Source organism: Klebsiella sp. CN_Kp106 (assembly GCF_040064575.1).
GTDB classification, from domain to species: Bacteria; Pseudomonadota; Gammaproteobacteria; order Enterobacterales; family Enterobacteriaceae; genus Klebsiella; species Klebsiella michiganensis.
On the sequence record NZ_JBEAIG010000057.1, the window covers coordinates 1 to 56,683 of the forward strand.

52 protein-coding genes (1 of these 52 cut by a window edge) are annotated in these 56,683 nt (G+C 57.8%); 27 read left to right on the plus strand and 25 right to left on the minus strand.

From position 1 onward, the window contains the following. Window positions 1-350: 350 nt before the first annotated feature. Genes paaX through ABLU96_RS19755 form a run of 3 tightly spaced genes read left to right on the plus strand, consistent with a single transcriptional unit; the run spans window position 351 to window position 2,301 of the window. A complete protein-coding gene (paaX, locus tag ABLU96_RS19745) occupies window positions 351-1,277 on the plus strand; it encodes a phenylacetic acid degradation operon negative regulatory protein PaaX (protein WP_163520933.1) in 927 nt (308 codons plus the stop codon). 9 nt (window positions 1,278-1,286) lie between these two features. After that, window positions 1,287-1,883, plus strand: a complete 597-nt coding sequence (gene paaY, locus ABLU96_RS19750; protein WP_014229191.1) for a phenylacetic acid degradation protein PaaY — start codon at window positions 1,287-1,289, stop codon at window positions 1,881-1,883. 7 nt (window positions 1,884-1,890) lie between these two features. After that, the gene (locus ABLU96_RS19755; RefSeq protein ID WP_086074107.1) at window positions 1,891-2,301 is read left to right on the plus strand and encodes a GFA family protein; all 411 of its coding nucleotides are present in this window, start codon (window positions 1,891-1,893) and stop codon (window positions 2,299-2,301) included. A 37-nt stretch (window positions 2,302-2,338) separates the two neighbouring features. Here ABLU96_RS19755 and azoR read toward each other — a convergent pair whose 3' ends face one another. Next, window positions 2,339-2,944, minus strand: coding sequence for an FMN-dependent NADH-azoreductase (gene azoR, locus ABLU96_RS19760; protein WP_014229193.1), 606 nt, complete (start codon window positions 2,942-2,944; stop codon window positions 2,339-2,341). Window positions 2,945-3,148: 204 nt separating this feature from the next. Between azoR and hrpA the strand changes: the two genes are divergently transcribed. After that, window positions 3,149-7,051 carry an ATP-dependent RNA helicase HrpA gene (hrpA, locus tag ABLU96_RS19765; protein WP_348862741.1) on the plus strand — a complete coding sequence of 1,301 codons (3,903 nt, stop codon included), beginning with the start codon at window positions 3,149-3,151 and terminating at the stop codon, window positions 7,049-7,051. 48 nt (window positions 7,052-7,099) lie between these two features. Here hrpA and ABLU96_RS19770 read toward each other — a convergent pair whose 3' ends face one another. The 6 genes from ABLU96_RS19770 to ABLU96_RS19795 form a co-directional block, all read right to left on the minus strand. Next, window positions 7,100-7,759, minus strand: coding sequence for an O-methyltransferase (locus tag ABLU96_RS19770; protein ID WP_048263580.1), 660 nt, complete (start codon window positions 7,757-7,759; stop codon window positions 7,100-7,102). Between the two features lie 15 nt (window positions 7,760-7,774). After that, entirely contained in the window at window positions 7,775-9,154 is a 1,380-nt protein-coding gene (locus ABLU96_RS19775; protein WP_025107915.1) for an efflux transporter outer membrane subunit, read from the minus strand. Beyond that, window positions 9,151-10,236 (minus strand): HlyD family secretion protein, encoded by a 1,086-nt coding sequence (locus ABLU96_RS19780; RefSeq protein ID WP_014229197.1) that lies wholly within the window; start codon window positions 10,234-10,236, stop codon window positions 9,151-9,153. The genes ABLU96_RS19775 and ABLU96_RS19780 overlap by 4 nt, the downstream gene beginning before the upstream one ends. A 22-nt stretch (window positions 10,237-10,258) precedes the next feature. After that, window positions 10,259-11,911, minus strand: a complete 1,653-nt coding sequence (locus tag ABLU96_RS19785) for an MFS transporter (RefSeq protein WP_014229198.1) — start codon at window positions 11,909-11,911, stop codon at window positions 10,259-10,261. Continuing rightward, window positions 11,911-12,342 carry a MarR family transcriptional regulator gene (locus ABLU96_RS19790; RefSeq protein ID WP_014229199.1) on the minus strand — a complete coding sequence of 144 codons (432 nt, stop codon included), beginning with the start codon at window positions 12,340-12,342 and terminating at the stop codon, window positions 11,911-11,913. Before ABLU96_RS19790 ends, ABLU96_RS19785 begins: the two co-directional genes overlap by 1 nt. 175 nt (window positions 12,343-12,517) lie before the next feature. After that, window positions 12,518-13,792, minus strand: a complete 1,275-nt coding sequence (locus ABLU96_RS19795) for a Glu/Leu/Phe/Val dehydrogenase (protein ID WP_014229200.1) — start codon at window positions 13,790-13,792, stop codon at window positions 12,518-12,520. Window positions 13,793-14,203: 411 nt separating this feature from the next. Between ABLU96_RS19795 and ABLU96_RS19800 the strand changes: the two genes are divergently transcribed. Beyond that, on the plus strand, window positions 14,204-14,995 hold the full coding sequence (locus ABLU96_RS19800) for a YdcF family protein (protein ID WP_064375228.1): 792 nt from the start codon (window positions 14,204-14,206) through the stop codon (window positions 14,993-14,995). Window positions 14,996-15,266: 271 nt separating this feature from the next. Further along, window positions 15,267-16,706 carry an aldehyde dehydrogenase gene (aldA, locus tag ABLU96_RS19805; RefSeq protein ID WP_025107910.1) on the plus strand — a complete coding sequence of 480 codons (1,440 nt, stop codon included), beginning with the start codon at window positions 15,267-15,269 and terminating at the stop codon, window positions 16,704-16,706. A 165-nt stretch (window positions 16,707-16,871) separates the two neighbouring features. Here aldA and gap read toward each other — a convergent pair whose 3' ends face one another. Next, entirely contained in the window at window positions 16,872-17,870 is a 999-nt protein-coding gene (gene gap, locus ABLU96_RS19810; RefSeq protein WP_004850532.1) for a type I glyceraldehyde-3-phosphate dehydrogenase, read from the minus strand. Between the two features lie 255 nt (window positions 17,871-18,125). Next, window positions 18,126-18,620: a GNAT family N-acetyltransferase gene (locus ABLU96_RS19815; RefSeq protein ID WP_014838362.1), complete on the minus strand. Its 495-nt coding sequence runs from the start codon at window positions 18,618-18,620 to the stop codon at window positions 18,126-18,128. An 89-nt stretch (window positions 18,621-18,709) separates the two neighbouring features. Here ABLU96_RS19815 and ABLU96_RS19820 point away from each other — a divergent pair, with 89 nt between their 5' ends. Together ABLU96_RS19820 and ABLU96_RS19825 are read left to right on the plus strand one after the other, a co-directional pair. Further along, window positions 18,710-19,633, plus strand: coding sequence for a LysR family transcriptional regulator (locus tag ABLU96_RS19820; protein ID WP_162557344.1), 924 nt, complete (start codon window positions 18,710-18,712; stop codon window positions 19,631-19,633). Window positions 19,634-19,765: 132 nt separating this feature from the next. Further along, a complete protein-coding gene (locus ABLU96_RS19825) occupies window positions 19,766-20,737 on the plus strand; it encodes a sensor domain-containing diguanylate cyclase (RefSeq protein ID WP_014229205.1) in 972 nt (323 codons plus the stop codon). Between the two features lie 65 nt (window positions 20,738-20,802). Here the strand turns inward: ABLU96_RS19825 and ydfZ are convergent, their stop codons facing one another. Then, the gene (ydfZ, locus tag ABLU96_RS19830) at window positions 20,803-21,006 is read right to left on the minus strand and encodes a putative selenium delivery protein YdfZ (protein ID WP_004850536.1); all 204 of its coding nucleotides are present in this window, start codon (window positions 21,004-21,006) and stop codon (window positions 20,803-20,805) included. A 291-nt stretch (window positions 21,007-21,297) separates the two neighbouring features. On the opposite strand from ydfZ, the gene ABLU96_RS19835 reads away from it, so the two are divergent. Then, complete coding sequence (locus tag ABLU96_RS19835; protein ID WP_014229206.1) at window positions 21,298-21,495, plus strand: hypothetical protein; 198 nt, start codon at window positions 21,298-21,300, stop codon at window positions 21,493-21,495. A gap of 120 nt (window positions 21,496-21,615) precedes the next feature. On the opposite strand, the gene ABLU96_RS19840 is transcribed toward ABLU96_RS19835, so the two are convergent. Then, window positions 21,616-21,780 carry a hypothetical protein gene (locus tag ABLU96_RS19840; protein WP_004850538.1) on the minus strand — a complete coding sequence of 55 codons (165 nt, stop codon included), beginning with the start codon at window positions 21,778-21,780 and terminating at the stop codon, window positions 21,616-21,618. 21 nt (window positions 21,781-21,801) lie between these two features. Continuing rightward, window positions 21,802-22,044 carry a DinI family protein gene (locus ABLU96_RS19845; RefSeq protein ID WP_004101739.1) on the minus strand — a complete coding sequence of 81 codons (243 nt, stop codon included), beginning with the start codon at window positions 22,042-22,044 and terminating at the stop codon, window positions 21,802-21,804. 225 nt (window positions 22,045-22,269) lie between these two features. Between ABLU96_RS19845 and cybB the strand changes: the two genes are divergently transcribed. The 3 genes from cybB to ABLU96_RS19860 all read left to right on the plus strand — a co-directional run bounded on the left by cybB (window position 22,270) and on the right by ABLU96_RS19860 (window position 24,383). Further along, the gene (gene cybB / locus ABLU96_RS19850) at window positions 22,270-22,797 is read left to right on the plus strand and encodes a cytochrome b561 (RefSeq protein WP_025107908.1); all 528 of its coding nucleotides are present in this window, start codon (window positions 22,270-22,272) and stop codon (window positions 22,795-22,797) included. 169 nt (window positions 22,798-22,966) lie between these two features. Further along, window positions 22,967-23,242 carry a metal/formaldehyde-sensitive transcriptional repressor gene (locus tag ABLU96_RS19855; protein WP_004101746.1) on the plus strand — a complete coding sequence of 92 codons (276 nt, stop codon included), beginning with the start codon at window positions 22,967-22,969 and terminating at the stop codon, window positions 23,240-23,242. A 22-nt stretch (window positions 23,243-23,264) separates the two neighbouring features. Beyond that, window positions 23,265-24,383, plus strand: coding sequence for an S-(hydroxymethyl)glutathione dehydrogenase/class III alcohol dehydrogenase (locus ABLU96_RS19860; RefSeq protein ID WP_014229209.1), 1,119 nt, complete (start codon window positions 23,265-23,267; stop codon window positions 24,381-24,383). Between the two features lie 52 nt (window positions 24,384-24,435). Here ABLU96_RS19860 and ABLU96_RS19865 read toward each other — a convergent pair whose 3' ends face one another. The 5 genes from ABLU96_RS19865 to pcaH all read right to left on the minus strand — a co-directional run bounded on the left by ABLU96_RS19865 (window position 24,436) and on the right by pcaH (window position 29,993). Next, entirely contained in the window at window positions 24,436-24,711 is a 276-nt protein-coding gene (locus ABLU96_RS19865; RefSeq protein ID WP_025107907.1) for a hypothetical protein, read from the minus strand. Window positions 24,712-24,874: 163 nt separating this feature from the next. Beyond that, window positions 24,875-27,247 carry a membrane-bound PQQ-dependent dehydrogenase, glucose/quinate/shikimate family gene (locus tag ABLU96_RS19870; RefSeq protein ID WP_064404816.1) on the minus strand — a complete coding sequence of 791 codons (2,373 nt, stop codon included), beginning with the start codon at window positions 27,245-27,247 and terminating at the stop codon, window positions 24,875-24,877. 292 nt (window positions 27,248-27,539) lie between these two features. Further along, window positions 27,540-28,463, minus strand: a complete 924-nt coding sequence (locus tag ABLU96_RS19875; protein ID WP_004850547.1) for a LysR substrate-binding domain-containing protein — start codon at window positions 28,461-28,463, stop codon at window positions 27,540-27,542. A 172-nt stretch (window positions 28,464-28,635) separates the two neighbouring features. Continuing rightward, window positions 28,636-29,256 (minus strand): protocatechuate 3,4-dioxygenase subunit alpha, encoded by a 621-nt coding sequence (gene pcaG / locus ABLU96_RS19880; RefSeq protein ID WP_004850549.1) that lies wholly within the window; start codon window positions 29,254-29,256, stop codon window positions 28,636-28,638. Then, on the minus strand, window positions 29,253-29,993 hold the full coding sequence (pcaH, locus tag ABLU96_RS19885; RefSeq protein WP_004850552.1) for a protocatechuate 3,4-dioxygenase subunit beta: 741 nt from the start codon (window positions 29,991-29,993) through the stop codon (window positions 29,253-29,255). The genes pcaG and pcaH overlap by 4 nt, the downstream gene beginning before the upstream one ends. Window positions 29,994-30,232: 239 nt before the next feature. On the opposite strand from pcaH, the gene ABLU96_RS19890 reads away from it, so the two are divergent. The 5 genes from ABLU96_RS19890 to rimL all read left to right on the plus strand — a co-directional run bounded on the left by ABLU96_RS19890 (window position 30,233) and on the right by rimL (window position 36,490). Further along, entirely contained in the window at window positions 30,233-31,576 is a 1,344-nt protein-coding gene (locus tag ABLU96_RS19890; protein ID WP_048263586.1) for a VOC family protein, read from the plus strand. A gap of 42 nt (window positions 31,577-31,618) precedes the next feature. Beyond that, on the plus strand, window positions 31,619-33,127 hold the full coding sequence (locus ABLU96_RS19895) for a carboxylesterase/lipase family protein (protein WP_064404818.1): 1,509 nt from the start codon (window positions 31,619-31,621) through the stop codon (window positions 33,125-33,127). A gap of 173 nt (window positions 33,128-33,300) precedes the next feature. Continuing rightward, window positions 33,301-33,924, plus strand: coding sequence for an isochorismate family cysteine hydrolase YcaC (gene ycaC / locus ABLU96_RS19900; RefSeq protein WP_004850558.1), 624 nt, complete (start codon window positions 33,301-33,303; stop codon window positions 33,922-33,924). Window positions 33,925-34,174: 250 nt separating this feature from the next. Continuing rightward, a complete protein-coding gene (locus tag ABLU96_RS19905) occupies window positions 34,175-35,830 on the plus strand; it encodes a glucan biosynthesis protein (RefSeq protein WP_064404820.1) in 1,656 nt (551 codons plus the stop codon). Between the two features lie 75 nt (window positions 35,831-35,905). Beyond that, on the plus strand, window positions 35,906-36,490 hold the full coding sequence (rimL, locus tag ABLU96_RS19910) for a 50S ribosomal protein L7/L12-serine acetyltransferase (RefSeq protein ID WP_004850562.1): 585 nt from the start codon (window positions 35,906-35,908) through the stop codon (window positions 36,488-36,490). A gap of 94 nt (window positions 36,491-36,584) precedes the next feature. Here rimL and ydcK read toward each other — a convergent pair whose 3' ends face one another. Further along, on the minus strand, window positions 36,585-37,565 hold the full coding sequence (gene ydcK / locus ABLU96_RS19915) for a YdcK family protein (protein ID WP_064404823.1): 981 nt from the start codon (window positions 37,563-37,565) through the stop codon (window positions 36,585-36,587). A 110-nt stretch (window positions 37,566-37,675) separates the two neighbouring features. Between ydcK and tehA the strand changes: the two genes are divergently transcribed. Together tehA and tehB are read left to right on the plus strand one after the other, a co-directional pair. Then, window positions 37,676-38,674, plus strand: coding sequence for a dicarboxylate transporter/tellurite-resistance protein TehA (gene tehA / locus ABLU96_RS19920; RefSeq protein WP_046877284.1), 999 nt, complete (start codon window positions 37,676-37,678; stop codon window positions 38,672-38,674). Between the two features lie 2 nt (window positions 38,675-38,676). Next, window positions 38,677-39,273, plus strand: coding sequence for a tellurite resistance methyltransferase TehB (gene tehB, locus ABLU96_RS19925; protein WP_049084356.1), 597 nt, complete (start codon window positions 38,677-38,679; stop codon window positions 39,271-39,273). Here the strand turns inward: tehB and pepT are convergent. Further along, a complete protein-coding gene (gene pepT / locus ABLU96_RS19930) occupies window positions 39,270-40,499 on the minus strand; it encodes a peptidase T (RefSeq protein WP_032749237.1) in 1,230 nt (409 codons plus the stop codon). The genes tehB and pepT overlap by 4 nt on opposite strands. A gap of 113 nt (window positions 40,500-40,612) precedes the next feature. On the opposite strand from pepT, the gene ABLU96_RS19935 reads away from it, so the two are divergent. Together ABLU96_RS19935 and ABLU96_RS19940 are read left to right on the plus strand one after the other, a co-directional pair. Beyond that, entirely contained in the window at window positions 40,613-42,205 is a 1,593-nt protein-coding gene (locus ABLU96_RS19935) for an ABC transporter substrate-binding protein (RefSeq protein WP_025107900.1), read from the plus strand. A 139-nt stretch (window positions 42,206-42,344) separates the two neighbouring features. After that, entirely contained in the window at window positions 42,345-43,013 is a 669-nt protein-coding gene (locus tag ABLU96_RS19940) for a DUF3313 domain-containing protein (RefSeq protein ID WP_014229219.1), read from the plus strand. 75 nt (window positions 43,014-43,088) lie between these two features. Here the strand turns inward: ABLU96_RS19940 and ABLU96_RS19945 are convergent, their stop codons facing one another. After that, a complete protein-coding gene (locus ABLU96_RS19945; RefSeq protein WP_014838374.1) occupies window positions 43,089-44,006 on the minus strand; it encodes an EamA family transporter in 918 nt (305 codons plus the stop codon). A 182-nt stretch (window positions 44,007-44,188) separates the two neighbouring features. Between ABLU96_RS19945 and ABLU96_RS19950 the strand changes: the two genes are divergently transcribed. Then, window positions 44,189-45,055 (plus strand): AraC family transcriptional regulator, encoded by an 867-nt coding sequence (locus ABLU96_RS19950; protein ID WP_064404829.1) that lies wholly within the window; start codon window positions 44,189-44,191, stop codon window positions 45,053-45,055. On the opposite strand, the gene ABLU96_RS19955 is transcribed toward ABLU96_RS19950, so the two are convergent. Continuing rightward, the gene (locus ABLU96_RS19955; protein ID WP_064407378.1) at window positions 45,035-46,201 is read right to left on the minus strand and encodes a benzoate/H(+) symporter BenE family transporter; all 1,167 of its coding nucleotides are present in this window, start codon (window positions 46,199-46,201) and stop codon (window positions 45,035-45,037) included. The two genes, ABLU96_RS19950 and ABLU96_RS19955, sit on opposite strands and share 21 nt — an antisense overlap. 179 nt (window positions 46,202-46,380) lie before the next feature. On the opposite strand from ABLU96_RS19955, the gene ABLU96_RS19960 reads away from it, so the two are divergent. Continuing rightward, window positions 46,381-46,911, plus strand: a complete 531-nt coding sequence (locus tag ABLU96_RS19960; RefSeq protein WP_064407377.1) for an XRE family transcriptional regulator — start codon at window positions 46,381-46,383, stop codon at window positions 46,909-46,911. Window positions 46,912-47,160: 249 nt separating this feature from the next. Next, window positions 47,161-49,125 carry a U32 family peptidase gene (locus ABLU96_RS19965; protein ID WP_064404834.1) on the plus strand — a complete coding sequence of 655 codons (1,965 nt, stop codon included), beginning with the start codon at window positions 47,161-47,163 and terminating at the stop codon, window positions 49,123-49,125. 11 nt (window positions 49,126-49,136) lie between these two features. On the opposite strand, the gene ABLU96_RS19970 is transcribed toward ABLU96_RS19965, so the two are convergent. The 4 genes from ABLU96_RS19970 to ABLU96_RS19985 form a co-directional block, all read right to left on the minus strand. Further along, window positions 49,137-49,370 carry a DUF2554 family protein gene (locus tag ABLU96_RS19970; protein ID WP_004850586.1) on the minus strand — a complete coding sequence of 78 codons (234 nt, stop codon included), beginning with the start codon at window positions 49,368-49,370 and terminating at the stop codon, window positions 49,137-49,139. 169 nt (window positions 49,371-49,539) lie between these two features. Then, on the minus strand, window positions 49,540-49,665 hold the full coding sequence (locus ABLU96_RS19975; RefSeq protein WP_004850587.1) for a DUF2474 domain-containing protein: 126 nt from the start codon (window positions 49,663-49,665) through the stop codon (window positions 49,540-49,542). Then, window positions 49,665-50,675: a cytochrome d ubiquinol oxidase subunit II gene (gene cydB, locus ABLU96_RS19980; RefSeq protein ID WP_064375247.1), complete on the minus strand. Its 1,011-nt coding sequence runs from the start codon at window positions 50,673-50,675 to the stop codon at window positions 49,665-49,667. The genes ABLU96_RS19975 and cydB overlap by 1 nt, the downstream gene beginning before the upstream one ends. Then, complete coding sequence (locus tag ABLU96_RS19985; RefSeq protein ID WP_064404841.1) at window positions 50,675-52,072, minus strand: cytochrome ubiquinol oxidase subunit I; 1,398 nt, start codon at window positions 52,070-52,072, stop codon at window positions 50,675-50,677. The genes cydB and ABLU96_RS19985 overlap by 1 nt, the downstream gene beginning before the upstream one ends. Window positions 52,073-52,857: 785 nt before the next feature. Between ABLU96_RS19985 and ABLU96_RS19990 the strand changes: the two genes are divergently transcribed. The 3 genes from ABLU96_RS19990 to ABLU96_RS20000 form a co-directional block, all read left to right on the plus strand. Further along, on the plus strand, window positions 52,858-54,270 hold the full coding sequence (locus ABLU96_RS19990) for a PLP-dependent aminotransferase family protein (RefSeq protein ID WP_004850592.1): 1,413 nt from the start codon (window positions 52,858-52,860) through the stop codon (window positions 54,268-54,270). 443 nt (window positions 54,271-54,713) lie between these two features. Continuing rightward, window positions 54,714-55,859 carry a putative ABC transporter substrate-binding protein YdcS gene (ydcS, locus tag ABLU96_RS19995; RefSeq protein ID WP_014838383.1) on the plus strand — a complete coding sequence of 382 codons (1,146 nt, stop codon included), beginning with the start codon at window positions 54,714-54,716 and terminating at the stop codon, window positions 55,857-55,859. 19 nt (window positions 55,860-55,878) lie between these two features. Then, a protein-coding gene (locus ABLU96_RS20000; protein ID WP_047723840.1) for an ABC transporter ATP-binding protein crosses the window boundary here: on the plus strand, window positions 55,879-56,683 show its 5' portion. 206 nt of this gene lie beyond the right edge of the window; the window shows 805 of its 1,011 coding nt (coding positions 1-805); it begins with the start codon at window positions 55,879-55,881; the stop codon falls past the right edge of the window.

The following is a 56,683-nucleotide window of genomic DNA, read 5'->3' on the forward strand; positions in this document are numbered from 1 at the left end:
CGTCTGCGGGTCGGTAGCCCGGGTAAGGCGTTTACGCCGCGACCCGGGGAGTGTGCCGGGGTTGATGTATCAGCTCTGCCTCTTCCCGGCTCGCGCTGCGCTTAGCCGGGCTACGTGTTCACCGTCGTCTGCGGGTCGGTAGCCCGGGTAAGGCGTTTACGCCGCGACCCGGGGAGTGTGCCGGGGTTGATGTATCAGCTCTGCCTCTTCCCGGCTCGCGCTGCGCTTAGCCGGGCTACGTGTTCACCGTCGTCTGCGGGCCGGTAGCCCGGACAGGTGCGTCAGCACCGCCTCCGGGATTTCCTGTGCTATGATTCAAAAAGGACAAAAATCACAACAGAATGAATCAGATGAGTAAACTCGACACCTTTATTCAACAGTCCGTCGCCGCGATGCCCATTAGCGGGACCTCGCTTATTGCTTCTTTATACGGCGACGCCTTGCTCCAGCGCGGCGGAGAGGTCTGGCTCGGCAGCGTGGCGGCGCTGCTGGAAGGGCTCGGATTCGGCGAACGATTCGTGCGTACCGCGCTGTTCCGCCTGAATAAAGAAGAGTGGCTCGATGTGGTGCGCATTGGCCGCCGCAGCTTCTACCGCCTCAGCGACAAAGGCCTGCGCCTGACCCGCCGGGCGGAGCATAAAATCTATCGCGCCAGCGCTCCGGAGTGGGACGGTACCTGGCTACTGCTGCTGTCGGAAGGGCTGGAGAAGAGCACTCTGGCGGAAGTCAAAAAACAGCTGCTGTGGCAGGGATTTGGCGCGCTGGCGCCGAGCCTGCTGGCTTCGCCATCGCAGAAGCTGGCGGACGTGCAATCTCTGCTGCACGAAGCGGGCGTAGCGGAAAACGTTATCTGTTTCGAAGCGCATTCCCCGCTGGCGCTCTCCCGGGCGGCGCTGCGCGCTCGCGTTGAAGAGTGCTGGCATCTTACCGACCAGAACGCGATGTATGAAACGTTTATCGCCCTGTTTCGACCGCTGCTGCCGCTGCTTCGCGACTGTGAGCCCGCGGAGCTGACGCCTGAACGCTGCTTTCAAATTCAGCTCCTGCTGATTCACTTCTATCGCCGGGTGGTGCTGAAAGATCCGCTGCTGCCCGAAGAACTGCTCCCCGCGCACTGGGCCGGACAAACCGCGCGCCAGCTGTGCATCAATATTTATCAACGCGTTGCGCCCGGCGCGCTGGCGTTTGTCGGCGAGAAGGGCGAAAGCTCGGTGGGGGAACTTCCCGCGCCGGGGCCGCTCTATTTCCAGCGCTTCGGCGGGCTGTCGGGTGTATAAGGAGGCACTATGCCCATTTATCAGATTGACGGTATGACGCCGGTTGTACCGGACGAAAGCTATGTTCATCCCACCGCCGTGCTGATTGGCGACGTGATCCTCGGCAAAGGGGTCTACGTCGGGCCTAACGCCAGCCTGCGCGGCGATTTTGGCCGTATCGTGGTGAAAGATGGCGCTAACATCCAGGATAACTGCGTGATGCACGGCTTTCCCGGCCAGGATACGGTGGTGGAAGAAGAGGGGCATATCGGCCACGGCGCGATTCTGCACGGCTGCACCATCGGCCGCAACGCGCTGGTGGGGATGAGCGCGGTGATTATTGACGGGGCCAGGATTGGGGAAAACAGCATCGTCGGCGCTTCGGCCTTTGTGAAAGCCAACGCCGAAATGCCCGCCAACCATCTGATTGTCGGCAGTCCGGCAAAAGCCATTCGTACATTAAGCGAACAGGAGCTGGCCTGGAAGAAGCAGGGGACGCGGGAGTATCAGGTGCTGGTGGAGCGCTGCAAACAGACGCTGCATCAGGTGGAACCGCTCAAAGAAGCAGAGCCGGACAGAAAGCGGCTGATCTTTGACGAGAATTTGCGGCCGAAATCATCATCCTGAGGGGAAAATCATGGCAGAGAAATTATCCGCTCAGTGCCACTGCGGCGCGGTGGCGTTTACCGTTGAGCTCAGCGATGGCTTCAACACCGTTCGCCGCTGTAACTGTTCATATTGCCGGATGCGTGGGGCGGTTGCGGTCTCCGCGCCGCTTTCAGGAATAGAGGTGGTGCGCGGACGGGATAAGCTCACGGAGTATCGTTTTAATACCGGTCAAGCCGTGCACTTTTTCTGCTCGGTATGCGGGATCTACACCTTTCATCAGCGGCGTTCAAACCCGCAGCAGTACGGCGTGAATGTGGCCTGCATTGACGGCGTGTCGCCCTTCGATTTTCCCTGCGTGGAGGTCAACGACGGCGTGAATCATCCGAAAGATGGCGGCGGTGGCGTAGTGGGGTATTTGCGCTACGAGAAAAAATGAAACTCTCCTCCCGCCGGGAAGCGGGAGGAGTCAACTCTTATGCGGCTACAACGCTGTCGATAGCGGCTTTTGCATCAGACTGCGCTTTCGCTGCGACTTCCGGGCCGTAGGCGATGCCTTCAGCAAACACGAAGTTCACATCGGTAATGCCGATAAAGCCGAGGAAGGTGGAGAGGTAAGGGGTCACCAGATCGGTCGGGGTATCTTTATGGATACCGCCGCGGCTGGTGACGACAACCGCACGTTTACCTTTCACCAGACCTTCCGGCCCTTTCTCGGTGTAGCGGAAGGTCACGCCAGCGCGCGCCACCAGGTCGAAGTAGTTTTTCAACTGGGTCGGGATGTTGAAGTTGTACATCGGCGCCGCGATAACAATCACATCGTTCGCCTGCAGTTCAGCGATCAGTTCGTCAGAAAGCGCCAGCGCTTCCTGCTGACGCGGCGTCAGCGGCGCGTCGCTCGGACGCAGAGCGCCAACCAGCTCGCCGTCCAGTACCGGAATTGGGTTTGCAGCCAGGTCGCGCACGGTGATAACGTCTTCCGCGTGCTTTTCACGCCATTGTTCAACAAAATAGTCGGACAGCTGACCAGATTGCGAGTACCCTGCCAGAATACTGGATTTCAGAACTAATACTTTGCTCATGGGTGTTTCCTTTTTTAATGTGATTGACGGGCCGATGCCCTGGTGCTTGTTGACACTCTATTCACAATCATGCCACAGAGAAAGCGCAATAAATCGAACTCTGTATTCAGTTTTTTTGAACAAGGCACGAAATGCGCGGATGTGGTACTCTAACGCAATACTTCAAAAGAGATTTTTCCCGGCAGTGCGCTGCCCGATAACGCTATGACAGAACAACAAAAAATGACCTTCTCATCGCTCTTTGAACGGCTTGATGGCCTGATGCTGCGCGATAAGTCGCGCTTCGCCCGTCGCCTGCACGGCGTGAAGAAGGTTAAAAATCCTGATGCCCAACAGGCCATTCTTCAGGAGATGGCGCAAGAAATTGAACAGGCGGCAGGGAGAGTCCTGCTGCGCGAAGCCGCGCGGCCGGCGATCGCTTATCCGGAAAACCTGCCGGTTAGCCAGAAAAAACAGGAGATTCTCGAAGCCGTTCGCGATCACCAGGTGGTGATTGTGGCGGGGGAAACCGGGTCGGGGAAAACCACCCAGCTGCCAAAAATTTGTATGGAGCTGGGGCGCGGCGTTAAAGGCTTAATTGGCCATACGCAGCCGCGTCGCCTGGCCGCGCGTACCGTCGCCAACCGTATCGCCGAAGAGCTGCAAACGGAGCCCGGCGGCTGCATCGGCTATAAAGTTCGCTTTAGCGACCACGTCAGCGATAACACCATGGTTAAGCTGATGACCGACGGTATTCTGCTGGCGGAAATCCAGCAGGACCGACTGCTGATGCAGTATGACACCATCATTATCGATGAAGCGCACGAACGCAGTCTCAATATCGACTTCCTGCTCGGTTATTTGCGGGAACTGCTGCCCCGTCGCCCGGATCTGAAAATTATTATCACCTCGGCGACCATCGATCCGGAACGCTTCTCGCGCCACTTTAACAACGCCCCGATTATCGAAGTGTCCGGGCGCACTTACCCGGTAGAAGTGCGCTATCGACCCATCGTTGAAGACGCCGACGACACCGAGCGCGATCAACTGCAGGCGATTTTCGACGCCGTTGATGAGCTCGGGCGTGAAAGCCCCGGCGATATCCTCATTTTTATGAGCGGCGAGCGCGAAATTCGCGATACCGCCGATGCGCTCAATAAGCTGAATCTGCGCCATACCGAAGTGCTGCCGCTGTATGCGCGACTGTCCAACAGCGAACAGAATCGCGTGTTCCAGGCCCACAGCGGGCGGCGGATAGTGCTGGCCACCAACGTCGCGGAAACCTCGCTGACCGTGCCGGGCATCAAGTACGTTATCGATCCAGGCACCGCGCGTATCAGCCGCTACAGCTTCCGGACCAAAGTACAGCGCCTGCCGATTGAGCCGGTTTCCCAGGCGTCGGCTAACCAGCGTAAGGGCCGCTGCGGCCGCGTCTCCGAAGGGATCTGTATTCGTCTTTATTCTGAAGACGACTTCCTGTCGCGTCCGGAGTTTACCGACCCGGAGATTCTGCGCACCAACCTGGCGTCGGTTATTCTGCAAATGACCGCGCTCGGGCTCGGCGATATTGCCGCGTTCCCGTTCGTTGAAGCGCCGGACAAACGCAATATTCAGGACGGCGTGCGCCTGCTGGAAGAGCTGGGAGCGATTACCACTGATGAACAGCAGACCGCCTATAAGCTGACGCCGATGGGCCGCCAGCTGAGCCAGCTACCGGTGGACCCGCGTCTGGCGCGCATGGTGCTGGAAGCGCAAAAACACGGCTGCGTGCGCGAGGCGATGATTATCACCTCGGCGCTCTCTATTCAGGATCCGCGCGAGCGGCCAATGGACAAGCAGCAGGCGTCCGACGAGAAACACCGCCGCTTCCACGACAAAGAGTCCGACTTCCTGGCGTTCGTCAACCTGTGGAACTACCTGGGCGAGCAGCAAAAAGCGCTCTCCTCGAACCAGTTCCGCCGCCAGTGCCGGGTCGATTTTCTCAACTACCTGCGCGTGCGCGAGTGGCAGGATATCTACACCCAGCTGCGTCAGGTGGTCAAAGAGCTCGGCCTGCCGGTCAATAGCGAGCCGGCGGAGTATCGCGAAATTCACACCGCGCTGCTGACCGGTCTGCTGTCGCACATCGGTATGAAAGACGCCGACAAGCAGGAGTTTACCGGCGCGCGCAACGCCCGCTTCTCCATCTTCCCCGGATCGGGGCTGTTTAAAAAGCCGCCGAAATGGACGATGGTCGCCGAACTGGTGGAAACCAGCCGTCTGTGGGGGCGCATCGCCGCGCGCATTGAGCCGGAGTGGGTCGAGCCGGTGGCGCAGCATCTGATCAAACGCTCGTACAGCGAACCCCACTGGGAGCGCGGGCAGGGCACGGTGATGGCGACGGAGAAGGTGACCGTTTACGGCCTGCCGATTGTCGCTGCCCGCAAGGTCAACTACAGCCAGATTGACCCGGCGCTGTGCCGCGAGCTGTTTATCCGCCACGCGCTGGTGGAGGGCGACTGGCAGACTCGCCACGCTTTCTTCCGCGAAAACCTGAAGCTGCGCAACGAAATTGAAGAGCTGGAGCATAAATCGCGCCGTCGCGACATTCTCGTCGATGACGAAACGCTGTTTGAGTTCTACGACCAGCGCATCAGCCATGACGTCATCTCCGCGCGCCACTTTGATAAATGGTGGAAGCAGGCCAGCCGCGAGACGCCGGATCTGCTCAACTTTGAAAAGAGCATGCTGATTAAGGAAGGCGCGGAGCAGGTCAGCAAGCTCGACTATCCGAACTTCTGGCATCAGGGCAACCTCAAGCTGCGTCTGACCTATCAGTTCGAGCCGGGCGCCGACGCCGACGGCGTGACGGTGCATATTCCGCTGCCGCTGCTCAACCAGGTGGAAGAGGCCGGGTTTGAGTGGCAGATCCCGGGGCTGCGCCGGGAGCTGGTTATCGCCCTGATTAAATCGCTGCCGAAGCCGGTGCGCCGCAATTTTGTCCCGGCGCCAAACTACGCGGAAGCGTTTCTCGGTCGCGCGACGCCGCTGGAGCTGCCGCTGCTGGATTCACTGGAGCGCGAGCTGCGGCGGATGACCGGCGTGACTATCGACCGCGAGGCCTGGCAATGGGATCAGGTGCCCGATCACCTGAAAATCACTTTCCGGGTGGTGGACGAGAAAAACAAGAAGCTGCAGGAAGGGCGTTCGCTGCAGGATCTGAAAGATGCGCTGAAAGGTAAGGTGCAGGAGACGCTGTCCGCGGTCGCCGATGACGGTATCGAGCAGAGCGGGCTGCATATCTGGAGCTTTGGCCGGCTTCCGGAGAGCTACGAGCAGAAGCGCGGTAACTACAAAGTTAAGGCCTGGCCGGCGCTGGTGGACGAACGCGACAGCGTGGCCATCAAGCTGTTTGATAATCCGCTGGAGCAGCAGCAGGAGATGTGGCGCGGCCTGCGCCGCCTGCTGCTGCTGAATATCCCGTCGCCGATAAAGTATCTGCACGAAAAGCTGCCGAATAAAGCCAAGCTGGGGCTCTATTTCAACCCCTACGGTAAAGTGCTGGATCTGATCGATGACTGCATCGCCTGCGGCGTGGATAAGCTGATTGACGAAGCGGGCGGCCCGGTATGGAGCGAAGAGGGCTTTACCGCGCTGCATGAAAAGGTGCGCGCCGAGCTGAACGAGACGGTTGTGGACATTGCCAAACAGGTCGAACAGATCCTGACCGCGGTCTTTAACGTCAACAAACGCCTGAAAGGGCGCGTGGATATGACCATGGCGCTGGGGCTGTCGGATATCAAATCGCAGATGAGCGGGTTGGTGTATCGCGGTTTCGTCACCGGTAACGGCTTCCGCCGCCTTGGAGACACGCTGCGCTATCTGCAGGCGATTGAAAAACGGCTGGAGAAAATGGCCATCGATCCGCACCGCGACCGCGCGCAGATGCTTAAAGTGGAGAGCATCCAGCAGGCGTGGCAGCAGTGGCTGAATAAGCTGCCGCCTCAGCGCCGTCAGGATGACGACGTGCAGGAGATCCGCTGGATGATTGAAGAGCTGCGCGTCAGCCTATTCGCCCAGCAGCTCGGCACGCCGTATCCGATTTCCGACAAGCGGGTACTGCAGGCAATGGAGCAGATTACGGCCTAGGCCGAAGCTTTCCCCGGTGGCGCAGGCTGCCGGGGAGGGCGGATAGCGTCAGGCGTTCACCCACGCGAGGGTGAACCCATCCCAGCCTTTGCTGCCCACGGTTTGCAGGGCCGTGACCGTCAGTCGCGGGTCGCTGCCCATCATGTCGATAAACGCTCTGACGCCCTGCACCCGCTCATCCGCGCTCTCCGGATTCGTCACTTCGCCATCGCGCACCACGTTATCGCCCACAATCACTGTCCCCGGACGGGAATAGCGTAACGCCCAGCGCAGATAGTGGGGATTATTGGGCTTATCCGCATCGATAAAAATGAGATCGAACGGCGGGCGCTCTCCCAGCGTTTCGAGGCTGGTCAGCGCCGGACCTTCCAGCACCGCAACGCGATCGTCCACGCCCGCCAGGCGCAGGTTCTCGCGGGCGACGGCGGCATGGTGCGCGTCGGCCTCCAGGGTAAGTAATTCGCCATCGGCGGGCAATTCTCTGGCCATCCAGATGGTGCTGTAGCCGCCGAGCGTGCCAATCTCGAGGATGCGTCTGGCGCCCGTCATGCGCACCAGCAGGGCCAGAAACTGCCCCTGATTAGCGGCAACGTCGATAGCCGGAAGCCCGGCGCGCTGGTTATTCTCCAGAACCTGGCTGAGTAGCGGATCGGTGGGGATTAACGCTGTCACGAGATAATTATCTACTGCCGACCACTGTTGTTGCATGTCAGGTTTCCCGTATTACATCCCTGATGAATCAGACCAGCCGCCTCCCAGCGACCGGTACAAATCAACTTGCGCCAGCAGCAGGTTGTTTTTCACCTGTACCACGCTGAGCTGGGTGGAAAACAGCGTGCGCTGGGCGTCCAGCACGTCCAGATAGGAGGAGTAGCCGTTGCGATAGCGGTTTTGCGCGATGCGCAGCGTCTCCTGGGCCACCTTCTCCTGCGCCTGCAGCTCCGCCAGCTGCTCGCCGTAGCGGCCGATGGCATCGAGACTGTCATTCACCTCTTTAAACGCGCCGCGTACCGTTTTCTCATAGCTAAACAGCGCCTGATTGCGCTGGGCCATCGAAACGTCCACCTGGGCATTCAGCGCCTGGCGGTTGAGCAGCGGCGCCAGAATGCTGCCGCCGAGGCTCCATAAGCGTAGCGGATTATCCAGCAGGTCGGGCAGGGTGCGATCCTGCAGGCTGCCGGTGGCGGTAAGGTTAATGGACGGCAGCAGCTGCGCCTGCGATGACGCCAGGGTGGCGTCGGCGGCCACCAGCTGACGCTGGGCCTGAACGATATCCGGTCGGCGGTTGAGCAGGGTTGACGGCAGCTGGGAAGGTAGCGATAGCGGCGACAGCTGCGCGAACGCGTTGCGCTTAACGGCGTCCGGATTGGCGCCGAGCAGAAGGCTGAGCGCATTTTCCTGCTGGGCGATTTGGTGGCGCAGCGGCGGAATTTGCGCGCGCGTGGAGCGCAGTTCGGAGTCCGCCTGCATCAGCTCCAGGCGTGAGGTATAGCCCGTCTCAAACTGGCGCTTCGCCAGGTTGAAGGCATCTTCGCGCGATTTTAACGTTTGCTGCGTCACCCGCAGCTGTTCATCCAGCGAGAGCAGGGTGATATAGCCGGCCGCTACCGAAGAGGCGACGGTCAGATTCGCCGCTGCGGCAGCCGCCTTTTGCGCCTCCAGGCTGGCTTGCGCCGCGCTGGCGGCGCTGCGGTTTACTCCCCAGAGATCAACATCGTAGCTGGCGGTTAGCGCGCCTTTATACACCGTACTGTGGACCGGCAGGCCGGTAGCGGCCGACTGGGACCGCGCGCGGGTGCCGGTCAATCCGGCGTCAAGGGAGGGAAACAGGCTGCTATCGGCGGCGTAAGCCCGCGCCTGGTACTCGTTGACCCGTTCGCGGGCTATCAGCACGTCGCTGTTGTAGCGCAGCGCCTGGTCAACGTAGAGATTGAGCGTACTGTCGTGGAAGTTGCGCCACCACACGCCCTCAACCGGGCTGGAGGGGCCGACATCCGCCCGCCAGGCGGCGGGGATCTGCAGCCCGGGCGCGGCCCGTTGAACGTCGGCGGACTGGCAGCCGGCCAGCGCAAGCATAACGGCGAGAGCGAGCGGACGGATCATTGCTGCTCCTCCGCGCGGGTATCGATGGTGACCTGCACCGACATGCCCGGCCGCAGGCGCTGGCCGTTTTTCTGCCCCTCATCAACGGCGATGCGTACCGGAATGCGCTGGGCGATTTTGACAAAGTTACCGGTGGCGTTATCCGGCGAAATAGCGCTGAACTCCACGCCGGTCGCCGGGGAGATGCTCTGCACCGTACCGGTGAATTTCTCGCTGTTCAGCGCATCCACGGTAAAGGTCACCGGCTGTCCGACGCGCACCTGGGCCAGCTGGGTCTCTTTCAGGTTAGCGATCAGCCAGTGCTGCGGCGGCACCAGCGAGGTCAAATGCGTCCCGGCGGTCACGTATGCGCCAAGGCGAACGGAGATTTGCCCAAGCTGACCGTCCGTCGGCGCGATAATACGGGTGTTTTGCAGGTCGATCTGCGCCAGCTCCAGCGCGGCTTTCGCATTGGCGACGTCGGCGAGCAGCGAGTCACGATTAACGATGGTCGATTGCAAATCCTGGCGCGACATCTCCAGCGTTGCTTTGGCCTGCTCGATATCCGCGGTGCCCTGCGCCGCGCTGGCGCGGGCGGAATCGCGTTCGCGAATCGATAGTGAGCCGTCGGCGGTCAGCTCCTGAACGCGTTTTAAATCCGCCTGGGTTTTCAGATTCTGCGCGCGGGCGTTTTGCAGCGCCGCTTCGTTACGGGTGATGACCGCTTCGGCGCTTTTACGCTGCTGCTGATTGTTCTTCAGCGCCGCCTCTTTCATCGCCAGCTGAGCTTCCGCCTGATGGACGCGCTGCTTATAGATGCGGTCGTCGATTTGAAACAGCACGTCGCCGGCTTTTACCTGATTAAAATCCTGGACCTTAACCTCGGTGATATAACCGTTGACCTGCGGGCTGATAAACGTGGTTTGCCCGCGAACGTAGGCGTTATCGGTAAACTGGCTTTCTCGGGTAAACGGCGGCAGCTGCCAGGCGTAGAGAATAACCAGTACGCCAACGATGCCAATGGCGGCGGCGGTAAAAATAGAGACGATGCGAATATTATTTCGGGTATTGGCCTGCTGTTTGGCCGCATCCTGCTGACTCATAATAACTCCAGAGTGAAAATTTTTATTTGCTTCCCGTCGCGCGCTTCAGCGCGATACGAGCGGTAATACGTAATCTTATTAAGCGCCAGAAAACCCATACCAGCGTGGCGGCTGAAATCGCCGCCGTCAGCAGATAGGTATCATTGTAAGCGAGAATATTGGCCTGCAGGGTGGCGGCGTTTTGCAGCAGCGTGGTGGCCTGAACGTTGAGCAACGTGCTGTCGCCAATCTGGCTTTGATACATCTGGCTGTACTGCTGCAAACGCTCGGTAATCAGCGGATTGAGCGTGGTAAGCTGGTCGGCGAGCTGGCTGGAGTGAAACTTCTCCCGCCAGGTCTGAAAGGTGCCGAGAATAGCGGAACCCAGCAGGCCGCCGATATTCTGGCTCATGCCGAACAGCACCGAGAAGCTCACCAGGTTGCGCTGGTCGGCAATGACGCCGCCAATCCCCGCCAGCATCGCCGGGGCGAGGAAAAAGGCGCTGCCGAAGCCCAGCAGAAACTGGCTGAACATCAGCTGCTCCGGTCGCGTGAGGATCGTCGACTGGCTGTCGAGCAGCGAGGCAACCATAATCAACGCCAGCGCCGTGGCGGTGGGCCAGTAGAGGCGCTGCGGGTTGAGCGTCAGGCAGCTGGCGACGATGCCGCAGACGATCCCGGCGAAAATCGACCATGCCAGGTTGGTCATCTGTTCATTCTGCAAACCGACGTACTGCAGCCAGCCGATAACGCCGGTATTCTGCTCCGCCAGCACGATGCGGATCAGCAGCATAATCAGCCCGAGGCGCAGAATACTGCCGCTGGAGAGCCATTTGATATTGAGCAGCGGGTTGCTGCGGTTATGCTCAAAGGCAATCGCGGAGACAATCAGCACCACCGCGCCCGCCAGCGCCCAGCCGATCCACGGCGCTTCAAACCACCAGTCCAGTCGTCCCAGCGACAGCACCGCGGTGACCAGCGCCATCCCCGGCGCCAGCAGGAAGAAGGTGATGAAGTCTTTCTTCTCAAACACCTTTTTACGATCGCTTGGCGGCAGCTTGAGGGCGATCACGCAGGCCAGCGACACCAGCGCCAGCCCCAGCTCAAAGAAGTACAGCCCGCGCCACTCGTCGATTTGCAGCAGCTCGGTTGAGAACAGGCGCGCCAGCGGGATCGCCAGGGATGAACCGGTGATGCCGATGGTCAGCGCTTTGAGCCGATGGCGGGCGGGCCAGGCCTGCACCTGATAATAAATCCCCAGCGAGCTTAGCGCTGCGGCCACCATGCCGTGGGCGGCGCGCACCATCAGCGCTGAACTGAGGTCGTTGACGAACAGGTGGAAAAAGGTCACCAGCACGTAGAGAACGAGAAAACCCTCGGTAAAAGCGCGCAGGCCGAACTGCTGGCGAAACTTCACCAGCAGCAGGTTGATGGAGACGTTGGTCATCACGTAGACCGCCGGGAGCCAGGCAATCTCGGTTGACCAGGCGGCAAAGGTACCCTGTAACAGCTGAAGATTGGCGGTCACCACCGCGTTGCCGAGCGCGCCCGTCAGGCAGACCAGCAGCCCGACGATCCCGTAGGCAATACGTTTTGGCGTACTGTGGATGGGGGTCGACGGCGAGCCAAGAATCGCCGGTTTTTCGTGCGGGGCCCAGTCGTGAGGAACATAGGGATTAGCGTGACGACGCGGCATTATTTTTTCTCAACCTCGCGCAGCAGCTTCTCCAGTACCCGTTGCGTCTGCCGCTGCTCTTCGGGGGTAATGGCGGTAAGGATCTCCTCCCGCAAATCATCGGCCACCGTTTTCACCTGCTGATACACCTCAAGGCCTTTGGCGGTAGCGATCAGCAGTCGTTTACGCTTGTCGCGTTCGGTTTTCACCCGCTCGACCAGACCGAGATCGACCAGCCGGTTGAGCAGCGGTACGAGGGTTGCGCTTTCGACGCCCAGCTCCTGGGCCAGTTCGCTTTGCGATAGCGGCTTTTCGTTGCGCGCGATGGCGGAAACGGCGACCCAGCTGGCCTGGCTCATGCCGAGGTCCTTGAGCCGACGGTTGACCGCCAGGCGCCAGTGGTGGGCGGTCAGATATAAAAGATGGGAAAAGTTAAGCTGTCGGTTATCCATAGGTCAGTCTGCAATATCGTTAGAGCTCTAATGATTTTTGCCTGACCAGAACGAGAATTCAAGCCTGATTGATAAAAACAGGTTAACGGTATGTGCGTTTATTGTGGAAGATGCTTTGGGAGGGGGGAAGAGAGTTCTGATCTCAGCCCGGCATTAACTGGGCTGAGAAGGGGGATTATCCCGGATAAATACCGCGATCTTTACGCGCCATCAGAATTCGCTCACAGGCCACGATATAGGCGGCGGTACGTAAAGAGCACGCTTTTTCCACCGCTTTTTCGTAAACGTGAACGATCGCATCGGTCATGATACGGTCCATCTTGGCGTTGATCTCTTCTTCGCTCCAGAAGAAGCTGGCCATATCCTGCACCCATTCGAAGTAGCTCACGGTGACGCCGCCGGCATTACAAATAACGTCCGGCACCACCACGATGCCGCGCTCGGCCAGCACGTCGTCCGCTTCCGGATAGGTCGGGCCGTTAGCGCCTTCAAGCACCAGTTTGCAGCTGAGGGTTTCCGCGCGCTCGCGCGTAATCTGACCTTCCAGCGCCGCCGGGATCAGAATATCCATCGGCGTCGTCCAGAACGCTTCTTTGTCAATTTCGCGGGCGCCCGGGAAGCCGGCAATTTGCTTGTTCTCCGCCTGCCATGCGGTCAGCGCGGCCATATCAATGCCGCCCTCGTTATACAGCGTGGCGGTGTGGTCCTGAATCACCACAATCCGCGCGCCGACGCCCGCGAACAGGCGGGCCGCTTCGCTGCCCACGTTACCAAAACCCTGCAGCGCGACTTTGGCACCCTCGATTTCGATACCGCTGCGGCGAGCCACTTCACGACCGGTGACGAATACGCCGCGGCCGGTGGCTTTTTCACGGCCCAGCGAACCGCCGAGGTGAATAGGCTTGCCGGTGACCACGCCGGTGATGGTGGTGCCGTGGTTCATGGAGTAAGTATCCATCATCCAGGCCATCACTTTACCGTTGGTACCAACGTCCGGCGCCGGAATATCTTTTTGCGGCCCGATGATAATGCCGATCTCGCTGGTATAACGACGGGTCAAACGTTCCAGTTCACCCTCTGATAGTGAGAACGGGTCGACGCGGATACCGCCCTTGGCGCCGCCGTAGGGAATATTGACTGCCGCACACTTGATGGTCATCCAGGCTGAAAGCGCCATCACTTCATTCAAATCGACATCCGGATGGTAGCGCACGCCGCCTTTACCCGGTCCACGCGAGAGGTTGTGCTGGACGCGGTAGCCTTCGAAGTGGCGGATAGTGCCATCATCCATTTGTACCGGAATATCAACGATCAGCGCGCGTTTCGGATGGCGCAGGGTTTCGATCCAGTAGGCGAGATCGCCGAGATAGGGCGCAACGCGATCGATTTGACGCAGGTAGGTGGTCCATGGAGATGTACTACTTTCAGAAGCGTAAGATAACTTTTCCATAAGAGTCCTGTTTCGCAGTGATAATTATTTTGTTAACCGTGGAAAGGTACAGCTATAAACTCTGTAACGAGAATGTTATCACCAATTTAATGGGACGGTATTTGGCAAAAATGCAGAATATGCTGTCGTTGCGGCTGGGGTTCGGCTTTTTATGAATAAAAAAACGGAAAACAAGGCCATCAATGGATGAATATGCACCTTTGTGCATTAAAGCCGTAGTTGTGACCCTTTATCTCTATTTATCAGAATCTTGACCCTCTTCAAAAAGTGAATAAAACGCTATGTATATGTGTTGACTTTGTTGCTTAACGGGCGTGGGTATTCTGTTCGCACTTTATTACCCCAAAGTACGCTGTACCGTCTAAGATGGTGGCCGTTAATGTCAGGCTAAGAACGCTAAAAGGAGAGAACATGTCAGAGCATTTTCCATCGCTGCCGGAGGCGGTACTGGCCGCGGCGAATCAGCTGGGGGCCTGGCTGGCGCAGGATGATTTACCGCAGGATCCGCAAATAGAGCTGGTGGTGCTGGCAGGCAATGCGGTGATCCCGACCATTGATTTCGCCTGCCGGCTGGCAGCGCATCACGCCGTTCCTCTGCTGATCAGCGGCGGTATCGGCCACTCCACCTCGTTTTTATACCAGTCGGTGTTGAATGACCCGCGCTACAGCACCATTCCGGTAGACGATCGCGCCGAGGCGCATATTCTGGCCGACATTGCCCATCAGTTCTGGGCGATTCCGCGCCAACGAATCGTGGTGGAAGACCGCTCCACCAACTGCGGCGAGAACGCGCGCTTTACCCGGCAGATGCTGGAGCACAACGGCATTGCGCACCGTACGGGCGTGGTGGTTCAGGATCCGACCATGCAGCGGCGAACGATGGCGACATTTGCCCGCGTCTGGCAAGACGACCCGCGTGCGCCGATGTGGTACAGCGCGCCGGGCTGTTCACCGGTGTTGTGTAACGGGCGTGACGGCGTCACGTTCAGCGGGAAAGAGGCGGGTCTGTGGCCGGTGGGGCGCTATCTGGCGCTAATCCTCGGTGAACTGCCGCGGCTGACGGATAACCCGCAGGGCTACGGCCCCCTGGGTAAGGGATTTATCGCTCATGTGGATATTCCGCCGCACATCGCTCAGGCGTGGCAGACGCTGCGCGACGACCGCCTGCTCTCCGATGCGCTAAGCGCGCGTCAGCTGGCTTAGGGAATGGCGCGGCATGCCATGATAGCCAGCCCGCATTTCCCCTTCGAACGCAGGACCTATTAGCCGGTAACTCTCATCCTGCCCGTTTGCGTTAGCGATATCGCAAACGGGCATCATCTGTTATTGAATTGTGATTTTTTACGCCCCGGATTGCTCCGTTTTTATGAAATATCTCACAAAAACAAGTGCTCATGCTGTCCCTTTGCCTGATGGGCGATAATTTTTAACATCTAGTTCACCTGTTAAAAACAATAATCCTGAGGAGCAGACCATGACAGCACCCGTTCAACACCCTATGTATATTGACGGCCAGTTTGAACCCGGCCGCGGTGATGCATGGATTGATGTGATCAATCCGGCGACGGAAGCGCTGATTTCGCGTATTCCCGACGGCAGCGCGGAAGATGCCCGGCGCGCGATTCTGGCCGCTGAGCGCGCGCAGCCGGGCTGGGAAGCCCTGCCGGCGATTGAACGAGCGGGGTGGCTGCGCAAAATCGCTGCCGGTATCCGCGAGCGGGCCGAGGAGATCGCCGCGCTGATCGTCGCCGAGGGCGGAAAAATACAGCAGCTGGCCGCGGTGGAGGTCTCCTTTACCGCCGATTATCTGGATTATATGGCCGAATGGGCGCGCCGTTATGAAGGTGAAATTGTACAGAGCGACCGGCCGGGGGAAAATATTCTGGTATTCAAGCGCGCGCTGGGCGTGACCACCGGCATTCTGCCGTGGAATTTTCCGTTCTTCCTGATTGCCCGCAAGCTGGCGCCGGCGCTCATTACCGGTAATACCATCGTGATTAAACCGAGTGAATTTACGCCGAATAACGCCATCGCTTTTGCGCAAATCGTCCATGATATCGGCCTGCCGAAAGGGGTCTTTAACCTGGTGCTGGGGCGCGGCGAAACCGTGGGCCAGGAGCTGGCGAGCAATCCGAAAGTGGCGATGGTCAGCATGACCGGCAGCGTCGCCGCGGGTGAGAAGATTATGGCCGCGGCGGCGAAAAACATCACCAAAGTGTGTCTGGAGCTGGGCGGTAAAGCGCCCGCTATCGTGATGGACGATGCGGATCTTGAGCTGGCGGTTAAGGCAGTGGTGGATTCTCGCGTAATTAATAGCGGGCAAGTGTGTAACTGCGTTGAGCGCGTATATGTGCAAAAGGGCATTTACGATCGCTTCGTTAACCGTCTGGGCGAAGCGCTGAAGGCGGTGCAGTTTGGCGATCCGGCGTCTCGCGACGATATCGCAATGGGACCGTTGATTAACGCCGCCGCGCTGGAGCGCGTGGAGCAGAAGGTGGCGAAAGCGGTGGCCCAGGGCGCGCGCGTTGTCCTGGGTGGGAAAGCGGTGACGGGTAAGGGCTATTTCTATCCGCCGACGCTGCTGCTGGACGTGCGCCAGGAGATGGATATCGTGCATGAAGAGACGTTCGGTCCGGTGCTGCCGGTGGTGGCGTTTGATACCCTTGAAGAGGCGCTGGCGATGGCCAACGATAGCGATTACGGGCTGACGTCGTCAATCTATACCCGCGATTTGAACGTCGCGATGAAGGCGATCAAAGGGTTGAAGTTTGGTGAAACCTATATTAACCGCGAGAACTTCGAAGCGATGCAGGGTTTCCATGCCGGATGGCGTAAATCGGGCATCGGCGGCGCCGACGGGCGTCATGGTCTGAATGAGTATCTGCAAACCCAGGTGGTCTATCTGCAGGTCTGAGTCAGCAGAGAACCGGTGGGCTTCCCGGAGGCGATGCTGCGCATCTGTCCGGGCTACCCAGCCCGCAGACCGCCTCCCGGGTCGCGGCTGACGCCTTACCCGAGCTACCCAAACGCAGGCCGCACGTACCTGTAGCCCGGGCAAGGCGTCAGCCGCCCCCGGGATTTATTTGGCGAACTTATCCAGTACGCGGATAAGCTGGGTAACGAAGCCATACTCGTTATCGTACCAGGAGACGGTTTTCACCAGCTGGAGATCGCCAACCTCGGCAATCTCCAGCTGCGTGGCGTCATAAATGGAACCGAAATGGCTGCCAATCACGTCCGACGAGACGATCTCCTCTTCGGTGTAACCGAATGATTCGTTGTTCGTCGCCGCGTTTTTCATCGCCTGATTGACTTCTTCGGCGGAGACCTTTTTCTCCAGCACCGACACCAGCTCAGTCACCGACCCGGTTTTCGTCGGCACGCGCTGGGCGTGGCCCTTCAGCTTGCCGCTAAGCGCTGGAATAACCAGCCCGATGGCTTTCGCCGCCCCGGTTGTATGCGGAATGATATTTTCCGCCGCCGCGCGGGAAGCGCGTAGATCTTTGCCGCGCGGGCCGTCAACCAGCGATTGCGTACCGGTATAGGCGTGAATGGTGGTCATGGTTCCCACCTTAATACCAAAGGCGTCATTCAGCACTTTCGCCATCGGCGCCAGGCAGTTGGTGGTGCAGGAGGCCACGGAAATAATCGTATCGTTTGCCTCCAGCGTGTCGTCGTTAACGTTATAGACAATGGTTTTCATATCGCCAGCGGGCGCGGAGATAAGCACTTTTTTAGCGCCGGCGGTCAGATGAGCTTGCGCTTTTTCCGCGGAGGTATAAAAACCCGTACACTCGACAATCAGCTCGGCACCGACCGCTTTCCACGGAATATGCTGAGCCTCTTTTTCGGCATAAACGGTAATTTTTTTGCCGTCAACGATAAGCGCATCTTCAGTAAAATCGACGCTCCACGGGAATGGTCCGTAGTTAGAATCATGCTTAAGCAGGTAGGCCAGTACCTTGGGGGAGGTGAGGTCGTTGATGGCGACGACCTCTAAAGGACTATTAACCTCCAGTAATCGGCGCAGTACTAAACGTCCAATACGCCCAAATCCATTAATCCCGAGTTTACTCATGAAGAATCTCCAGGTCAGTTGAACTGTCAGGTGAAAACTTCTCCAGGCTTAGTTCAGCTGGCGGAATAGGGCAACCAACGATTTTTCCGGCGCCGTTAAATGCTGATAAAAACGCGTACGGAAAAGTGAATAAATTCGGCGGGTTGTGGGCGGGGCATTAAGGGTTAATAATTTTTTGTTTCAGCTTTATACGCCGCGGGCATATTGGCAAGGGGTTGAAAAGATGGGCCCGGGAAGGGCCCGCCGGGTGGCCGATTATTCGGCGTTCCCGCCCCGTTCAGCAAAAGCGGCAAGCGCGGCGCCGTCAAGGCGATAGCGAACCCACTCACTTTGCGCAACGGCGCCAATGCTCAGATAAAAATCAATGGCCGGCTGGTTCCAGTCGAGCACGCTCCACTCCAGGCGACCGCACTCTCTTTTTACCGCCAGCTGAGCGATGGTTCGCAATAGCGCTTTTCCAGCGCCGCGACCGCGAAATTCGGGAGTGACGTACAGATCTTCCATATAGATGCCGTTTCGACCGAGCCAGGTGGAATAGCTGGTGAAGAACACCGCGTACCCGGCAACCTTATTGTCAATCTCGCAGATTAGCGCTTCCGTTTTGCTGTCGCTGGCGAAAAGCGATGCCTGGATTTCATCTACCGTGGTGACCACCTGCTCCGGCGCTTTTTCATAAACCGCAAGCTCGTAAATCATGTCATAAATTGCTTTTGCGTCCGCCGGGCGGGCCTGACGAATGGTCATATTCATTGGAGTACCTGTTGTGCCATCGTGAGTTTGATACCGCCAAGCATAAACGTTAAGGTTAGAAGAATTAAGTGCAATGAAATCACCCAATGATGAATATTATGCATCCTGCGCTTCGCCGTCTTGATTTGAATCTGCTGCCGGTATTTGAGGCGGTCTACCGCTATCGTTCGGTGCGCCTGGCGGCGGAAGAGCTGGCGATGAGCACATCAGCGTTAAGCCACGCGCTATCCAGACTGCGCGCCGCGCTCAACGACCCGCTTTTCTATCGCGAAGGTCATCGTATGTGCCCCAGCGTATACGCCACCCAGCTCGCGCCTTCCATCGCTTCGGCGCTCAAGTTTTTAGATCAGGAGCTTACTCCGCAGCCGAAGTTTGTTGCCTCAGCCAGTACCGACTGCCTACAGATAGCGATCACGGACTTCACCGCGCAGTGCGTTTTCCCGACGCTGATGCCCAGGCTACAGCAACAGGCGCCAGGCCTGCGTTTCGAACTGCGCTATCTGCCGCACAGCCCGGCGCTGACGGAACTGCTGGCCGGCGAGGTGGATTTAGCGCTGGGATTTAGCGCGCTGGATGAAGCAGAGCATCCGGAGCTGGATGAGATTTGCTGGCTGAAAGATGATTATGTTGCGATAAGCAGCGCCAGGCGATCCCGGCTCACGCTGACGGACTACCTGGCAGCACAGCATCTGGTAGTCACCCCGTGGAATGAAAGCCAGGGCGTTCTCGACGTGCAGCTTGCGAAAATGGGCTTCTCGCGGCATATCACCATCAAAACCCCCTCTATGCTGAGCGCGCCAGCTATTATTGCGCAAAGTGAACTGCTTATGGCGATACCGCGCTCTGCCGCGGCAAAAATGACTGACGCGGCGACGCTGAAGGTCTTTGAACTACCGTTTGAGGTTCCGCCGTTTGAAGTGAAAATCTATTCCCACAAGCGGAGCGGGCAGCGCGGCGCGAGCCAGTGGCTGAAAGAGAGGCTGAGGGAGTGGGCCGCGACGGAACGAACCTGATGTCTCGTTTGACGAGTCAGCGAAATATGCTTAACTCATGAGACAACAAATGTGAATCGTCTGTTAACAGCCTGATGCGCGCTTCAGTGATAAGCGCAGCGTCATCTATCCTGATAACGTAAGAGAGAAAAATTGAAATTAGCCGGACTCCATCCCGATGAACTGCGTCGCCTGCAATCGCTGCGGGCATCCGGATTACTTAATAGCGGAAAAGAAGAGCGTTTCGATCGCCTGACCCGGCTTGCGCGTACGCTCTACGATCTGCCGGTGGCGTCGGTTAGCCTCGTGGGAGAAAATACCCTGCATGTAAAATCCTGCGCCGGACTTGAAGTCGATACCCTGCCGAGGGATATCACGTTCTGCGCGCATACTATCCTGCAGACCGACCCTTTAATCGTTAATGACCTGCAGCAGGATCTGCGCTTTCACGATAACCCGCTGGTCACGGAAGCGCCTTTTATCCGCTTTTATGCCGGATACCCGGTACAGCTGCCTGACGGCGCGACGGTCGGCGCGTTCTGCCTGATGGACCACAAGCCGCGCGCCTTTTCCGTGCATGAGATACAAATATTAAGCGACCTGGCCGCCATCGTGGAAGATGAATTCAAGGTGCTCGACGCGGCGACCGCCGATGAGCTGACGGGGCTGTTCAACCGCCGGGGTTTTATGTCGTTAGCGGAGTACGCGCTGCTGACGGCCAGGCGGCGCAATGAACCGGCGAGCCTCGTATTTATCGATCTCGATCGCTTTAAGCTGATTAACGATACCTGGGGTCATGAACAGGGGGATAAAGCCCTGACGGCGATGGCTGATTTGATGAAAGCCACCTTCCGGGAGTCGGATATCATTGCCAGGCAGGGCGGAGATGAGTTTATTATCCTGCTTGCTAATACTGCCCAGCAGGCGGCGGGCATCGCGATGGCGCAGCTAAGCAATAACGTTGCTGAATATAATCAACAGGCGGGCAATCCGTGGCAGCTGGCCTTTTCCTGGGGCTGCGTTGAATACGACCCTGCAACGCATCATAGCCTCAATGAGATCGTTGCGGTGGCGGACCGGCGCATGTATCAGGCGAAGACCAGCCATGGCGCCGAGCGCCGGTAGGGAACCGCCCGGCGTCGCCAGCCGATATTCGGCGTCTGGCTGATGCCGCGGCGGCTTGCGCTTCCTTAGTGGAGACCAAGGCGGATCAGTTCAACGGGCTCGAACTTACCTTCCGTCCCTTCCACTTCGACTGTCTTATTACGGCGCAGCTGGGCTGGCGTTAAGCCCGTCGCGTGGATAGCGATAATTTTACCGGTTTTACCCGTCCCGTTAATCATCACCTGGCTGCCGTTAGTAATAGGATTGCGGTTACGATCGTAAGTGATCATGCTGATTTCTCCTTTTAATCATCGGGTGGTAACAATCGCTTCTCGCGCCGGGCTGCCCCCGGCGCGGACGTAATACCAATACGCCTCTCGGCCCGTCATTTTGTTGTTTTTGATCAACTTCACACTTTTTAGCGTCCCTCAACGGGCTAACGAGCCGGAGACAGGCTTTGCCTGACCCGGAATCCGTACTGCTTTTGAAGACGATTCCGCGGGTATCAACCCCCGTGGAGGCCCGGGTTGCAGTCGCTGATGCGGCTGCTAAACTTTTTTCGGGCATAACGGAGCGGAACGATGAAGAACAAAGAAGAGCAAACGGGGCTGATTGGTCTTGCCATTGGCGCGGCGGTTATTGGCCTGGTCTCTGGCCAGAAGCCAATCAACCGGGAAAGCATTGTTGAAGAACTGGTGAGGCTGGGCAGACAGAAGGGGGATGGCGTCGAGGACGAGATTTTTATGCAGGCGGCAACGCTGGTGCGCAAGGGGGTATGATCCCGCCGGTAGAAGAAGCCCGGGTAGGCGAAAACCCGGGATTAAACGGGGAGGAAGGTCATCATAAGATACGCTATCACAATGCATATCAGCGCCATGTACCAGACAAAACTCATTCTGTTACCCGCCCTGTAGCGCCATGCCGGTCACCGCGTTAACCACGGTCGCGGCCATCAAAACGCCGCCGACGATAGCGCAGGCACGGTTTTTCCGGGTCGCCCCCAACGTCAACATCACCACCGCTGCGGCAAAGAGGGGGATGGCTATTATGCTGAAAGTGTTCATCGTTTCCTCAACACTCGTCCGTTAATCTTCCTGCATCCACATATCGGCTTCTTCGAACATCTCCTGCACGGCGCGGCTGATCTGCTCCTTCTCGTGCTTGCTGGCGTCAGTATTGATGGAGGCCAGGGTCATCATCGGCTTAACGCGGACGTCGGCATCGGGAAAAATGCGATGCACTCGCTTCGTCAGTTCATTAAGAATGATCTCTTTAGCGCCGGCCAATCCCTCGAAATTTCTTTTGTCATAAATCAGCTCTACGAACATTTTTTATCCCGTTTATGGTAATAGCAGGGAGTATTGTACTGTGATTATATACAGCGTCAAGGCCGAGGTATACGTTCCCCGTATTCCTGCGCCGGGGATAACTCGCCGCTTTTGCATTAAATGCGTGAAACCGACAATTGTTTTTTTATAAGTACGTAAAAGTTAATGAATTTTTAATAAAAGGTGTTTATGTTGGCGATATCACCGTTTTATTAAGGGTTTCTCATGCGCGATAAATATTCTGGCCTGCAAATTGGCATCCACTGGCTGGTGTTTCTTTTAGTGATAGGCGCTTACGCGGCGATGGAGCTGCGGGGCTTTTTCCCCCGCAGCGCGCGGCCCGTCATCAATATGATTCACGTCTCCTGCGGGATTTCTATTTTTGTTCTGATGGTGGTGCGCCTGTTGGTGCGTCTCAAATCTCCGGCGCCGCCAATTGTGCCTAAGCCGTCGCCGATGATGACCGGCTTCGCGCATCTGGGGCATCTGGTTATCTATCTGCTGTTTATCGCGCTGCCGGCCATCGGCATGGTCATGATGTACTACCGCGGTAACCCGTGGTTCGCGTTTGGCCTGACCATGCCGCACGCGGCGGAAAGCAACTTTGAGCTGGTGGATACCCTGAAAGCGTGGCACGAGCTGCTGGCCAATACCGGCTACTTTATCATTGGCCTGCACGCGCTGGCGGCGCTGTTGCACCACTACTTCTGGAAAGATAACACGCTGCTGAGGATGATGCCTCGCAGGCGTTAAACCTCGATAAACCCGCTTCGGCGGGTTTTTTTGTCTCATTCTTCGGGGGCCTCAACTTCCGCTAAGCGCAAATTCTCGCCGCTATGCTACGGTTAAAGCGGCGAAGCCATTTGCCTCATGGCAACAATAAATATAGTATACCCCCCTATATGATATGGAGGGCGTCACCATGCCACATTCACCTGAAGATAAAAAGCGTGCCCTCAGTCGGGTAAGGCGCATCCGTGGCCAGGTTGAAGCGCTCGAGCGGGCGCTGGAATCCGGCGAACCCTGTATGACCATTCTGCAACAAATCGCCTCAATTCGCGGCGCCGCCAACGGCCTGATGGGAGAGATGGTTGAAATTCATCTGCAGGATGAACTGGTCAGCGGCGAAACGACGCCAGACCAGCGCGCCGCCAGAATGGCGGAAGTCGGGCATCTGCTACGGTCCTATTTAAAATAAAATCACCACGAGGAAGAGAGATATGAAATCACGTGCAGCCGTCGCGTTTGGCCCAGGCCAGCCGCTTTCAATCGTTGAGATTGACGTCGCGCCGCCAAAAAAAGGCGAAGTGCTGGTCAAAATCACCCATACCGGCGTATGCCACACCGATGCCTTTACCCTCTCAGGCGACGATCCGGAAGGCGTTTTCCCGGCGGTACTGGGCCATGAAGGCGGCGGGATTGTCGTTGAAGTGGGGGAAGGCGTGACCAGCCTGCAGCCGGGCGACCACGTTATTCCTCTGTATACCGCCGAATGCCGCGAGTGTAAGTTCTGTAAATCCGGCAAAACTAACCTCTGCCAGGCGGTGCGCGCTACTCAGGGTAAAGGCCTGATGCCGGACGGCACCACCCGTTTCTCCTATAACGGTGAACCGATTTATCACTATATGGGGACCAGTACCTTCAGCGAATACACCGTAGTGGCCGAAATTTCGCTGGCAAAAGTGAACCCGCAGGCGCCGCTGGATAAAGTCTGCCTGCTGGGCTGCGGCGTCACTACCGGTATCGGCGCGGTGCACAATACGGCGAAAGTAAAAGAGGGCGATACCGTCGCCGTCTTCGGCCTCGGCGGGATCGGCCTGGCGGTGATCCAGGGCGCGGTACAGGCGAAAGCCGGGCGCATTCTGGCGGTGGATACCAACCCGGAAAAATTCACTCTCGCGAAAGAGATGGGCGCGACCGACTTTATCAACCCGAATGATTACGATAAGCCGGTGCAGGATGTGATTGTTGAACTCACCGACGGCGGCGTCGACTTTAGCTTCGAGTGTATCGGTAACGTCAACGTGATGCGCGCGGCGCTGGAGTGCTGCCACAAAGGCTGGGGCGAAAGCGTCATCATCGGCGTTGCCGGCGCGGGCCAGGAGATTAAAACCCGCCCATTCCAGCTGGTCACCGGGCGCGTCTGGCGCGGCTCCGCGTTCGGCGGCGTGAAAGGGCGTACCCAGCTGCCGGGAATGGTTGAAGAGGCGATGGCGGGGAAAATTCGCCTCGATCCGTTTATTACCCACCGTATGCCGCTGGATCAAATCAACGAAGCGTTTGATCTGATGCATGAAGGTAAATCCATTCGTACCGTCATTCATTTCGGCGAGAATTGATTTTCCTGGTGAAAAATAACCCGGGCATGCCCGGGTTATCGTTTAAGAGGGATTACTCCCGCCGCAGGTTTTCATAACCATTCTGCCATCGCCGCTGTTCCCGCCGCTCCCGTTCACGTTGAATATCCGATTTCTCATCTTCCCAGACCGCGCAGTGCGGCCCGCTGAACACCTCGCAGGGCTGTGGGCTGGCGGTGAGCGGAGACGCGGCTTTCTCTTCCCAAATCGTCGGATCGCGCAGGTCCACTTCCGGGGCTTTTAACGCCTGAGCCGAGGCGGCGGCTAACATGAAGGTGCCTGCGAGCAGGCGGCAGGGTGAACTTTTCATCCATTATCCTTGTTCAGTTGTTATTATTGATAACCATTCGCAATAGTAACATAGCTGAATGAAAATGGCTTGCTTAGGCGGGAGAAGATGATTTTGCTTTCGCGCCAGCCGCCACCGGGCGGTTCCCGGGCCGCAAAAAGGGCCCCGTTTGGGGCCCTGGTGGTTACTTCTGCTGCGGAAGCGCGTAGGCGATAATATAATCGCCGCGGTCCGGCGACTGGCGAGCGCCGCCCGCGTTGATGATGATGTACTGTTTGCCGGTTTTCGGCGATACGTAGGTCATCGGGCCGGACTGGCTGCCGACCGGCAGACGCGATTTCCAGATCTCTTTCCCGTTGGCGGTATCAAACGCGCGCAGGTAGAAGTCCTGGGTGCCCGCGAAGAACAGCAGGCCGGACTGGGTTGATAACGAGGCGCCCAGCGTCGGCATACCGATAGGGATTGGCATATGCATGCGGATCCCCAGCGGGCCGGTGTCCTCAACGGTGCCCACCGGAACCTGCCACACCAGTTTGCCGGTTTTCAGATCGACCGCTGACATAGTGCCGAACGGTGGTTTCTGGCACGGAATGCCCAGCGGAGACAGGAAACGTTCGCGCATGGCGCCGAACGGCGTGCCCTCCATCGGCACAATCCCCATTTCGATACCGCTGGCGTCCTTCGCCACTTTGGCGCGCGGCACCATATAGTTGGCGAGGCCAAGGCGCATATCATTGACGAACATCAGGCTGTTATTCGGGTCAACCGACACGCTGCCCCAGTTCATCCCGCCCAGCGAGCCGGGATACTGCAGCGAACGATCCTCGCCCGGCGGGGTGAAGACGCCCTGGTGACGCATCTCTTTAAACTGGATGCGGCACAGCAGCAGGTCGACAGGCGTCGCGCCCCACATATCCGACTCGGTCAGCGTCTCGTTGCCGATCATTGGCATGCCGACGGAGTAGGGCTGGGTCGGCGAGTAGCGCTCGCCCTTGACGTTGCCCGCCGGGACAGGACGTTCCTCAACTTTGGCGACCGGTTCACCGGTGGCGCGGTTCAGCATAAAGATCATGCCCTGCTTGCTGGTTTGCACCAGCACCGGCGTGGTGCCGCCTTTACCGTCAGGCAGATCGTACAGCAGCGGCTGGGAAGGCAGGTCGAAATCCCAGAGATCGTGATGGGTGGTCTGATAATGCCAGCGTACCTGGCCGGTCGTGGCGTCAACGGCCACGATGGAGGAACTGTATTTATCGTCCAGCGCGGTACGTTCGCCGCCAAAGAAGTCCGGCGTTGCGTTACCGGTCGGCAGATAAATCAGATTCAGCTTCGCGTCATAGGACATGGCCGACCAGACGTTCGGCGTACCGCGGGTGTAGGTCTGTCCTGCCGGCGGTTCGCCGGTCAGGTTCGGGTTGCCTGGATCCCATGCCCACGCCAGTTTGCCGGTATGAACATCATAGGCGCGAACGACGCCCGGGGGCTCGCCGGTGGAGAAGTTATCCGCCACGCGACCGCCAACCACGACCACGTTACCCGCCACCAGCGGCGTGGAGGTCTGCTGGTAGTAACCCGCTTTGATTTCTCCCATGCCAACGCTCAGGTCCACAATACCGTGGTCGCCGAAGGCGTCGCACAGTTTACCGTTATCGGCATCAATAGCGATCAGACGGGCGTCGGTGGTTGGCAGGAACAGGCGGCGGGAGCAGGCGGCCGGCTGCGCGTCGGCGGCAGGGGAATCCTGGGCCTGGCTCTCTTCGTAATAGCCTAAGCCGCGGCAGCGCTGCCAGTTCGGCGCGGTGGCTTTTGAATCATAGCGCCATTTCTCTTTACCGCTATCGACATCCAGCGCCAGCACCTTGCTGTAGGGCGTACAGACGTAAAGCGTATCGCCAATTTGCAGCGGCGTATTCTGGTCTTCCGCGCCGGAGCCGTTGCTCTGCGGGATATCCCCGGTGTGGGCGACCCAGGCAACCTGCAGCTGGTCAACGTTCTGTTTGTTAATCTGGTCGAGGGCGGCGAAACGGTCGCCGTGGGTGGTGTTGCCCCAGTGCGCCCAGTTTTTCTGCTGCTCGCCCGCGGCGACCGGTTTAACCGGCACCGCCTCGCTGGCGCTGACCAGCGGCTGGGATTTAAACATCCAGCCGAAACTAACCAACAGTACCACCGCCAGCACCGCTGCCAGGCCAAACGACGGCCCTTTTTTCGCCGGCTGCCGGGACAGATACGGCCAGACCAGCGCGGCAAGGAAGGCCAGTACGCCGAGCGCGAACAGGCGCGAGAACAGCGGCCAGTAGGTCCAGCCGGCATCGCTAATGGCCCAGACGATCGAGGCGATAAACGCTATCGCGTACAGTATGATACCGCCGCGACGGCTGCGGAAAATGAGCACCGCGGCGATAACCATCACCAGGCCCATAATCGCAAAATAGAAGGTCCCGCCAACGGAGGCGAGCTTTGCACCAAGAATACCGATAGCCAGGCCGATGATCAGCATCAGCCCGGCGAGAAGCCACTGCAGGACCCGGGGGAATCCTCGCGGCGCGTTGCCAGTTGCCATTTTTTCTCCTTAACCACCCCTGAACAGGCGTGAACCAGATGAATCAATTTCTCAAGTGAAGGCTTTTGAATGAAGCGATGTTGACCTTCATAAAAGCAGGTTTTTTACTGTTATTGATTTCGAGTGAACCATTTGGTGAAATCGTGGCTATGATAGATCTGTTAAAGAAATTTACGCAATTGTTAATGAATGATTTCGCACTAATTGATTATTGTGGTGAATATGGTGGGTGCGAAAAGGAAATCAGGCGGTCAGATCTCCCCGACGCGGATAACGGTCGGGGAGAGGGCGATCAGACGGGCATCGATTTACGAATGGCGCTCAGCAGGGTTTGTGTTCCCGCGGTGAGCGTGGCGTCCACCCGGGTGAGAATACCTATCGGTTCGCCCGCGCCCTGGGTGGGCACCGGCAGCGCGGCCAGCAGCCCACGGCGCAGGTCGTCTTTGACCGCACCGGAGGGGACAAACCAGACGTAGTCGTAATCGACGGTGAGCTGGCGCGACAGGGAAGCCGACAGCGTCTCGATGCAGCCAGACGGAATTTTGCAGCCCTGGCTTTGCAGCAGGGTTTCGGCGTTCTGTCGCGGCAGCGTACCTTTGGGCGAAACCACCACCGGCCACTCCATGACCCGACTCAGCGTAACCGTTTCCTGCAGCAGCGGATGCCCCGGACGAACCACCAGCTTCAGGGATTCGAGAAACAGCAGTTCATAGTTCAACCCGCTCATCAACTCCGGATCGGACATCCGTCCGATACCGATATCGATTTCTCCCGATTTTAGTCCGGCCAGCAGCATGGTGTTATTCATGGTCGCCACCTGCAGGGTGATATCTTTTTGCTGCTGATGGAACTGGCCGATCACCGAGGGCAGGATCCCCAGTGCGGCGGTGGGGAGCGCCCCGATGCGCACGATATCGCTGTTGAGGCCTTCTTTACGGTTTAGCGCCTGTCCCGCGGTATTGAGCGCGTCGAGCACTTTAACCGCGTGGGTGAGAAACTGTTCGCCGACCAGCGTGAGCTGCGCGCCGAGGCGTCCACGCTCAAACAGCCGGGTACCGGTCAGCTGCTCCAGTTCGTTTAGCGTTTTGGATAAGGCCGGTTGACTCAGATTTAAGGTTTCAGCCGCGCGCCCAAGAGTTCCCTGTTGAGCGACGGCCACGAAAGTATGTAGATGGCGCAAGCGAATGCGCTGACTGAAAAGACCATTTTTTTGCATAATCAATGTTAAAAACAGAGGCGTCCCAGTGACAAGTAAGGGCGATTAAAATTGTTAACTTCATAGCAAAATATTATTAACATTTTATATTATTATTTTACAAGTTGATTTTATTGAGTTTGCCATATAGCGTCGCCCCTGACCGGCAGGGGCGGAAAAAGGAAGAAAAAACTCAGATATCGAAGAAGACGGTTTCGTTTTCGCCCTGCAGGTGAATATCGAAGCGATATACGATCTCCGCGCCGCGGACCTCGCGCTGCGCGATGAGGGTCTGGCGACGCACTTCCCACTCAATCAGATTCAGCACCGGGTCGACCTGGTTGGCATCCTGCTCGTCGGAAAAGTACATCCGCGTGTTGAGGCCAATATTAATCCCGCGGGCGACCACCCACAGATTAACGTGCGGCGCCATGGTGCGCCCGTCGCGACCTACCACGGCCCCGGGTTTAATGGTTTCGAAGCGCCAGACGCCGCTGGTGAAGTCCGAGCAGCTGCGTCCCCAGCCGCGAAACGCCGCATCCAGCTTCTTGCCCTGCTGTCGGTCGTCGGGATGGTTATAGCGCCCGGCGGCGTTGGCCTGCCAGATTTCCAGCAGCACATCGCGCACCGGCGTGCCGGAGCCATCGATGACTCTGCCTTCGATAGTAATGCGTTCGCCCTCGGTGTCTGCCGTGGTCAGCGTCGGGCCAAAATTTTTCTCAAAGATATGGAAGCCGGCGGCGTCCGGCGCGAGGCCGATATGCACATAAGGGCCGGCGGTTTGTGACGCGGTTTCAGGTAAATAATCTTTCATCGGGCGGCCCCCTGCGTGCGGTTTTCAAACAGCGTTGCGCGATGGCCGCGCAATACGAGATCAAAACGGTAAGCCAGAGAGTCCAGCGGTACGGCGGCATGGGTATCCAGCTCGGCGATTAATGTCCTGATGGCATCATCGTTATTGATGGTTTTGACAATAGGACACTGTTTAATCAGCGGATCGCCTTCGAAATACATCTGCGTGATCAGACGCTGTGCCCAGGCGTCGCCGGAGAGCGAAAAGTGAATATGCGCCGGACGCCAGTCGCTTACCTGGTTGCGCCACGGATAGGGGCCGGGCTTGATGGTGCGGAAACAATAGTAGCCGTTTTCGTCGGTCAGCACCCGTCCGCAGCCGCCAAAGTTCGGGTCGATAGGCGCCAGGTATTGATCTTTCTTATGCCGGTAGCGTCCGCCCGCGTTGGCCTGCCAGACTTCGACCAGCGTATTTTTCATTGGTCGGCCAAATCCATCGCGAACGTAGCCGTGGACGATTATCCTTTCGCCAATCGGCAGGCCGTCTTTGGCGTAGTTGAGGATCAGGTCGTTATCGAGCGCGCCGAGATCGTCGCTGCTGAACACCGGTCCGGTGATTTCAGAAAGGGAATTCTGCAGGGAAATGAGCGCATTGCGCGGCGAGCGCAGCACGCTGGTTTTATAGCCCGGGGCGTAAGCGGGAGGATGGCTGCTGTAGTCGCGGTGCAGGACCTCGCGCGGTGACCATTTGTCGTTCATGAGGGTACTCCATATTATCGGTAGAGAGGCATGTTGTTGTAATGTCGCCACTCGCAGTGTGTGTAAATGTTTTGTTAATTTAAAGTGAAATTAAAGGGTGTTTAACATAACCTGCGGTTATGAAGTGAGCGGTTGAAAATAAACCGGCCAGCTACCGGCATCACAGTTTGTAAATTCTTCCCGCCGTCTGCAGAGAGCTTTCCTACACTCCAGGGAGAATTCACTGGAGGTAAGACATCATGGCGAACACCATCACGGCTGATGAGATTCGGGAAAGCTTTTCGCAGGCGATGTCGGCGATGTACCAGCAGGAAGTTCCGCAGTACGGGACGCTACTGGAGCTGGTGGCCGACGTTAACCTGGCCATACTGGAGAATAACCCGACGCTGCACGAACAACTGGCCAACGCCGATGAACTGGCGCGGCTGAACGTTGAACGCCACGGCGCGATCCGCGTCGGTACGGCGGAGGAACTGGCGACCTTGCGTCGCATGTTTGCCATTATGGGAATGTATCCCGTCAGCTATTACGATCTGTCGCAGGCCGGCGTACCGGTTCACTCCACCGCGTTTCGCCCCATTGATGACGCCGCGCTGGCGCGCAATCCGTTTCGCGTTTTTACCTCGCTTCTGCGACTTGAACTTATCGCCAATGAAGCTTTGCGTCAGCGGGCGGCGGATATCCTTTCCCGACGCGATATCTTCACGTCGCGCTGTCGTGAACTGATCGCGTTACATGAACAGAAAGGGGAGTTTACCGCCGCAGAGGCCCGCGAGTTTGTGCAACAGGCGCTGGAAACCTTTCGCTGGCATCGACACGCCACCGTCGATGAGGAAACCTATCACGCGCTGCATGAAGAGCACCGGCTGATTGCCGATGTGGTCTGTTTCCCCGGCTGCCACATTAATCATCTGACGCCGCGCACCCTGGATATTGACCGGGTGCAGGCGTTAATGCCCGAGTGCGGTATCGCGCCAAAAGCGCTGATAGAAGGGCCGCCGCGCCGCGATGTGCCCATTTTACTGCGCCAGACCAGCTTTAAGGCCCTTGAGGAACCGGTGATGTTTGCCGGAGAGCATAGAGGCACGCATACGGCTCGCTTTGGCGAAATTGAGCAGCGCGGTATCGCCTTAACGCCGAAGGGCCGCGCCCTGTACGACCGACTGCTTGGCGAGGCGGGGGTGGGCAAGGATAATCTCACCCATCAGCGTCATCTGCAGGAGGTGTTTAGCCCGTTCCCGGACAGCGAATTCCTGCTGCGTCAGCAGGGGCTGGCGTACTTTCGCTATCGCCTGACGCCCGCCGGCGAAGCGCACCGTCAGGCGTTTCGTCCGGGTGACGATCCGCAGCCGCTGATTGAACGCGGCTGGGTCATCGCACAACCGATTATTTATGAAGACTTTTTGCCGGTCAGCGCCGCCGGGATTTTTCAGTCTAACCTGGGCAACGAGATACAGACCCGCAGCCACGGCAACGCCAGCCGCCAGGCCTTTGAGGAGGCGCTGGGCTGTCCGGTCTATGATGAGTTTGCCCTTTATCAACAGGCGGAAGAGCGCAGTAAACGACGTTGCGGTCTGCTGTAAAATCAGTACTCTGCTGGCATGAGTCGTTAAAGGAAGCAGGTCATGCAGAATCCGTCTACCCCGCTGGTGAAAACCCGGCAGGGCACCCTATCCGGCACCGCTGAAGAGAACATGCATATCTGGCGCGGTATACCCTATGCCGCGCCGCCCGTCGGCGATCTCCGCTGGCGCGCGCCGCAGCCTGCCGCCCGCTGGCAGGGCGTGCGCCGGGCGGAGAGTTTCTCGGCCTCCAGCTGGCAGGATATTGAGTACTGTCGTGAGCTCGGCGGCGGCGATCCCGGCCGATTTTCCGAGGATTGCCTGTACCTTAACGTCTGGTCACCCGCTTCGCGCGCGCAGCCGCTGCCGGTGATGGTATGGCTGCACGGCGGCGGCTATACCATCGGCGCGGGAAGCTTACCGCCCTATGACGGTAAAGCCTTAGCGTCCCGTGACGTGGTGGTGGTGACGGTTAACTACCGGCTGGGGCATCTGGGCTTTTTTGCCCATCCGGCGCTGGAGGAAGAAGAGGGGGAGCGCATCTATAATTTCGCGCTGCTCGATCAGATCGCCGCCCTGCAGTGGGTTCAGGAGAACATTCACGCCTTCGGCGGCGATGCGGCCAACGTGACGCTGTTCGGCGAGTCCGCCGGGGCGCGCAGCGTGCTGTCGCTCATGGTTTCGCCAAAATCCAGGGGGCTGTTCCATAAGGCGATTATTCAGAGCGGCTATACCTTGCCGGATCTGCCGCGGGAAAAGGCGCTGGCCAAAGGGAAGCTCATCGCGGAGCACTTCTCTTTACCGCAGGCCAGCGCCGAACAGCTGCGGGCGATTCCGGCGGACGCGTTCTGGTCGCTGACCGCGCCGCTTACCATCGGCCCGGCGCCCATTGTTGGCGATGCCGTACTGCCGCAGCCGATGCTGGAGACTTTTTTTAGCGGGCGTCAGCACCCGCTGCCGGTGATGATCGGCTCGAACAGCGATGAGGCCAGCGTCATGGCGGTGTTTGGCGTCGATATCGCCGGGCAGATCCAGAAGCTTCGCCGCGAACGCCGTTTTGGTCTCGGTTTGATTAAGCTGCTCTATCCCGGCGTCAAGGGCGATGAAGCATTAGGGCGTGAAGTCTGCCGCGATATGGCCTTTACCACCCTGGGTTACGTGGTGATGCAGGCGCAGCAGCGGGTAGGGCAACCGTGCTGGCGCTACTGGTTTGACTACGTTGCCGAGGCGGAACACCAAACCTATCCGCACGGCGCGTGGCACGGTAATGAAGTGGCGTACGTTTTTGACAATCTCGACCTTGCCGAGCCGGTACGACAGTATGCGAACGAGCGCGACCGGACCTTTGCCGCCCGGGTTGCCGACTATTGGGCTAGCTTTGCCCGTGTAGCGGGTAACGGCTGCCACGAGCTCTCCGGGCCGGTGCGCTGGCCCGCCAGCGTGCGCGGACGAGACCGTCTGTTGCGTATCGGTTTGCACAAGCGGGCCGGTTTTAAAGTGGAAAACCGTTTTATGCGCGCGCGTCTGGCGCTGTTTCGGCGGGTGATGAAGCACCATGTGACGCTGGATTAACGCTGTCCGGAAGATCTCCGTTTGCCGCGGTACGTTCTGCAAATGGAACAATGCGTCCCACTTTAGGCGGCTAATCCTCAGCCAGCGATTACACTAAGATCGGCTCTGTTAACCCTGCATCCGCAGAACCTGCGTTCTGACGGAAGATCTGACGTTAAAATGAGGAAGAAACCATGGCCAAACCGTATGTTCGTCTGGATAAAAGTGATGCCGCCGTGCTGCTGGTCGATCACCAGACCGGATTACTCTCTCTGGTACGCGATATCGATCCCGATAAATTCAAGAACAACGTCCTTGCCCTTGGCGACCTGGCGAAGTACTTCGGTCTGCCGACTATCTTAACCACCAGCTTTGAGAACGGCCCCAATGGCCCGCTGGTGCCGGAGCTGAAAGCGCAATTCCCCGATGCGCCCTATATCGCGCGCCCGGGTAATATTAACGCCTGGGATAACGAAGATTTTGTTAAGGCAGTCAAAGCGACGGGCAAAAAGCAGCTGATTATTGCCGGGGTGGTGACGGAAGTTTGCGTGGCCTTTCCGGCGCTTTCGGCCATTGAAGAGGGGTTTGAGGTGTTTGTGGTGACCGACGCTTCCGGTACCTTTAACCCGATTACCCGCGATGCCGCCTGGGATCGTATGTCGCAGGCCGGGGTACAGCTGATGTCGTGGTTTGGCGTTGCCTGTGAACTACACCGCGACTGGCGTAATGATATCGAAGGGCTGGGAACGCTGTTCTCCAACCATATTCCGGATTATCGCAACCTGATGACCAGTTTTAACCTTCTGCAGCAAAAATAATCGCCTGCGCGGCCAGCGTTCGTCTGGCCGCTTCCTGATTCAGCATGAAACGCCGCCGGTTGGCGAAATCATCGCCGCCCCCCGGATATCGGTAATTCGGTCTGGTCCGGTGGACATATTTTTTTCACGCATTTCTGCCGTCAACAATTGGATTATCAATCATTTTTGTCTAGAGTGAGCGACATTCACGACGCATGGGTTTGTTACGTCGCGTCTCAATTCACATATGAAGAAGGATGCTCTCTCAGGCATGAACCGCAGACGTTTTCTCAAATCTTCCATGGCTGTTGCCGCCGTATGCGGAACGTCAGGAGTTGCCTCTCTATTCTCGAAGGCGGCCTTCGCCGAGGACTCGGGAATTGCCGACGGCCAGACCCGTCGCTTTGACTATTCCGTACTTCAGTCGATGGCCCACGATCTTGCGCGTCAGCCCTGGGGCGGCGCGCCGCGCGATCTGCCGCCAACCCTGGCAAACCTGACCCCGCAGGCCTACAACAGCATTCAGTATGATGCTGCGCACTCCCTGTGGAGTAATATCGAAGAGCGCAAGCTGGATATTCAGTTCTTCCACGTCGGGATGGGGTTCCGCCGCCGCGTACGGATGTTCTCCCTTGATTCACAAACCCAGCAGGCGCGGGAAATTCACTTCCGTCCCGAGCTGTTTAAATATAATGACGCCGGCGTCGACACCAAACAGCTGGAAGGCCAGAGCGATCTCGGCTTTGCCGGGTTCCGCGTGTTTAAGGCGCCGGAGCTGGCGCGCCGCGATATCGTCGCCTTCCTCGGCGCGAGCTACTTCCGCGCGGTAGACAGCACTTACCAGTACGGTCTTTCCGCCCGCGGCCTGGCGATCGATACCTTTACCGATACGCCGGAAGAGTTTCCTGACTTCACCTCTTTCTGGTTTGAGACCGTTAAACCGGGGGCGACGGTCTTTACCGTCTATGCGCTGCTCGACAGCCCAAGCGTCACCGGCGCCTATAAGTTCGTGGTTAACTGTCAGGAGACGCAGGTGATTATGGATGTGGAAAACCACATCTACGCGCGTAAAGACATCAAACAGCTGGGCATCGCGCCGATGACCAGTATGTTCAGCTGCGGCAATAACGAACGGCGGATGTGCGACACTATCCATCCGCAGATCCACGACTCCGACCGCCTGTCGATGTGGCTGGGCAACGGCGAGTGGGTGTGCCGCCCGCTGAACAACCCGCAGAAGCTGCAGTTCAACGCTTTCCAGGATAAAAATCCGCGCGGTTTTGGCCTGCTGCAGCTGGATCGCGACTTCTCCCACTATCAGGACATCATGGGCTGGTACAACAAGCGCCCGAGCCTGTGGGTAGAGCCGCGCAACCAGTGGGGTAAAGGGGCCGTCAACCTGATGGAGATCCCGACGACCGGTGAAACGCTGGACAATATCGTTTGCTTCTGGCAGCCCGAGAAGCCGGTTAAAGCCGGGGATGAGCTGGACTTCCGCTATCGACTCTACTGGAGCGCGCAGCCGCTGGTCCGTTCGCCGCTGGCGCGGGTATTGGCCACGCGCACCGGAATGGGCGGTTTCCCTGAAGGCTGGGCGCCGGGTGAGCACTACCCGGATAAATGGACCCGTCGTTTTGCTATCGATTTTGTCGGCGGCGACCTGAAGGCCGCGGCACCAAGAGGCATTGAGCCGGTGATTACCCTGTCGAGCGGCGAAGCGAAGCAGATAGAAATTCTCTACGTGGAACCGTTTGATGGCTATCGCATCCAGTTTGACTGGTACCCGACCTCGGATTCGACCGACCCGGTCGAAATGCGCATGTTCCTGCGCTGCCAGGGGGAAGCGATCAGCGAAACCTGGCTCTATCAGTACTTCCCGCCAGCGCCAGACAAGCGTAACTATGTTGACGATCGGGTAATGAAATAATTGCCCTTTATTCCGCCCGTTAAGGTAACTTAGCGGGCGTTTGTTTTTTAATCAGACTATTAATCAGAGTCCATTATGACTGACGAAAACGCGCCTGCGAGAGAAACTATCCCCGTCACCGAGTCGCTTTCTCTGCGCGCTGTGGATGAAAGCCACGTCGCTGAGCTGCATCAGCTGGTGATCAAGAACCAGCGCTGGCTCCAGCAATCGCTGAGCTGGCCCGCTGACGTCAGTCACGAAGACGAAACCCGCCGCCACGTGCAGGGCAACGTGATGCTGCACCAGCGCGGTTACGCCAAAATGTTTTTGCTCTTTCTGCGCGAAGAGATCGTCGGCGTGCTGTCGTTTAACCAGATTGAGCCGATCAATAAGACCGCATACATCGGCTACTGGATTGATGAAAGCCACCAGGGGCAGGGGCTGCTTTCTCAGGCGCTGCAGGCGCTGATGGACGCTTTTGCCCGCAGCGGGACGGTTCGCCGCTTCGTGATTAAATGTCGGGTAGCAAACCAGAGAAGCAATCAGGTCGCCCTGCGTAACGGTTTCACCCTCGAAGGGTGCCTGAAGCAGGCCGAGTATCTGAACGGTTCGTACGATGACCAGAATATCTACGGGCGCATTATTGATTGTGACACCGGGCAATTCCCGGCTCGCGGCTGACGCCTTGCCCGGGCTATGGGACGCGCTGAGATGTAGCCCGGGGAACAGCGCGCAGGGGCCTGAAGCTGATAAACCACGCGGTCGGGAGCAAAGGTTATAGAAAGCCGACAATGGGCGTGCGGGTAAAAAGTTCGTCGCCGTTTATCACTTTCTCCCCTCTGATCGAAATGGCGTCGCCCGCGCTGGCTTCAATTCGCGCCCTGTCGCCGATCGTCACCTGATGTTCAATCACCACATCGCCGCAAATCACCGCATGCCCTTCAATTAACACGCTATCGTCCAGCAGAATCGGCCCGCCGCGCAGGTGCGCATGCCCGCCGACCATCACCCGATGCTTCAGCAGGCAGTTGCCTTCGACCACCGCGTGCTCCGCCACCTGCGAGCTGTAGCGCAGGGTGGGGATGGCGTCCTCTTCCCGCCCGGCGATAATCCTCGCGTGGCCATAAACTCGCGCGTTATCGCAGACCCAGACGTCGTTTTCGTCGTTACCCTCCAGCCGCGCGCAATCGAAGATTTCCGCCCGATGCTCAACAAACGCGTGTTCGACAAACGCGTCGCCGTAAACTTGCGCCTGGTGAACGATGCGCGAAGCGCTGACCGTTGCCCGCTGATAAATGCGCAGGATTTTGTCGCTGTCGGCGGTCAGACCCTGGGCGGCGATAATAAGCGAGTGGGGGAGGATCTGCGCATTGTCGGCCAGGTGACAATAACCCCGAATCTGCGAACGCGAAACGGTGACGTTGTCACTTATACGCGCGCAGTGGCTTGCCTGCACGCTGTCCAGTCGCGCGTTATCGCTGACGATGGCGCCATGGCTGATAATGCACTCGCCGGTTAAGCGGGCATTGCCCTCGATTTTCGCACCGGCAAACACCGCGCTATTTGGGTCATAAATCCAGCACTCGCCTTCGTGGCTCAGGGCTGCTTCATTGTCCAGCCAGCCGCCTTCATCGCCGCGCTTCACGTCAGCGAAATCGCGTAAGGCGACAATTTGCCGCAGATTGACGCTATGTTTGTTTCCGTCGGCGTCATAGTGAAACTGGCGAACCTTCTCGCTGAGGTAATATTTGCGCATCTGCCTTTCTCATTACGTATGGTTAACATAAACATAGCAAAAAACGCCGTAGCGCGTTTTTGAAGGTTCCTTTAGAATGCAACTTAAGATAAATTGAAAATTTAAACAAAATGAATAAAAAGCTGGGCACAAGCCGGGTGCTGAATCTCCCGGCGGGCTATTTTGGTATGGTTCTGGGCATTATCGGCATGGGCTTCGCCTGGCGCTACGCCAGCACCATCTGGCCGGTGAGCCGGATCGTCGGCGACGGTCTGGTGGTCACGGCGACGGTCATCTGGGCGCTGCTGGCGCTGGCGTTTATCAGCCGGGCGGTCCGTTTCCCGCACAGCGTACTGCAGGAGATGCGCCATCCGGTGGCCAGCAGTTTTGTCAGCCTGTTTCCGGCGACGACCATGCTGGTGGCCATCGGCTTTGTTCCCTGGCTGCGGCCGCTCTCGCTGGTGTTATTCGCGATTGGCGTAGTGCTGCAGCTAAGCTATGCGGCCTGGCAGAGCGCCGGGCTATGGCGGGGGAAGCATCCCAATGAGGCGACCACCCCGGGTCTCTATCTGCCGACGGTGGCGAATAACTTTATCAGCGCCATGGCCTGTGGCGCGCTGGGCTTTACCGACGCCGGACTGGTGTTTCTGGGCGCCGGCTTATTCTCCTGGCTTAGCCTTGAACCGGTGATTCTGCAGCGCCTGCGCAGCGACGGCGAACTGCCGATGGCCATGCGCACCGCCCTCGGCATTCAGCTGGCGCCGGCGCTGGTGGCGTGCAGCGCCTGGCTGAGCGTGAACGGCGGCGAGGCGGATACCTTCGCTAAGCTGCTGTTCGGCTATGGTCTGCTGCAGCTGCTGTTTATGCTGCGCCTGATGCCGTGGTACCTGCGCCAGCCGTTTAACGCCTCGTTCTGGAGCTTCTCGTTCGGCATCTCCGCGCTGGCGACCACCGGCCTGCATCTCGGTCATCAGCATCCGGACGGCTTTTTCCATACCCTCGCGCTCCCGCTGTTTCTCTTCACCAATCTGATCGTCGGGCTGCTGCTGATTCGTACCTTCCTGCTGCTGATGCGCGGTAAACTGCTGATTCGCGTTGAGCGCGACACATTATTAAAAAATAAGGATTAACCATGACGCTTCGTGACGAAAATTACTTCACCGATAAATACGGGATGACCCGCACCCACTCTGAGGTGCTGCACGCCGCCACCCTGATCGCGCCGGGCAAGGCGCTGGATCTGGGCTGCGGCAACGGGCGCAATAGCCTCTACCTCGCGGCCAACGGGTTTGATGTCACCGCGTGGGATAAAAATCCGGCCAGCATCGGAAATCTTGAGCGCATTCGTCAGGCGGAAAGGCTGGAGAATCTGCGGACGGCGATTAAGGACCTTAACGCCCTCAGCTTTGACGGCGAGTATGACTTTATTCTTTCGACCGTGGTGATGATGTTCCTCGACGCGAAGACCATCCCGGGTCTGATTGCTAACATGCAGCGCTGCACCAGACCCGGCGGCTACAATCTGATTGTTGCGGCTATGGATACCGACGATTATCCGTGCAGCGTCGGCTTCCCGTTCGCGTTTAAACCGGGAGAGCTGCGCAATAATTATGAAGGCTGGACGTTACTCAAATATAACGAAGACGTCGGTGAACTCCACCGCACCGACGCCAGCGGGAACCGGATTAAGCTGCGTTTCGCCACGATGCTGGCGCGCAAACCGGCTTAACGCGCCGCTAACAGGCAGAGCTGTAATGCGGTCTGATAAGAGGCCTCAAAGGCGCGCAGCGGCAGAAACTCAAATTTCGAGTGGAAGTTGTGCGCGCCGGTAAAGAAGTTGGGCGTTAATACGCCTTTTGCCGACAGGGCCGCGCCGTCGGTGCCGCCGCGCATCGGCGTCGGTTTCGGCGTAATGCCTAAGCTTTCCATCGCTTCGAACATCAGATCAACGGCGCGGCGGTCTTCGCCGATGGCATTGCTGATGTTGCTATAGGTATCGCTGATGTGAAATTCCACCTTTCCGGTCGGATACTGCGCGGCGATTTTCTGCGCCACCTCGCTAATTTGCTGCTTACGGCGATGAAAACTTTCGAGGTCGAAATCGCGAATGCTGGCCTGCAGCAGGGTGCTGTTCTGATCGCCCTGGATACCGTTGAACCAAACGTAGCCCTCGCGTCCGGCGGTATGCTCCGGCGTTTGCTGGCGATCGAAATGGCTCATGTAATCCGTGGCCATCAGCAGCGGGTTCACCAGCACGCCCTTTGACGACATGGGGTGAGCGGTCACGCCGGTAAAGCGAATCTCCGCCGCGGCGGCGTTAAAGTTCTCATAGACGATTTCGCCGAGCTCGCAGCAGTCGATGGTCCAGGCAAAATCGACGGCAAAGCGCGCGAGATCCAGCGCCTTCGCGCCGCGCAGGCCCACTTCTTCATCCGGCACAAACGCGACCACGATGTCGCCGTGGCGGTGTTCCGCCGTCAGGTTTTCCAGCACCGTCATCACCACCGTAACGGCGGACTTGTTATCCGCCCCGAGCACGCTGGTGCCGTCGCTGAAAATAATCTCTTCATTGGGATAAGCGAGGATTTCCGGATGTTCCGCAACGCGCAGCCAGATATCTTTATCCCTGTTCAAACAGAGATCTTCACCAGTAAAACGCAGAATTTGTGGATGAATATCCGGCGACAAACCGACGTCAACGGTATCGATGTGGGTAATAAAGCCAATCCGCGGCGCGCCTGCGACGTTGCCCTTTTTCACCGCCGTGACGGTGGCGCGCTCGTCAATCACAATCTCATCCAGCCCCAGCTGGCGTAGCTCATCCGCAAGGGCCTGCGCCATCGCGTGTTGCCCGGCGGTGGTAGGCAGCGTCGTGGCTCGCGGGTCGCTTTGGCTGGTTATCGCCAGGTAGCGAAAGAAGCGTTGGGTTAATTGACTGGCCAGGGCTGATGACATAGTGATTCCTTCTTTATTCGAGTTTTCAGGTGTTTGCAATCAGGCTTTAGTGTTATGTATGGAAGGGAAAACAACAAGCTATTCATTAGCTGACAAATGAAAAAGGAAAACCTATGCAACGCAGATTCACGACGCTTGCTCTGGCGTTAGCGGCCCTGACGGCCAGCTCGGCCATTAGCGCAAAAACGCTGGTCTACTGCTCAGAAGGATCGCCGGAAAACTTTAACCCGCAACTCTACACCTCCGGGACCAGCGTGGACGCCAGCGCGGTGCCGGTCTATAACCGACTGGTCGATTTCAAAGCCGGCACCACAGAACTGGTGCCGAGCCTCGCCGAAAGCTGGGAAGTCAGCGAAGATGGGAAAGTTTATACTTTTCATTTACGCAAAGGCGTTAAATTCCAGAGTAATAAATATTTTAAACCCAGCCGCGATTTTAATGCCGACGACGTTATTTTTTCGTTTATGCGGCAAAAAGATCCTCACCATCCTTATCATAATATCTCCAGCGGCAATTACTCCAATTTTGAAAGCCTGGAATTTGGCCAGTTAATTACCGCGATTGATAAGCCTGATGAATATACGGTGCGTTTCACGCTGGCCCATCCCGAAGCGCCCTTTGTGGCCGATCTTGCCTGGTATTTCGCTTCTATTTTATCGGCGGAATATGCCGATGCGATGCTAAAAGCCGGCACGCCAGAGCGCGTGGATATGGACCCGATTGGTACCGGACCTTTCAAACTCGCGCAATATCAAAAAGATTCCCGAATTCTTTTCACCGCGTTCCCGGAATACTGGCAGGGGAAGGCGCATATCGATCGTCTCATTTTTAGTATCACGCCGGACGCCTCGGTGCGCTACGCCAAGCTGGAGAAAAACGAGTGTCAGGTGATGCCGTTCCCCAATCCGGCCGACCTGCCGCGAATGAAAGAGAACAACGCGATCAACCTGATGAGCAAAGCGGGCCTTAACACCGGTTTCCTGGCGTTTAACACCCAAAAAGCGCCGCTGGACAACGTTAAGGTGCGTCAGGCCCTGGCGATGGCGATCAATAAACCGGCGATCATTGAAGCGGTGTTCCACGGTACCGGTACGGCGGCGAAAAACCTGCTGCCGCCGGGCGTATGGAGCGCGGATAGCCAACTGAAGGATTATGACTACGACCCGCAGAAAGCCAAAGCGCTGCTGGCGGAATCGGGCGTTGCGGGGCCAATTACCATCGATCTGTGGGCGATGCCGGTGCAGCGACCCTATAACCCGAACGCCAAACGCATGGCCGAAATGATCCAGGCCGACTGGGCGAAAATTGGCGTGCAAACGAAAATCACAACCTATGAGTGGGGTGAATACTTAAAGCGGGTGAAGGATGGCGAACATCAGGCGGCGCTGATGGGCTGGACGACCGCGACCGGCGACCCGGATAACTTCTTCGGCCCACTCTTTACCTGCCAGTCGGCGAACGGCGGGTCAAACTCGGCAAAATGGTGCTATCAGCCGTTTGATAAAATTATCGCCGAGGCAAAATCGATAACCGATCGCCAAAAACGCGAAGCGCTCTATCGCCAGGCGCAGCAGATGATGCATGACCAGATGCCGGCAGTCATGATTGCCCACTCGACAATATTTGAACCGGTACGTAAAAACGTGTCAGGCTACGAAATAGACCCCTTTGGCAAGCATATTTTTTATCAGGTTGATATCAGATAAACAGCCAATCACGGCCCGCCGGTAACGGCGGGTTTATTTTTTCCAGCTACTTGACGTAGCACCGCTTTTGCCACAAAACTTACCCCTGTTATTTGCTATAACTCTTGCCGATAAATGGTATTCACAGGGATTAACCTATATGCGTACTCCGTTATTTTTTAAAGTCGCCGCGCTTGCTGGCCTGTTAGCATTGGCCGGCTGCTCATCCAAAATCGCTAAGCCGGAACAATATTCGGGATTTTTAAAAGATTACTCTAACTTAAAAGAAACCACCTCGGCGTCCGGCAAACCGGAACTGCGCTGGATTTCGCCGGATTACAATCCGAGCAACTATGACAATATCGTCTATAACCCGATCACCTATTACCCGGTACCAAAACCCACCACCCAGGTGGGCGAGAAGGCGCTCAGGGATATCCTGAATTACACCAATAAAGAGATGAAACAGGCTATTTCCGAGCGTAAACCGCTGGCAACCACCCCGGGCAAGCGCAGCCTGATCTTCCGCGGCGCCATCACCGGCGTGGATTCTAGCAAAGAAGGGCTGCAGTTCTACGAAGTGATTCCGGTGGCGATGATTATCGCCGGTACGCAGGCGGCAACGGGCCACCGTACCATGGACACCAACCTGTTTTTTGAAGGGGAGCTGATTGATGCGGCGACCAAAAAGCCGGTTATCAAAGTGGTCCGTAAGGGCGAAGGTAAAAACCTGTCCAACGAAAATACGCCGCTCACCGTCGAGACCCTGAAGCAGGTCATTGATGATATGGCGATTGACGCGGTGAAATTCGACCCCAATAACCGTTAATCAGGCGTAGCCGTGAATAAAGGCGCTAGTGGTTGATAGCGCCTTTTTCATTTCTCCTCGACGGCAGCGCGAGCGTCAGCAGCGATCCGAGCGAACCCAGGCCAGCCTGCGCCGCAGCAGCCACTGCTCCGGGCGAGCGAACATCACCAGATTTCCGACCAGGATCAGCGCCAGTCCGGCCACGGCGCTACTGTGCCAGACGTAACCTTCATAAAAAGTCGAAATAGTCAGCGCGACGAGTGGAAACAGCAGGGTGCTGTATGCCGCTTTACCCGCGCCGATTCGCCCCACCAGCGTAAAATAGGCGCCAAAGGCAATCACCGAGCCAAACACGGCGAGATACAGTAGCGCGCCCATATAGCTGAGGGTCCACTGCGGCGCGAAATTATCACCGCGAACCAGCGCGATCGCGCCCATTACCAGAGTGCCGTAAAGCATGGCCCAGCTGTTGGTGGTCAACGTCTCCAGACCGCGGCGCTGGTGGCGGATGCTGAGCATATTGCCGAGCGAAAACCCATAGGTGCCCAATGCGCTGAGGGCAATACCCAGCAGGAGCGAGGCGTTCAGGCCGCTGGCCCATAAATCATCCCAGAATAGCGTCACGATCCCCGCCAGCCCCAGCGCGGCGGCCAGCCAGAAACGGCCCGGTGGCTGCTGGCGATAGAAGAGAAAGCTATTGATCGCGTTAAACAACACCGCCATGGAGAAGATCACCGACTCCAGCCCGGTATTGATATACGCGGCGGCGGTATAGAAACACCAGAAATTAAAGCAGAAAACGCAGCAGCCCTGTAGCAGGCAAAAGAGATGGTCGCGCGCGGCCAGCGGGCGCAGGCGGCGGGTAACCAGCAGAATGGTCAACATCGCGACGCTGGCGACGGCGAAGCGCCAGAAAATAGACACCGGCGCGGCAACCGGCCCCTGCTGCAAAAAGATAGCAATCCAGGTGGTGCCCCAGATAACCACGACCAACCCGTAGAGTAATGCGTTCAAAATGTCTCTCCTGTGAGTGTTGTACCGGTCATTGTGCGGCCTCGGCGAATTCGGCGCTGTCATCAGCTTGTCGCCGACTTGCAAATTCTTGCGCTTATTTTTCATTAGCGGCGGGGGAATGCTGGTATCTGCCGGCGACTCTTCTTAGACTAGCGATCTGCGGAATCTGAACTGTGAAGGCTATGGCTTACGGGACTTTCGAAACATTGCGTCAAAAAAATGCCGTGCTGCGGGGGACGGTGAACCTCAACTCCGGTATTCAGCTGGCGGCGTGGTATAACAATCTTGATACCATCACGGTACAAAGCGACCACCATACCCTGAGCTTGTATATTGCCGATGGCTACGAAAGCTACCAAAAAACCCCCCACGGCTGGAAAAACGGCGGCGGGCCGGATCGTTTTTGCCTGATGCCGAAAGGCGATGAGAGCACCTGGGATATCCGCGGCGATCTCTCATTTGTGCATCTTTACTGCACCGATGAACACCTGCGCCGGGTAGGCGAGCAGATTTGGGACCGCAGCCCGGCCTCGTTCACGCTGCAGGAGAAAACGTTTTCCAGCGATGACAAAATCACCGCCGTCTACCGCCAGTTTCTCCTCGACAACGACTGGCAGCAGCAGGCGAATCAGCTGACGTTGAGTTCGGCCAGCACGCTGCTGCTCACTCACCTGATTCAGCACTATTCGAACGTTCAGTGGCGTTTACCGACGGTGACCGGCGGGCTGGCGCCGCACGTCTTGCGCAATCTGCTGGCATGGATTGAGGAGAACCTCGAACAGCCGCTCACTCTCGCCGATCTGGCGCAGGAAGCGGCGTTAAGCGAATACCATTTTGCGCGGATGTTTCGCCAGTCGATGAAGATGGCGCCGCATCAGTACGTTATGCAGCGCCGGATGGTTAAAGCGCAGGCGCTGATTAGCCAGAGTCGGCTGCCGTTAACCGATATCGCCATGGCCTGCGGTTTTAGCAGCGCCAGCCACTTCAGCAACCGGGTGAAAAGCGCCACCGGCCTGACGCCCTCGCAGCTACGCGCGGCGCAGCGTTGACAGCAAAACGTAGCTGACGCCGCCGAGAACCAGCCCCCAAAACGCTGAGCCGATACCGGCCAGCGTCACGCCGCTGGCGGTGACCAGAAACGTTACTACCGCCGCATCGCGCTCACTCTCATGATTCAATGCCTGAAACAGGCTGCCGCCGATGGTACCGAGCAGCGCCAGCCCGGCAAGCATCTGGACCCACGCTATCGGCAGCGCCGACATCAACGAGGTGATTGAGCCGCCAAATATCCCCGCCAGCAGATAAAACACGCCCGCCGCCGCCGCCGCGAGCCAGCGTTTTTGCGGGTCCGGATGGGCTTCCGGGCTCTGGCAAATCGCGGCCGTAATGGCGGCGATGCAGATCGAGTAGACCCCGAAAGGCGACAGCAGCAGCGCCAGGCCGCCGGTGGCGACAATAAGCGTTGAAGCGGGGACCCGATAGCCCGAGGCCTGGAGGGTGGCGAAGCCGGGGGCGTTTTGCGACGCCATGGTGACGAGGAAAAACGGTATACCGACGCTGATCAACAGCGCCGGCGTAAATTCAGGGGCGATCCAGGAAGGGGCGACAATGCTGAAGCTTATTTGTGACATTGTCACTTCTCCGCTCAATCCGGCCACCGCGCTTCCTGTCAGCAGGGCGGCGACAACCGCGAAGCGGGGAAGCCAGGCTTTGCACAGTAACCATACGGCTAACATACTGCCGCATAACAGCAGATTAGCCTGCAGGCTGGCGAAAGCCTGCATGCCAAAGCGCAGCAATATGCCGGCCAGCATCGCCGCCGCCAGCGAATGGGGAATAATCTTCATGAGCCGGGCAAATATGCCGGTGATGCCGCAAAGCACGATTAAGGCGTTGGCAAAAATAAAGACGCCAACCGCCTGGGAGAGCGTGACCCCCTGCAGGCCGCTGACCAGCAGCGCCGCGCCGGGCGTTGACCAGGCCGTCAGGATGGGCACCTTTCGCCAGACGGTGAGGGCCAGGGTGCTGATGCCCATTCCCAGACCTAAGGCGGTCATCCAGCCGGCGATTTGCGCAGCATCGGCGCCTGCCGCCGCCGCTGCCTGCCAGATAATGGCGGCAGAGCTGGCATAGCCGACCAGCACGGCGACGAAGCCGGCGAGCAGACTCGGAAAAGGGAGAGTGAAAGAGCGCATGGGGGTGCCTTGTGCGTTATAACGGTCGGTATAATGTAGCATTGTGCGTTATAACGCACAACTGGCTTTTCGGCAACGCCAGACCTGGATAGCGGAGCCCGGGTGAGCGCTATACGTCAATTCCCTGTAGAATCAGGTGAATGTGCGTATAATTCCTTCAGATATTATTGGGAGGTTGAATGAATATTGCGCAACACCTGTCGGCAACGTTAAAAACGCTGCGCCAGCAGCGCGGCTGGAGCCTGTCGCGCCTGGCGGAAGAGACCGGCGTGTCGAAGGCCATGCTGGGCCAGATTGAACGCAACGAATCCAGCCCGACGGTAGCGACGTTATGGAAAATCGCCACCGGGTTTAACGTGCCGTTTTCCGCCTTTATCGTTGCCGATGAGGCCGGTGAACCGACGGCATTTGATCCCCAGCAGCAGGCCATGGTGGTCACGCCGCTATTCCCTTGGGACCCGGTGCTGCGCTTCGATCACTTCTCCATCACCCTGGCCCCGGGCGCGCTGAGTGAGTCAACGCCGCATGAGCAAGGGGTTATCGAACATGTGGTGGTGATTAGCGGTGTGCTGGATCTTTGCCTGCAGGACAGCTGGCAATCGCTGCAGCCAGGGGAAGGGCGGCGTTTCGCCGGCGATTTAGCGCACGCCTATCGCAATAGCGGTGGGCAGACTGCCCATTTTCATTCGCTGATCCATTACCCGAAATAAAAAAGCCGCGAGTAAACTCGCGGCCAGGCAAATGACTGAGACAACAAATCACAACGTGACGAGGAAAATCCGGAATACGTGATGACTCTATCCTTAGGCACTTTTTCTGGGAAATATCTTTTCCTTCAATGCTTTGCTAAAAACTGAAAATTCCTTCCGCGGCGGCGATGGAAAATGTTTTGGCCTGCGCCAGGTTCTGACTACAATAGCCGCCATTTCGACCCCCCTATAATGGATAACGACGAGCGTATGCGCCTGCAAAACCATCATCTTGAACTACTGAGTCCTGCCCGCGATGCCGGGATCGCCCGTGAAGCGATTTTACACGGCGCGGATGCGGTCTACATCGGCGGGCCGGGCTTTGGCGCGCGCCACAACGCCAGCAACAGCCTGAGCGATATCGCCGGTCTGGTACCGTTTGCCCATCGCTACGGCGCGAAAGTGTTCGTGACCCTGAACACCATTCTTCATGATGATGAGCTGGAGCCGGCGCAGCGCCTGATAACCGACCTGTATGAAACCGGCGTCGACGCGCTGATTGTCCAGGATATGGGGGTCATGGAACTGGATATTCCGCCGATTGAGCTGCACGCCAGCACCCAGTGCGATATCCGCAGCGTTGAGAAAGCGAAATTTCTCTCCGACGTCGGCTTCAGCCAAATCGTGCTCGCCCGCGAGCTGAATCTTCAGCAGATCAAAGCGATTTACGATAACACCGACGCGACCATTGAGTTCTTCATCCACGGCGCGCTGTGCGTGGCCTATTCCGGCCAGTGCAATATTTCCCATGCTCAGACCGGGCGCAGCGCCAACCGCGGCGACTGCTCGCAGGCCTGCCGTCTGCCCTATACCCTGAAAGATGACCAGGGCCGCGTGGTGGCGTATGAAAAGCACCTGCTGTCGATGAAAGACAACGATCAGACCGCCAACCTGGCCGCGCTGATCGATGCCGGGGTACGTTCCTTCAAGATTGAAGGCCGCTACAAAGATATGAGCTATGTGAAGAACATCACCGCGCACTATCGCCAGATGCTCGACGCCATCATTGACGATCGCGGCGACCTGGCCCGCGCCTCGGCGGGGCGTACCGAACACTTCTTTGTTCCGTCAACGGATAAGACCTTCCATCGCGGCAGCACCGACTATTTTGTCAACGTGCGCAAAGGCGATATTGGCGCGTTTGACTCGCCGAAGTTTATTGGTCTGCCGGTGGGGGAAGTCCTGAAAGTCGGTAAAGATTTTCTCGACGTTGAGGTGAGCGAAACGCTGACCAACGGCGACGGCCTGAACGTGATGATCAAACGTGAAATCGTCGGCTTTCGCGCCAACACGGTGGAGAAAACCGGCGAAAACCGCTATCGCGTATGGCCGAACGAGATGCCCGCGGATTTACACAAAGTTCGTCCGCATCAGCCGTTAAACCGCAACCTCGATCATAACTGGCAGCAGGCGCTGCTGAAAACCTCCAGCGAGCGCCGCATCGCCGTCGATATCGAACTGAGCGGCTGGCAGGAGCAGCTGGTCCTGACGATGACCAGCGAAGAGGGCGTGAGCGTCACCCACACGCTGGACGGCGAGTTTGCCGAGGCGACCCAGGCGGAGAAAGCGCTGGCGAACCTGCGCGATGGCGTGGCGAAGCTCGGCCAGACCCTTTACTATTCGCGCAACGTTGAGATTAACCTGCCCGGCGCGCTGTTCGTGCCAAACAGTCTGCTGAACCAGCTGCGCCGTGAAACGGCGGAAATGCTTGATGATGCGCGTCTGAAGGCCGTGGTGCGCGGCAGCCGCAAGCCGGTTTCGGTGCCGCCGCCGGTCTATCCGGAAACGCATCTGTCGTTTCTGGCTAACGTCTACAACCACAAAGCGCGCGAGTTTTATCAACGTTACGGCGTCCAGCTGATCGACGCCGCCTATGAAGCTCATGAAGAGAAGGGCGACGTGCCGGTCATGATTACCAAGCACTGCCTGCGCTTTGCCTTCAACCTGTGTCCGAAACAGGCCAAAGGTTCGATTAAAAGCTGGAAAGCGACGCCAATGCAGCTGATCCACGGCGATGAAGTGCTGACGCTGAAGTTTGACTGCCGCCCATGCGAAATGCACGTGGTCGGCAAGATAAAAAACCATATCCTGAAAATGCCGCTGCCGGGCAGCATCGTGGCGTCCGTGAGTCCCGATGAGCTGATGAAAACCCTGCCGAAACGCAAGGGCGCCTGATAACGAAATCGCTACTGGTAGTGATGCATTTTTGGTTTCCGCGCATTCTGCCAGTGGTGCTGCTCGCGCAGGTCGGAGGCGGCGTCTTCCGCCTGGCTGCGCAGCTCGTCGCTATCGGCTTCGTGCTGTAACTGCTGTTCGAGACTCTGTACCGGGAAGAAATCGTGTCCGTGCTGGCGGGCCAGCACGTGCCCGGAAAACAGGGCGCACGCCAGCAGTAATGTTGAAACGCTTCTTCTGAACATCTCTTTTTCCATGCTATCGGCGAATGGGGCTACTATGCCAGGGGCTGGGTGAGATTATTACGTCGGTTGGCAAAGAAGCGAAAAGCCTTTGTCAGCATCGCCTGACGGATGGCGAAAAAAAGCCCGATGGTGTCGCCATCGGGCCGAATAACATTACGTGACGGGCGGATCAGGCCTTCAGCCCGGCGGCCGTCATCAGCAGCCGAAATCCCATGCTTACCGCCGCCAGCGCCAGCACGCTGCCTCCCCACAGGACCACCATCCATAACGTGCGCTTAAGCCATACTCGTTGCATCAGTGATACCCCTCGCCGTGTTGAACTTTGCCGCGAAAAACGTAGTAGCTCCAGAAGGTGTAGCCGAGGATCACCGGCAGAATAAGCAGCGCACCAACCAGCATAAAGCCCTGGCTTTGCGGCGGCGCGGCGGCCTGCCAGAGGGTGATGCCCGGTGGAATAATATACGGCCAGATACTGATCCCCAGCCCGCTAAAGCCGAGAAAAATCAGCCCCAGCGTGAGGACAAACGGCAGCAGGTGGCTGGCGCTGTTGCGCAGTGCTCGCCACAGCCAGGCGCTTAACGCCGCGACCAGCAGCGGTACCGGCAGCAGGAAGAAGAGATTTGGCAAGCTAAACCAGCGCTCGGCGACGGCCGTCTGCGCCAGCGGGGTCCAGATGCTGATGGCGACAATTACCGCCAGCAGCGCCAGCAGCAAACCGCGCGCGGTCACGCGCATATTGCGGTGGAGCGCATTCTCGCTCTTCATCACCAGCCAGCTGGCGCCCAGCAGCGCATACGCAATGCACAGTCCCAGGCCGCAGAACAGGGTAAACGGCGTAAACCAGTCAAACATCCCGCCGCTGAAGCTGCGGCCGCTGACCGCGAAGCCGTTGATCACCGCGCCGACGACCATCCCCTGGGTGAAGGTGGCCAGAATCGAACCGCCCATAAAGGCGCGATCCCAGAACGGGCGGTGCGATGGCGTCGCGTTAAAGCGGAATTCAAAAGCGACGCCGCGGAAAATAAGCCCGATCAGCATCAGGGTAAGGGGGATCGCCAGCGCGTCGATAATTACCGCATAGGCCAGCGGAAAAGCGCCAAACAGGCCCGCGCCGCCGAGTACCAGCCAGGTCTCATTGCCATCCCAGACCGGCGCGACGCTGTTCACCATGACGTCGCGATCCGCCGCGTCCCGCGTGGTACTGAATAAAATGCCAATGCCCAGGTCGAAGCCGTCCATCACGATATACATCAGGGTGGCGAAGACGATGATGACAAACCAAATAACCGATAAATCGATACCCATTACCAGGACTCCTTCTGCTGTACATGGTCCGTTGCGGCGGAAAGCGGGCGGGCAGGCGTACCGGAGCCAGGCGGCTGAGCGTCCTGCGGCCCTTTGCGAATCAGACGCAGCATATAGCTATAACCGACGCCGAATACCGAAGCGTAGACGACGATAAACGTCAGCAGACTGATGGACATATGCAGGTCGCCGTGAGCGGAGACGGCATCTGCGGTACGCTGTACGCCGTAGACGACCCACGGCTGGCGGCCCACCTCGGTGGTCACCCAGCCCGCGAGGATAGCGATAAGCCCCGATGGCCCCATCCATAGCGCAAAGCGTAAAAAGGGTCGGGAGTGATAGAGGCGACCGCGATAGCGCAGCCACAGGGCCAGCGCGCCGAGCAGGATCATCAGCATGCCGAGGCCGGCCATCAGACGGAAGGACCAGAACACGATGGTGGCGTTAGGGCGATCTTCCGCCGCGAACTCTTTCAGCGCGGGAACCTGTTTATCCAGGCTGTGGGTGAGGATCAGGCTGCCGAGGGCCGGGATTTCCAGACCATAGCGCGTCCGTTCCTGCTGCATATCCGGCCAGCCGAACAGCAGCAGCGGGGTGGGTTCTCCGGGGATATTCTCCCAGTGACCCTCGATAGCGGCGATTTTCGCCGGCTGGTGCTTGAGCGTATTCAGCCCGTGCATATCGCCAATCATGGCCTGAACCGGGGCGACAATCAGCGTCATCCACAGCGCCATGGAGAACATCGCGCGAACGGCGGGCGTGTTGTTGCCGCGCAGCAGGTGCCAGGCGGCCGATGCGCCGACGAACAGCGCGCTGCTGAGAAAGGCCGCCACCGACATATGCAGCAGACGGTAGGGAAACGACGGGTTAAAGATAACCGCGAACCAGTCCACCGGCACCACCTGGCCATTGATGATCTCAAACCCCTGCGGCGTTTGCATCCAGCTATTGGACGCGAGGATCCAGAAGGTGGAGATTATCGTCCCCAGCGCCACCATGCAGGTGGCGAAGAAGTGCAGGCCCGGCCCGACGCGGTTCCAGCCGAACAGCATGACGCCGAGGAATCCGGCTTCAAGGAAGAAGGCGGTCAGAACTTCGTAGGTCAGCAGCGGGCCGGTTATGCTCCCGGCAAACTCGGAGAATCCGCTCCAGTTGGTACCAAACTGGTAGGCCATGACCAGACCTGAGACCACTCCCATGCCGAAGTTGACGGCGAAAATTTTCGACCAGAAGTGGTAGAGCGAGCGCCAGGTCGGGTTTTTCGTTTTTAACCATAAGCCTTCGAGAACCGCCAGGTAGCTGGCTAACCCGATGGTGATGGCGGGGAAGATGATATGAAATGACACGGTGAAGGCGAACTGGATCCGCGCCAGGTGGAATGCATCAAGACCGAACATGCAGAACTCCGCAATAAAATTGATTCAGCGCAATTCTAGGCCTCCGCTATGGCGGATAGCAGGAACAGAAACCCTGTTTTTATCTATAACAGTTATGGATTTGAGTTTCGGTTATCTTGTGATAAATCCTTTTTTTCTAAAATCAAGCTATTTCACACCCGCGGATAGTATGTTATTTTAATTAGACGTTAGCGCTGCAAGTCAGCATTTAAACGTTCCTTTGGGTAAGCAATATTTATATATCTATTATAAATATAGATGTGCTGAATAATTCATAAATTGTGTATCAATCCTACAATAAAATAATTGATTGTTTTTACTGCACGCACGTATGCCTTCATTAACGCTGGTTTCGTATGCTGTGGGTTTTAATCTGGGATTTTAACTCAGCCTGATTTGAGCGCTGAGTTAAGGATATGTTTAATACATACCCGTAATTTTATGGGTTGTTATTGGATAGTGTATTTATTGATTATATTTTACAGAGGATGTGATTGTGTCGACTAATGGACTTCGTAGCTTATGTACTGTTTTGTTAATTATGACTTTTTTCTGGATACTGGTTGTTAGTGGGATGGTTATGCTATTTTAAATAATAGCTTATCGTTTAATCACCTGAGTTTATTCTGCATCAGGTGGATATATGAGCAATAAACGAATGGCTTAGCTGTAAGTAATTCGTGCTATCGCCAATGCCAATCTTTGTAAATAGGTCAGTATATAAATACTGGCCTATTTTATAAACTGATATACAATTATGCTGACATTTTCTTGCGGATTGTTATATGAAAAAGTACCAGCAGCTGGCGCAGCAGATTACCGAACAGATTGGCCTTGGGGTGTGGTTACCCGGCGACCGGCTGCCCTCACTGCGTGAACAGGTGGTCAGCAGCGGGATGAGTTTCATGACCGTCAGCCACGCCTACCAGCTGCTGGAAAGCCAGGGCCGGATCATTGCCCGCCCGCAGTCCGGCTATTATGTCGCGCCGCAGCCGATCAAACAGCGCCAGCCTGAGCCGCCCGCCCAGGTGACGCGCGATGAGTCCGTTGATATCAACACCTACATTTTCGAGGTGCTGCAGGCCAGCCGTCAGGCGTCCATGCTGCCCTTTGCCTCCGCTTTTCCCGATCCGCGCCTGTTTCCGCTGCCGCAGCTTAACCGCTCTCTGGCGCAGGTCAGCAAAACCGCCACCGCCATGAGCGTGATTGAAAACCTGCCGCCGGGGAATGATGAACTCCGCCATGCCATTGCCCGCCGCTACGCGCTGCAGGGAATGAATATCTCGCCGGATGAAATCGTCATCACCGCCGGAGCGCTGGAGGCGTTGAACCTTAGCCTGCAGGCCGTTACTGAACCGGGCGATTGGGTCGTTGTGGAAAACCCCTGCTTCTACGGGGCGCTGCAGGCGCTGGAGAGGCTGCGCCTGAAGGCGCTGTCGGTGGCGACCGATGTCAAAGAGGGCATTGACCTCGACGCGCTGGAGCAGGCGTTGCAGAATTACCCGGTTAAAGCCTGCTGGCTGATGACCAACGGGCAAAATCCGCTCGGCTTTACCCTCAGCGCGGAGAAAAAAACGCAGCTGGTCGCGCTGCTGGCGCGCTACAAGGTGATGCTGATTGAAGATGATGTCTACAGCGAGCTCTATTTCGGCCGCGAGAAACCGCTGCCGGCAAAGTACTGGGATCGCGACGATATGACGCTGCACTGCAGCTCTTTTTCCAAGTGCCTGGTCCCCGGGTTCCGCATTGGTTGGGTGGCGGCGGGCAGGCACGCCCGACGCATTCAGCAGCTACAGCTGATGAGCACGCTCTCAACCAGTTCACCCATGCAGTTGGCGCTGGTGGATTACCTCTCGACCAAGCGCTATGACGCCCATTTGCGGCGTTTGCGCCGCCAGCTTGCCGAGCGCAAGCAGCTGGCCTGGCAGGCGCTGCTGCGCCATCTGCCCGCAGAGGTGAAAATCCATCATAGCGACAGCGGCTATTTTCTCTGGCTTGAGCTCCCCGCCGGGAGCGACGCGGGGGAGCTGAGCGCCCGCGCGCTGGCGTATAATATCAGCATTGCGCCGGGGAAAATGTTCTCCACCTCCGCCAGCTGGACCGCATTTTTTCGCTTTAATACCGCGTGGGGCTGGGGCGAAAGAGAGGAGCAGGGGGTTAAGCGGCTGGGCGAACTGATTCGCGAGATGCTGGCGTAGCTGGGATGGCGGTCCGCTTGCCCGGGCAGGGGAAGTTTATTGGCGCCCGGGCAAGCGCAGAATATCCCTGACCGGTCCGGCCGCCACCCGGCAAAAAACCGCGGCGGCAGAGAAAACGGTTTTTTCATTTATCCGGGGTTTTGTTTATATCCAGCGGTTATCACTTTCCTTAAAAATATGCCGCTGACGCAGGCTGAATATCATGCCCGTTATTATTGTTTCGCGGTAAACCATATGAAATTTGCATAGTCATATTAACTCGCTAACCGCTTGTCTATAATCCGCAAAGTCAGCCCGTGTCGCACGTTTTGTGCGTAATGCGCCCCTTGTCACAACCTGAATAAATTTCCCCGGGAGGCCATAGCGCGCCGTCTACTGTTATTAAGGGAGATATTTTTACGGCATGGCTGCCGCTCATTTTCTTGTGACAGGAGTAAGACCCGATGAGCAAAAAAATTGCCCGTGGCAGCCTTTGCGTGCTGGGTATGGTTTGCCTGACGGCGCAGGCCGCCGAGCCGCCGACATCTCTCGATAAAGGCGAAGGCCGTCTCGATATTATCGCCTGGCCGGGATATATCGAACGGGGACAGACCGATAAAAGCTACGACTGGGTAACTCAGTTTGAAAAAGAATCCGGCTGTCAGGTCAACGTCAAAACCGCCGCCACGTCCGACGAGATGGTCAGCCTGATGGCGAAAGGCGGTTATGACCTGGTCACCGCGTCCGGCGACGCCTCGCTGCGCCTGATTATGGGCAAGCGCGTGCAGCCGATTGACACCGCGCTGATCGCTAACTGGAAGTCCCTCGACCCGCGCGTGGAAAATGGCGCGTGGTTCAACGTCAACGGTAAGGTTTACGGCACTCCCTACCAGTGGGGGCCGAACCTGCTAATGTACAACACGAAAACCTTCCCGACGCCGCCGGACAGCTGGAGCGTGGTGTTCGTCAAACAAAACCTGCCGGACGGTAAAACCAACCTGGGCCGCGTGCAGGCCTATGACGGGCCGATTTATATTGCCGATGCCGCGCTGTTCGTCAAAGCCACCCAGCCGCAGCTGGGTATCAGTGACCCCTATCAGCTTACCGAAGCGCAATATCAGGCGGTACTCAAGGTGCTGCGCGATCAGCACGCCCTGATTCATCGCTACTGGCACGATACCACCGTACAGATGAGCGATTTTAAAAACGAAGGCGTCGTGGCCTCCAGCGCCTGGCCCTATCAGGCCAACGGTCTGAAGGCGGAAGGTCAGCCGATTGCGACCGTTTTCCCGAAAGAGGGCGTCACCGGCTGGGCGGATACCACTATGCTGCATAGCGACGCGAAACACCCGGTCTGCGCCTATAAATGGATGAACTGGTCGCTGACGCCGAAAGTGCAGGGGGATGTCGCGGCCTGGTTTGGTTCGCTACCGGTGGTACCTGAGGGGTGCAAAGCCAGCGCGCTGCTGGGGGACAAAGGCTGCGAGACCAATGGTTACAACGAATTTGCCAAAATCGCGTTCTGGAAAACGCCGGTAGCGGAAGGCGGGAAATTTGTTCCCTATAGCCGCTGGACCCAGGATTACATTGCGATTATGGGCGGTCGTTAAGTCGCCGGAGGCGAAGAACATGCACGCGGTAGAGTTCGATAATGTTTCGCGGCTGTACGGCGACGTGCGGGCGGTGGACGGCGTCAGCATCGCCATTCGCGATGGCGAATTTTTCTCCATGCTGGGGCCCTCCGGCTCCGGCAAAACCACCTGCCTGCGCCTGATTGCCGGGTTTGAACAGCTTTCGGGCGGCGCCATTCGCATTTTTGGTAAAGCGGCCAGCGAACTGCCGCCGTGGCAGCGCGACGTGAATACGGTGTTCCAGGATTACGCGCTGTTTCCTCATATGTCGGTCCTCGATAACGTCGCCTACGGGCTGATGGTCAAAGGCGTCGGTAAGAAAGCGCGGCATGCCCGCGCGCTGGAGGCGCTGGAGAAGGTCGCGCTCGCGTTTGTCCACGCGCGCAGGCCATCGCAGCTTTCCGGCGGCCAGCGCCAGCGGGTGGCGATCGCCCGCGCGCTGGTGAATCAGCCGCGCGTCCTGCTGCTGGATGAGCCGCTCGGGGCGCTGGATTTAAAACTGCGTGAACAGATGCAGCTGGAGCTAAAGAAACTGCAGCAGGCGCTGGGCATTACCTTTATTTTTGTGACCCACGATCAGGGCGAAGCCCTGTCGATGTCCGATCGCGTGGCGGTGTTTAATAATGGGCGAATCGAACAGGTTGATGCGCCCCAGGACCTCTATTTGCGGCCTAAAACGGCGTTTGTGGCCGGCTTTGTCGGCACCGCCAACGTATTCACCAGCGAGCAGGCGCACAAGCTGTGCGCGATGGCGGGAACGTGGTCGCTGCGCCCGGAACATATCCGGCTGAACGTTGCCGGGG

Bases quoted from the DNA above. Each gene is read 5' to 3' on its own strand.
- paaX (WP_163520933.1), top strand. From the start codon at position 351: ATGAGTAAACTCGACACCTTTATTCAACAGTCCGTCGCCGCGATGCCC.
- paaY (WP_014229191.1), top strand. From the start codon at position 1,287: ATGCCCATTTATCAGATTGACGGTATGACGCCGGTTGTACCGGACGAA.
- azoR (WP_014229193.1), bottom strand. From the start codon at position 2,944: ATGAGCAAAGTATTAGTTCTGAAATCCAGTATTCTGGCAGGGTACTCG.
- hrpA (WP_348862741.1), top strand. From the start codon at position 3,149: ATGACAGAACAACAAAAAATGACCTTCTCATCGCTCTTTGAACGGCTT.
- ABLU96_RS19770 (WP_048263580.1), bottom strand. From the start codon at position 7,759: ATGCAACAACAGTGGTCGGCAGTAGATAATTATCTCGTGACAGCGTTA.
- ABLU96_RS19775 (WP_025107915.1), bottom strand. From the start codon at position 9,154: ATGATCCGTCCGCTCGCTCTCGCCGTTATGCTTGCGCTGGCCGGCTGC.
- ABLU96_RS19780 (WP_014229197.1), bottom strand. From the start codon at position 10,236: ATGAGTCAGCAGGATGCGGCCAAACAGCAGGCCAATACCCGAAATAAT.
- ABLU96_RS19785 (WP_014229198.1), bottom strand. From the start codon at position 11,911: ATGCCGCGTCGTCACGCTAATCCCTATGTTCCTCACGACTGGGCCCCG.
- ABLU96_RS19790 (WP_014229199.1), bottom strand. From the start codon at position 12,342: ATGGATAACCGACAGCTTAACTTTTCCCATCTTTTATATCTGACCGCC.
- ABLU96_RS19795 (WP_014229200.1), bottom strand. From the start codon at position 13,792: ATGGAAAAGTTATCTTACGCTTCTGAAAGTAGTACATCTCCATGGACC.
- ABLU96_RS19800 (WP_064375228.1), top strand. From the start codon at position 14,204: ATGTCAGAGCATTTTCCATCGCTGCCGGAGGCGGTACTGGCCGCGGCG.
- aldA (WP_025107910.1), top strand. From the start codon at position 15,267: ATGACAGCACCCGTTCAACACCCTATGTATATTGACGGCCAGTTTGAA.
- gap (WP_004850532.1), bottom strand. From the start codon at position 17,870: ATGAGTAAACTCGGGATTAATGGATTTGGGCGTATTGGACGTTTAGTA.
- ABLU96_RS19815 (WP_014838362.1), bottom strand. From the start codon at position 18,620: ATGAATATGACCATTCGTCAGGCCCGCCCGGCGGACGCAAAAGCAATT.
- ABLU96_RS19820 (WP_162557344.1), top strand. From the start codon at position 18,710: ATGAATATTATGCATCCTGCGCTTCGCCGTCTTGATTTGAATCTGCTG.
- ydfZ (WP_004850536.1), bottom strand. From the start codon at position 21,006: ATGATCACTTACGATCGTAACCGCAATCCTATTACTAACGGCAGCCAG.
- ABLU96_RS19835 (WP_014229206.1), top strand. From the start codon at position 21,298: ATGAAGAACAAAGAAGAGCAAACGGGGCTGATTGGTCTTGCCATTGGC.
- ABLU96_RS19840 (WP_004850538.1), bottom strand. From the start codon at position 21,780: ATGAACACTTTCAGCATAATAGCCATCCCCCTCTTTGCCGCAGCGGTG.
- ABLU96_RS19845 (WP_004101739.1), bottom strand. From the start codon at position 22,044: ATGTTCGTAGAGCTGATTTATGACAAAAGAAATTTCGAGGGATTGGCC.
- cybB (WP_025107908.1), top strand. From the start codon at position 22,270: ATGCGCGATAAATATTCTGGCCTGCAAATTGGCATCCACTGGCTGGTG.
- ABLU96_RS19855 (WP_004101746.1), top strand. From the start codon at position 22,967: ATGCCACATTCACCTGAAGATAAAAAGCGTGCCCTCAGTCGGGTAAGG.
- ABLU96_RS19860 (WP_014229209.1), top strand. From the start codon at position 23,265: ATGAAATCACGTGCAGCCGTCGCGTTTGGCCCAGGCCAGCCGCTTTCA.
- ABLU96_RS19865 (WP_025107907.1), bottom strand. From the start codon at position 24,711: ATGAAAAGTTCACCCTGCCGCCTGCTCGCAGGCACCTTCATGTTAGCC.
- ABLU96_RS19870 (WP_064404816.1), bottom strand. From the start codon at position 27,247: ATGGCAACTGGCAACGCGCCGCGAGGATTCCCCCGGGTCCTGCAGTGG.
- ABLU96_RS19875 (WP_004850547.1), bottom strand. From the start codon at position 28,463: ATGCAAAAAAATGGTCTTTTCAGTCAGCGCATTCGCTTGCGCCATCTA.
- pcaG (WP_004850549.1), bottom strand. From the start codon at position 29,256: ATGAAAGATTATTTACCTGAAACCGCGTCACAAACCGCCGGCCCTTAT.
- pcaH (WP_004850552.1), bottom strand. From the start codon at position 29,993: ATGAACGACAAATGGTCACCGCGCGAGGTCCTGCACCGCGACTACAGC.
- ABLU96_RS19890 (WP_048263586.1), top strand. From the start codon at position 30,233: ATGGCGAACACCATCACGGCTGATGAGATTCGGGAAAGCTTTTCGCAG.
- ABLU96_RS19895 (WP_064404818.1), top strand. From the start codon at position 31,619: ATGCAGAATCCGTCTACCCCGCTGGTGAAAACCCGGCAGGGCACCCTA.
- ycaC (WP_004850558.1), top strand. From the start codon at position 33,301: ATGGCCAAACCGTATGTTCGTCTGGATAAAAGTGATGCCGCCGTGCTG.
- ABLU96_RS19905 (WP_064404820.1), top strand. From the start codon at position 34,175: ATGAACCGCAGACGTTTTCTCAAATCTTCCATGGCTGTTGCCGCCGTA.
- rimL (WP_004850562.1), top strand. From the start codon at position 35,906: ATGACTGACGAAAACGCGCCTGCGAGAGAAACTATCCCCGTCACCGAG.
- ydcK (WP_064404823.1), bottom strand. From the start codon at position 37,565: ATGCGCAAATATTACCTCAGCGAGAAGGTTCGCCAGTTTCACTATGAC.
- tehA (WP_046877284.1), top strand. From the start codon at position 37,676: ATGAATAAAAAGCTGGGCACAAGCCGGGTGCTGAATCTCCCGGCGGGC.
- tehB (WP_049084356.1), top strand. From the start codon at position 38,677: ATGACGCTTCGTGACGAAAATTACTTCACCGATAAATACGGGATGACC.
- pepT (WP_032749237.1), bottom strand. From the start codon at position 40,499: ATGTCATCAGCCCTGGCCAGTCAATTAACCCAACGCTTCTTTCGCTAC.
- ABLU96_RS19935 (WP_025107900.1), top strand. From the start codon at position 40,613: ATGCAACGCAGATTCACGACGCTTGCTCTGGCGTTAGCGGCCCTGACG.
- ABLU96_RS19940 (WP_014229219.1), top strand. From the start codon at position 42,345: ATGCGTACTCCGTTATTTTTTAAAGTCGCCGCGCTTGCTGGCCTGTTA.
- ABLU96_RS19950 (WP_064404829.1), top strand. From the start codon at position 44,189: ATGGCTTACGGGACTTTCGAAACATTGCGTCAAAAAAATGCCGTGCTG.
- ABLU96_RS19955 (WP_064407378.1), bottom strand. From the start codon at position 46,201: ATGCGCTCTTTCACTCTCCCTTTTCCGAGTCTGCTCGCCGGCTTCGTC.
- ABLU96_RS19960 (WP_064407377.1), top strand. From the start codon at position 46,381: ATGAATATTGCGCAACACCTGTCGGCAACGTTAAAAACGCTGCGCCAG.
- ABLU96_RS19965 (WP_064404834.1), top strand. From the start codon at position 47,161: ATGCGCCTGCAAAACCATCATCTTGAACTACTGAGTCCTGCCCGCGAT.
- ABLU96_RS19970 (WP_004850586.1), bottom strand. From the start codon at position 49,370: ATGTTCAGAAGAAGCGTTTCAACATTACTGCTGGCGTGCGCCCTGTTT.
- ABLU96_RS19975 (WP_004850587.1), bottom strand. From the start codon at position 49,665: ATGCAACGAGTATGGCTTAAGCGCACGTTATGGATGGTGGTCCTGTGG.
- cydB (WP_064375247.1), bottom strand. From the start codon at position 50,675: ATGGGTATCGATTTATCGGTTATTTGGTTTGTCATCATCGTCTTCGCC.
- ABLU96_RS19985 (WP_064404841.1), bottom strand. From the start codon at position 52,072: ATGTTCGGTCTTGATGCATTCCACCTGGCGCGGATCCAGTTCGCCTTC.
- ABLU96_RS19990 (WP_004850592.1), top strand. From the start codon at position 52,858: ATGAAAAAGTACCAGCAGCTGGCGCAGCAGATTACCGAACAGATTGGC.
- ydcS (WP_014838383.1), top strand. From the start codon at position 54,714: ATGAGCAAAAAAATTGCCCGTGGCAGCCTTTGCGTGCTGGGTATGGTT.